The sequence below is a fragment of the Pseudomonas sp. S30 genome, from assembly GCF_016518545.1.
Lineage (GTDB): Bacteria > Pseudomonadota > Gammaproteobacteria > Pseudomonadales > Pseudomonadaceae > Aquipseudomonas.
In genome coordinates this window covers 1-55,099 of the sequence record NZ_JACVTO010000024.1, presented here as the reverse complement: position 1 = coordinate 55,099, position 55,099 = coordinate 1, and the positions used below count along the sequence as shown (strand labels likewise).

Annotated in this window: 54 protein-coding genes, 1 other RNA gene and 2 pseudogenes (1 of these 57 cut by a window edge); 31 read left to right on the top strand and 26 right to left on the bottom strand. The window is 65.2% G+C overall.

The annotated features are described in order from the left end of the window. The 6 genes and pseudogenes from IAE34_RS21590 to IAE34_RS24815 all read left to right on the top strand — a co-directional run. Positions 1-301 carry the 3' end of an FUSC family protein gene (locus IAE34_RS21590; RefSeq protein ID WP_200140987.1) on the top strand. Its footprint begins 1,787 nt before the window's first position, so 301 of the gene's 2,088 nt are visible here — the last part of the coding sequence; its start codon lies beyond the left edge, outside the window; it ends in the stop codon at positions 299-301. Next, positions 298-510, top strand: coding sequence for a DUF1656 domain-containing protein (locus IAE34_RS21585; protein ID WP_200140986.1), 213 nt, complete (start codon positions 298-300; stop codon positions 508-510). Before IAE34_RS21590 ends, IAE34_RS21585 begins: the two co-directional genes overlap by 4 nt. Next, the gene (locus tag IAE34_RS21580) at positions 507-1,382 is read left to right on the top strand and encodes an efflux RND transporter periplasmic adaptor subunit (protein WP_200140985.1); all 876 of its coding nucleotides are present in this window, start codon (positions 507-509) and stop codon (positions 1,380-1,382) included. The genes IAE34_RS21585 and IAE34_RS21580 overlap by 4 nt, the downstream gene beginning before the upstream one ends. After that, positions 1,379-2,797, top strand: coding sequence for an efflux transporter outer membrane subunit (locus IAE34_RS21575; RefSeq protein WP_200140984.1), 1,419 nt, complete (start codon positions 1,379-1,381; stop codon positions 2,795-2,797). The genes IAE34_RS21580 and IAE34_RS21575 overlap by 4 nt, the downstream gene beginning before the upstream one ends. Before the next feature lie 198 nt (positions 2,798-2,995). Beyond that, positions 2,996-4,105, top strand: a pseudogene (locus IAE34_RS24820) (Cache 3/Cache 2 fusion domain-containing protein); the annotation flags it as partial. Further along, entirely contained in the window at positions 4,103-4,969 is an 867-nt protein-coding gene (locus IAE34_RS24815) for a methyl-accepting chemotaxis protein (RefSeq protein WP_442793260.1), read from the top strand. The pseudogene IAE34_RS24820 and the gene IAE34_RS24815, both read left to right, overlap by 3 nt. A gap of 57 nt (positions 4,970-5,026) precedes the next feature. Here IAE34_RS24815 and hglS read toward each other — a convergent pair whose 3' ends face one another. Both hglS and IAE34_RS21560 read right to left on the bottom strand, forming a co-directional pair. Further along, on the bottom strand, positions 5,027-6,409 hold the full coding sequence (hglS, locus tag IAE34_RS21565; RefSeq protein ID WP_200140982.1) for a 2-oxoadipate dioxygenase/decarboxylase HglS: 1,383 nt from the start codon (positions 6,407-6,409) through the stop codon (positions 5,027-5,029). 123 nt (positions 6,410-6,532) lie between these two features. Then, positions 6,533-7,513 (bottom strand): NADPH:quinone oxidoreductase family protein, encoded by a 981-nt coding sequence (locus IAE34_RS21560; RefSeq protein WP_200140981.1) that lies wholly within the window; start codon positions 7,511-7,513, stop codon positions 6,533-6,535. 156 nt (positions 7,514-7,669) lie between these two features. Here IAE34_RS21560 and IAE34_RS21555 point away from each other — a divergent pair, with 156 nt between their 5' ends. After that, positions 7,670-8,074: a flagellar basal body-associated protein FliL gene (locus IAE34_RS21555; RefSeq protein WP_200140980.1), complete on the top strand. Its 405-nt coding sequence runs from the start codon at positions 7,670-7,672 to the stop codon at positions 8,072-8,074. 45 nt (positions 8,075-8,119) lie between these two features. Here IAE34_RS21555 and IAE34_RS21550 read toward each other — a convergent pair whose 3' ends face one another. Next, positions 8,120-8,572 (bottom strand): EVE domain-containing protein, encoded by a 453-nt coding sequence (locus IAE34_RS21550; RefSeq protein WP_200140979.1) that lies wholly within the window; start codon positions 8,570-8,572, stop codon positions 8,120-8,122. A gap of 173 nt (positions 8,573-8,745) precedes the next feature. Here IAE34_RS21550 and IAE34_RS21545 point away from each other — a divergent pair, with 173 nt between their 5' ends. After that, positions 8,746-8,898: a hypothetical protein gene (locus IAE34_RS21545; protein ID WP_200140978.1), complete on the top strand. Its 153-nt coding sequence runs from the start codon at positions 8,746-8,748 to the stop codon at positions 8,896-8,898. A gap of 17 nt (positions 8,899-8,915) precedes the next feature. On the opposite strand, the gene IAE34_RS21540 is transcribed toward IAE34_RS21545, so the two are convergent. From IAE34_RS21540 to IAE34_RS21525, 4 genes are all read right to left on the bottom strand, one after another. Continuing rightward, a complete protein-coding gene (locus tag IAE34_RS21540; RefSeq protein WP_200140977.1) occupies positions 8,916-9,524 on the bottom strand; it encodes a 5-formyltetrahydrofolate cyclo-ligase in 609 nt (202 codons plus the stop codon). Between the two features lie 96 nt (positions 9,525-9,620). Beyond that, a non-coding RNA gene (gene ssrS, locus IAE34_RS21535) (6S RNA) lies at positions 9,621-9,799 on the bottom strand. Positions 9,800-9,816: 17 nt separating this feature from the next. Beyond that, positions 9,817-10,140, bottom strand: coding sequence for a cell division protein ZapA (locus IAE34_RS21530; protein ID WP_200140976.1), 324 nt, complete (start codon positions 10,138-10,140; stop codon positions 9,817-9,819). After that, positions 10,137-10,394: a TIGR02449 family protein gene (locus tag IAE34_RS21525; protein ID WP_200140975.1), complete on the bottom strand. Its 258-nt coding sequence runs from the start codon at positions 10,392-10,394 to the stop codon at positions 10,137-10,139. Before IAE34_RS21525 ends, IAE34_RS21530 begins: the two co-directional genes overlap by 4 nt. A gap of 106 nt (positions 10,395-10,500) precedes the next feature. Between IAE34_RS21525 and IAE34_RS21520 the strand changes: the two genes are divergently transcribed. The 9 genes from IAE34_RS21520 (at position 10,501) to gcvH (ending at position 19,783) form a co-directional block, all read left to right on the top strand. Further along, positions 10,501-11,055, top strand: coding sequence for a YecA/YgfB family protein (locus IAE34_RS21520; protein ID WP_200140974.1), 555 nt, complete (start codon positions 10,501-10,503; stop codon positions 11,053-11,055). A 22-nt stretch (positions 11,056-11,077) separates the two neighbouring features. Further along, positions 11,078-12,412 carry a Xaa-Pro aminopeptidase gene (gene pepP, locus IAE34_RS21515; protein WP_200140973.1) on the top strand — a complete coding sequence of 445 codons (1,335 nt, stop codon included), beginning with the start codon at positions 11,078-11,080 and terminating at the stop codon, positions 12,410-12,412. Beyond that, positions 12,409-13,608, top strand: a complete 1,200-nt coding sequence (ubiH, locus tag IAE34_RS21510; protein WP_200140972.1) for a 2-octaprenyl-6-methoxyphenyl hydroxylase — start codon at positions 12,409-12,411, stop codon at positions 13,606-13,608. The genes pepP and ubiH overlap by 4 nt, the downstream gene beginning before the upstream one ends. Further along, entirely contained in the window at positions 13,605-14,087 is a 483-nt protein-coding gene (locus IAE34_RS21505; RefSeq protein WP_200140971.1) for a DUF4442 domain-containing protein, read from the top strand. The genes ubiH and IAE34_RS21505 overlap by 4 nt, the downstream gene beginning before the upstream one ends. A 9-nt stretch (positions 14,088-14,096) precedes the next feature. Further along, positions 14,097-15,314, top strand: coding sequence for a 2-octaprenyl-3-methyl-6-methoxy-1,4-benzoquinol hydroxylase (locus IAE34_RS21500; RefSeq protein WP_200140998.1), 1,218 nt, complete (start codon positions 14,097-14,099; stop codon positions 15,312-15,314). Between the two features lie 131 nt (positions 15,315-15,445). Then, complete coding sequence (locus IAE34_RS21495) at positions 15,446-16,450, top strand: extracellular solute-binding protein (RefSeq protein WP_200140970.1); 1,005 nt, start codon at positions 15,446-15,448, stop codon at positions 16,448-16,450. Between the two features lie 76 nt (positions 16,451-16,526). Beyond that, the gene (locus tag IAE34_RS21490) at positions 16,527-18,149 is read left to right on the top strand and encodes an ABC transporter permease (RefSeq protein ID WP_200140969.1); all 1,623 of its coding nucleotides are present in this window, start codon (positions 16,527-16,529) and stop codon (positions 18,147-18,149) included. 124 nt (positions 18,150-18,273) lie between these two features. Then, positions 18,274-19,353, top strand: a complete 1,080-nt coding sequence (gene gcvT, locus IAE34_RS21485; RefSeq protein WP_200140968.1) for a glycine cleavage system aminomethyltransferase GcvT — start codon at positions 18,274-18,276, stop codon at positions 19,351-19,353. A 46-nt stretch (positions 19,354-19,399) separates the two neighbouring features. Then, positions 19,400-19,783, top strand: coding sequence for a glycine cleavage system protein GcvH (gcvH, locus tag IAE34_RS21480; RefSeq protein ID WP_200140967.1), 384 nt, complete (start codon positions 19,400-19,402; stop codon positions 19,781-19,783). Between the two features lie 46 nt (positions 19,784-19,829). On the opposite strand, the gene IAE34_RS21475 is transcribed toward gcvH, so the two are convergent. The 3 genes from IAE34_RS21475 to IAE34_RS21465 form a co-directional block, all read right to left on the bottom strand. Beyond that, complete coding sequence (locus tag IAE34_RS21475) at positions 19,830-20,141, bottom strand: DUF2388 domain-containing protein (protein ID WP_200140966.1); 312 nt, start codon at positions 20,139-20,141, stop codon at positions 19,830-19,832. 87 nt (positions 20,142-20,228) lie between these two features. Further along, complete coding sequence (locus tag IAE34_RS21470) at positions 20,229-21,905, bottom strand: GspE/PulE family protein (RefSeq protein ID WP_200140965.1); 1,677 nt, start codon at positions 21,903-21,905, stop codon at positions 20,229-20,231. Positions 21,906-22,016: 111 nt separating this feature from the next. Beyond that, positions 22,017-22,343 (bottom strand): hypothetical protein, encoded by a 327-nt coding sequence (locus IAE34_RS21465; protein WP_200140964.1) that lies wholly within the window; start codon positions 22,341-22,343, stop codon positions 22,017-22,019. A gap of 124 nt (positions 22,344-22,467) precedes the next feature. Here IAE34_RS21465 and IAE34_RS21460 point away from each other — a divergent pair, with 124 nt between their 5' ends. Then, positions 22,468-22,932, top strand: a complete 465-nt coding sequence (locus IAE34_RS21460) for an Lrp/AsnC family transcriptional regulator (RefSeq protein ID WP_200140963.1) — start codon at positions 22,468-22,470, stop codon at positions 22,930-22,932. Positions 22,933-22,992: 60 nt separating this feature from the next. On the opposite strand, the gene ilvD is transcribed toward IAE34_RS21460, so the two are convergent. Beyond that, entirely contained in the window at positions 22,993-24,834 is a 1,842-nt protein-coding gene (gene ilvD / locus IAE34_RS21455) for a dihydroxy-acid dehydratase (RefSeq protein WP_200140962.1), read from the bottom strand. A gap of 339 nt (positions 24,835-25,173) precedes the next feature. Between ilvD and IAE34_RS21450 the strand changes: the two genes are divergently transcribed. Together IAE34_RS21450 and mgtE are read left to right on the top strand one after the other, a co-directional pair. Then, positions 25,174-26,256: a phosphatidylinositol-specific phospholipase C gene (locus tag IAE34_RS21450; RefSeq protein WP_200140961.1), complete on the top strand. Its 1,083-nt coding sequence runs from the start codon at positions 25,174-25,176 to the stop codon at positions 26,254-26,256. A 263-nt stretch (positions 26,257-26,519) separates the two neighbouring features. After that, the gene (mgtE, locus tag IAE34_RS21445; RefSeq protein ID WP_200140960.1) at positions 26,520-27,575 is read left to right on the top strand and encodes a magnesium transporter; all 1,056 of its coding nucleotides are present in this window, start codon (positions 26,520-26,522) and stop codon (positions 27,573-27,575) included. Positions 27,576-27,645: 70 nt separating this feature from the next. On the opposite strand, the gene IAE34_RS21440 is transcribed toward mgtE, so the two are convergent. From IAE34_RS21440 to IAE34_RS21430, 3 genes are all read right to left on the bottom strand, one after another. After that, complete coding sequence (locus IAE34_RS21440) at positions 27,646-28,821, bottom strand: MFS transporter (protein WP_200140959.1); 1,176 nt, start codon at positions 28,819-28,821, stop codon at positions 27,646-27,648. Positions 28,822-29,025: 204 nt separating this feature from the next. Next, positions 29,026-30,222 (bottom strand): class I SAM-dependent rRNA methyltransferase, encoded by a 1,197-nt coding sequence (locus IAE34_RS21435; protein WP_200140958.1) that lies wholly within the window; start codon positions 30,220-30,222, stop codon positions 29,026-29,028. A gap of 141 nt (positions 30,223-30,363) precedes the next feature. Beyond that, positions 30,364-30,900, bottom strand: a complete 537-nt coding sequence (locus IAE34_RS21430; protein WP_200140957.1) for a type 1 glutamine amidotransferase domain-containing protein — start codon at positions 30,898-30,900, stop codon at positions 30,364-30,366. Between the two features lie 195 nt (positions 30,901-31,095). On the opposite strand from IAE34_RS21430, the gene IAE34_RS21425 reads away from it, so the two are divergent. Together IAE34_RS21425 and mutM are read left to right on the top strand one after the other, a co-directional pair. Next, positions 31,096-31,914, top strand: a complete 819-nt coding sequence (locus IAE34_RS21425) for an HDOD domain-containing protein (RefSeq protein WP_200140997.1) — start codon at positions 31,096-31,098, stop codon at positions 31,912-31,914. A gap of 3 nt (positions 31,915-31,917) precedes the next feature. Further along, positions 31,918-32,730, top strand: coding sequence for a bifunctional DNA-formamidopyrimidine glycosylase/DNA-(apurinic or apyrimidinic site) lyase (mutM, locus tag IAE34_RS21420; RefSeq protein WP_200140956.1), 813 nt, complete (start codon positions 31,918-31,920; stop codon positions 32,728-32,730). Positions 32,731-32,737: 7 nt separating this feature from the next. On the opposite strand, the gene ggt is transcribed toward mutM, so the two are convergent. The 4 genes from ggt to IAE34_RS21400 form a co-directional block, all read right to left on the bottom strand. Next, a complete protein-coding gene (ggt, locus tag IAE34_RS21415) occupies positions 32,738-34,420 on the bottom strand; it encodes a gamma-glutamyltransferase (protein ID WP_200140955.1) in 1,683 nt (560 codons plus the stop codon). Further along, positions 34,420-34,671: a YfhL family 4Fe-4S dicluster ferredoxin gene (locus IAE34_RS21410; protein WP_200140954.1), complete on the bottom strand. Its 252-nt coding sequence runs from the start codon at positions 34,669-34,671 to the stop codon at positions 34,420-34,422. The genes ggt and IAE34_RS21410 overlap by 1 nt, the downstream gene beginning before the upstream one ends. A gap of 122 nt (positions 34,672-34,793) precedes the next feature. After that, the gene (gene coaD / locus IAE34_RS21405) at positions 34,794-35,276 is read right to left on the bottom strand and encodes a pantetheine-phosphate adenylyltransferase (RefSeq protein ID WP_200140953.1); all 483 of its coding nucleotides are present in this window, start codon (positions 35,274-35,276) and stop codon (positions 34,794-34,796) included. A 129-nt stretch (positions 35,277-35,405) separates the two neighbouring features. Then, positions 35,406-36,836 carry a coniferyl aldehyde dehydrogenase gene (locus IAE34_RS21400; RefSeq protein WP_200140952.1) on the bottom strand — a complete coding sequence of 477 codons (1,431 nt, stop codon included), beginning with the start codon at positions 36,834-36,836 and terminating at the stop codon, positions 35,406-35,408. A gap of 182 nt (positions 36,837-37,018) precedes the next feature. Here IAE34_RS21400 and IAE34_RS21395 point away from each other — a divergent pair, with 182 nt between their 5' ends. Beyond that, positions 37,019-37,873, top strand: a complete 855-nt coding sequence (locus tag IAE34_RS21395; RefSeq protein ID WP_200140951.1) for a sulfurtransferase — start codon at positions 37,019-37,021, stop codon at positions 37,871-37,873. Positions 37,874-37,885: 12 nt separating this feature from the next. On the opposite strand, the gene IAE34_RS21390 is transcribed toward IAE34_RS21395, so the two are convergent. From IAE34_RS21390 to IAE34_RS21370, 5 genes are all read right to left on the bottom strand, one after another. After that, positions 37,886-38,878, bottom strand: a complete 993-nt coding sequence (locus IAE34_RS21390; protein WP_200140950.1) for a hydrolase — start codon at positions 38,876-38,878, stop codon at positions 37,886-37,888. A gap of 60 nt (positions 38,879-38,938) precedes the next feature. Next, positions 38,939-41,641, bottom strand: a complete 2,703-nt coding sequence (locus IAE34_RS21385) for a M16 family metallopeptidase (protein ID WP_200140949.1) — start codon at positions 41,639-41,641, stop codon at positions 38,939-38,941. A gap of 132 nt (positions 41,642-41,773) precedes the next feature. Continuing rightward, positions 41,774-42,406, bottom strand: a complete 633-nt coding sequence (gene rsmD, locus IAE34_RS21380; RefSeq protein ID WP_200140948.1) for a 16S rRNA (guanine(966)-N(2))-methyltransferase RsmD — start codon at positions 42,404-42,406, stop codon at positions 41,774-41,776. Then, complete coding sequence (locus IAE34_RS21375) at positions 42,406-43,905, bottom strand: M16 family metallopeptidase (protein ID WP_200140947.1); 1,500 nt, start codon at positions 43,903-43,905, stop codon at positions 42,406-42,408. Before IAE34_RS21375 ends, rsmD begins: the two co-directional genes overlap by 1 nt. Beyond that, positions 43,898-45,253 carry a M16 family metallopeptidase gene (locus IAE34_RS21370; RefSeq protein ID WP_200140946.1) on the bottom strand — a complete coding sequence of 452 codons (1,356 nt, stop codon included), beginning with the start codon at positions 45,251-45,253 and terminating at the stop codon, positions 43,898-43,900. The genes IAE34_RS21375 and IAE34_RS21370 overlap by 8 nt, the downstream gene beginning before the upstream one ends. 230 nt (positions 45,254-45,483) lie before the next feature. Between IAE34_RS21370 and ftsY the strand changes: the two genes are divergently transcribed. The 4 genes from ftsY to rpoH all read left to right on the top strand — a co-directional run bounded on the left by ftsY (position 45,484) and on the right by rpoH (position 49,643). Next, entirely contained in the window at positions 45,484-46,989 is a 1,506-nt protein-coding gene (gene ftsY / locus IAE34_RS21365; protein ID WP_200140945.1) for a signal recognition particle-docking protein FtsY, read from the top strand. Next, positions 46,986-47,657: a cell division ATP-binding protein FtsE gene (ftsE, locus tag IAE34_RS21360; protein WP_200140944.1), complete on the top strand. Its 672-nt coding sequence runs from the start codon at positions 46,986-46,988 to the stop codon at positions 47,655-47,657. The genes ftsY and ftsE overlap by 4 nt, the downstream gene beginning before the upstream one ends. Then, the gene (gene ftsX / locus IAE34_RS21355) at positions 47,654-48,679 is read left to right on the top strand and encodes a permease-like cell division protein FtsX (protein WP_200140943.1); all 1,026 of its coding nucleotides are present in this window, start codon (positions 47,654-47,656) and stop codon (positions 48,677-48,679) included. The genes ftsE and ftsX overlap by 4 nt, the downstream gene beginning before the upstream one ends. 109 nt (positions 48,680-48,788) lie before the next feature. Next, on the top strand, positions 48,789-49,643 hold the full coding sequence (gene rpoH, locus IAE34_RS21350; RefSeq protein WP_200140942.1) for an RNA polymerase sigma factor RpoH: 855 nt from the start codon (positions 48,789-48,791) through the stop codon (positions 49,641-49,643). A gap of 83 nt (positions 49,644-49,726) precedes the next feature. Here the strand turns inward: rpoH and mtgA are convergent, their stop codons facing one another. Next, a complete protein-coding gene (mtgA, locus tag IAE34_RS21345) occupies positions 49,727-50,437 on the bottom strand; it encodes a monofunctional biosynthetic peptidoglycan transglycosylase (protein WP_200140941.1) in 711 nt (236 codons plus the stop codon). 64 nt (positions 50,438-50,501) lie between these two features. Here mtgA and IAE34_RS21340 point away from each other — a divergent pair, with 64 nt between their 5' ends. From IAE34_RS21340 to trmB, 4 genes are all read left to right on the top strand, one after another. Next, complete coding sequence (locus tag IAE34_RS21340) at positions 50,502-50,873, top strand: DUF423 domain-containing protein (protein ID WP_200140940.1); 372 nt, start codon at positions 50,502-50,504, stop codon at positions 50,871-50,873. Positions 50,874-50,974: 101 nt separating this feature from the next. Then, positions 50,975-51,175 carry a sulfur carrier protein ThiS gene (gene thiS / locus IAE34_RS21335; RefSeq protein ID WP_200140939.1) on the top strand — a complete coding sequence of 67 codons (201 nt, stop codon included), beginning with the start codon at positions 50,975-50,977 and terminating at the stop codon, positions 51,173-51,175. A gap of 52 nt (positions 51,176-51,227) precedes the next feature. Then, positions 51,228-52,022, top strand: a complete 795-nt coding sequence (locus IAE34_RS21330; protein ID WP_200140938.1) for a thiazole synthase — start codon at positions 51,228-51,230, stop codon at positions 52,020-52,022. 9 nt (positions 52,023-52,031) lie between these two features. Continuing rightward, entirely contained in the window at positions 52,032-52,754 is a 723-nt protein-coding gene (gene trmB, locus IAE34_RS21325) for a tRNA (guanosine(46)-N7)-methyltransferase TrmB (protein WP_200140937.1), read from the top strand. Between the two features lie 614 nt (positions 52,755-53,368). On the opposite strand, the gene IAE34_RS21320 is transcribed toward trmB, so the two are convergent. Both IAE34_RS21320 and IAE34_RS21315 read right to left on the bottom strand, forming a co-directional pair. Beyond that, a complete protein-coding gene (locus IAE34_RS21320; RefSeq protein WP_200140936.1) occupies positions 53,369-54,571 on the bottom strand; it encodes a DUF6708 domain-containing protein in 1,203 nt (400 codons plus the stop codon). After that, positions 54,571-55,099: pseudogene (locus tag IAE34_RS21315) on the bottom strand (hypothetical protein); the annotation flags it as partial. The gene IAE34_RS21320 and the pseudogene IAE34_RS21315, both read right to left, overlap by 1 nt.

Below are 55,099 nucleotides of genomic sequence, written 5' to 3'. Positions count from 1 at the left end.
TCGGGCGGGTGAAGAGGCCCAGGCTCGTCTGCGCACGGTGCTCGAAGAAGTGGGCGCCCACTACGCCGCGTGCCGGCGCGCTGGCGAGCGCCTGCACGCCTCGCCAGCCCTGCTGCGGCACATGGAGCGGGCGCGTCTGGCGCTGGTGCAGGATCGACTGAACGAGCGTGGCGAGCCTCGTGTCCATCTGCTGCATGCCCTGGCCGGCCTGCGCCTGGCCCTGCTGCCGGGCGTCGAGGTGACCCTCGAAGCCGACCCGCAAACCCAACTGCCCCCTGCAATCGACGGAGCACCGCTGTGATCGGCGAAGTGGACATCAGTGGGGTCTTCCTGCCCACGCTGCTGGTGATGATGCTTGGCACCTACCTGCTATTCCTGGGCCTGCACGCGGTGCTCGTGCGCCTGCATTTCTACCGCCTGGTCTGGCACCGGGCGTTGTTCAACGTCGCTCTCTACGCCGTGCTGCTGGGTACGGTGGATCATTTTTGTCGAAGCCTGATGCTGCCATGAAAAAACCGTTGTTGACCTTGGGCCGCGTGGTCCTGACTGTGCTCGTGGTGACCTTCGCCGCCGTGCTGGTGTGGCAGATGGTCGTGTACTACATGTTCGCGCCCTGGACCCGCGACGGGCACATCCGTGCCGACGTGATCCAGATCGCCCCGGACGTCTCCGGGCTGATCCAGCAGGTGGGCGTGCGCGACAACCAGGTGGTCAAGCGTGGCGATGTGCTGTTCACCATCGACCAGGACCGCTTCGCCCTGGCGTTGCGCCAGGCCCAGGCGAGCCTGGCCGAGCGTCAGGAGACCCTGGCCCAGGCCGCCCGCGAAACCCGGCGTAACCGCAAGCTGGGCAACCTGGTGGCCGCCGAGCAGCTCGAGGAAAGCCAGTCGCGCGAAGCCCGCGCGCGCTCGGCGGTGAGCGAGGCCCAGGTGGCGGTGGACACCGCCAGGCTCAACCTGGAGCGCTCGGTGATACGCAGCCCTGTGGACGGCTATCTCAACGATCGCGCACCGCGCGCCCACGAGTTCGTGACTGCGGGCCGCCCGGTGCTGTCGGTGGTCGACAGCGCTTCGTACCATGTCGACGGTTACTTCGAAGAGACCAAGCTCGGTGGCATCAACGTCGGCGACGCCGTGGACATCCGCGTGATGGGCGACGACACCCGTCTGCGCGGCCACGTCGAAAGCCTCTCGGCCGGGATCGAGGACCGCGACCGGGTGAGCGGCGCCAACCTGCTGCCCAACGTCAACCCGGCCTTCAGTTGGGTGCGGCTGGCTCAGCGGATTCCAGTGCGCATCGCCTTCGACGAGGTGCCGGCGGACTTTCGCATGATCGCCGGACGTACCGCGACGGTGTCGATCGTCGAGGGGCAGCGGCCATGAAGCGCCTGTTGCTGACGACCCTGGCGCTGGCGCTCGGCGCCTGCTCGGCGGTCGGCCCCGACTATCAGGTGCCGAAGGATGCCGCGGTGCAGCGCAATGACCTGAACGGTCCCTTGCGCCAGGACCCTGCGAGCGTGGTGTCGGCTCCGGTGCCGCAGGACTGGTGGCAGCTGTATCAGGATCCACGTCTCGACGCCCTGGTGCGCCAGGCGCTGGCCGCCAACAGCGAGCTGCGGGTGGCCGCGGCGAACATCGCCAAGGCCCGCGCCCAGGTCGAGGTGGCCGAGTCCCAGGGCGGCTTCAGTGTCGGTGCCAAGGGCGCCGCGCAGCGCCTGCAGGAATCGGGCGAGGCGTTCCTGCAACCGGCCAAGGTGCCGGTGGCCGACATTGGCGAAGCGATCCTCAGCGTGTCCTACCAGTTCGACCTGTGGGGCACTTTCAAGCGCGGCACGGAAGCGGCCAAGGCCAATGCCGATGCGGTCCAGGCCGCTGCCGACACGGCCCGCATCACCCTGGTGGCGGATGTGGTCAAGGCCTACACCCAGGTGTGCTCGGCCAACGAGGAGGTCGAGATCGCCCGGCAGTCTCTGGCCCTGCAGGAGCAGAGCGTGCAACTGAACCAGCGGTTGCGCGATGCCGGTCGGGGCGACGAGACCCAGGTGACCCGCTCGCAGACTCAGTTCAAGTCGCTGCGCGCCGAGTTGCCACGTTTCCAGGCCGAGCGCGAGGCGGGCCTCTACACCCTGGCGGCGCTGCTGGCCCGGCCCGTGGAGCAATTGCCCGCCGGCACCGCCGAGTGCGCCGAACTGCCACACCTGGCCCAACTGGTGCCGGTGGGCGACGGCGCCGCGCTGCTCAAGCGCCGTCCGGACGTGCGTCAGGCCGAGCGCCAACTGGCCGCGGCCACGGCGAACATCGGCGTGGCCACCGGTGCGCTGTATCCCGACATCAGTTTCGGCGCGCAGGTCGGCACCATCGGCATGCTGGACAACCTCGGCGAGCCCTCCACCAACCGCTGGGGCTTTGGCCCGCAGATCAGCTGGACGCTGCCGACCAACGGTACCCGCGCACGCATCCGCGAGGCCGAGGCTTCCACCCAGGGCGCCCTGGCCCACTTCGATGGCGTGGTGCTCAACGCCCTTCGCGAAACCCAGACCCGCCTGGCTCAATACAGCGCCTTGCTGGAACGGCGCGAGGCCCTGGCCGATGCCGAGCGCTCGGCCCGGGACGCCGCCGACCAGACCCACAGGCGCTATCAGGCCGGCCGTGAATCCTTCCTCGCCGACCTTCAGGCCACCCGCGCCTACACCGATGTGCGGGCGCAGCTGGCGGCGGCCAACAGCCAGGTGACCATGGGTCAGATCGGTGTATTCCTCGCCTTGGGCGGCGGTTGGAAGGCCCACGTAGCCGACTGAACCAGGCCTGGATTCCGCGGAGCTATACACCGGGGAAAACGTTTGCGTATTTCCCTGCCCGCCACTCAAGTATTCATGTGCGACGCCGATCAACTGGCACCAGCGTCCCGGAAGAGGGCGCACATTTGCATCGATAACAAAAGCGGGTGGTCTGTGTGATCAGAGGAAGATCCCGGCCCCTAGCCAAGGAGCTTCGTCATGCCTCGCCCTCGTGCCCGCATCGCCTCGCAACTCGGTATCGCCCTGGCCATCGTGCTGGCGTTGGTGATTACCGGCAGTACCCTGTTCGCCCTGCGCTCGCTGGATGTCGCCAACCTCGCCACCCGCCAGCAGCATCTGGCCAGCGAGGCGCGGCTGCTCGCCGATCAGCTGGACACGTTCCATGGCTCGCTCAAGGACAACACCCAGCGCCTGAGCGGGCTGTTCGAGCGACGTTTCGCTTCTGGCCTGACCCTCAAGGCCGAGCAGAGCGTGCAGGTGGCGAATGTGGCCACGCCGGCTCTGTACCTGGGCGACCGACTGCTGAACAACGACCTGAGCATCGTCGACGAATTCCAGCAGATGACCGCCGGCATCGCCACGTTGTTCGTGCGCAGCGGCGACGACTTCGTGCGCATCGCCACCAACCTCAAGAAGCAGGACGGCAGCCGCGCCATCGGCACCCAGCTGGACCGCCAGCACCCCGCGTACGCGCGGTTGCTGGCCGGGCAGATGTACGTGGGTCGCGCCGTGTTGTTCGAGCGCAACTACATGACCCGCTACGTGCCGGTCAGCGACCGCAGTGGCCGAGTCATCGCCGTGTTGTTCGTCGGCTTCGACTACACCGATGCGCAGAATGCCCAGTTCGCCAACCTCAAGCGGTTCCGCATCGGCAAGACCGGCTCGCTGGCGCTGCTGGACAACCAGAACCAGTGGCTGGTGCCGCCGGCAGGTGTCGACGACGAGCGAGCGGCGGCCACCTCGGTGGTCGGCCTGGGTGAGAAGGGGCACTTCTGGAACAGTGGCCAGCAGCGCTTCTTCAGCGTGGTGCAGCCGTTCGCCGAAGGCCCGTGGACGGTGGTGGCGAGCATGCCGGAAGCGGAAATTCGCGAAGTGACCTGGAGCGTCGGCCTGCGCCTGGCGATCGGCAGCCTGCTGGCCATGATCCTGGCGGTGCTCGCAACCCTCTGGCTGCTGCGGCGCAAGCTACGCCCACTGGATGATCTGGTGCGCCAGGCCGAGGCGCTGGGTGCCGGCGACCTCAGCGCGCGCCTGGCCGTGACCAGCACCGACGAGATCGGGCAGCTGGCACGCAGCTTCAACCAGATGGCCGATGCCCTGGCCACCGTGGTCGCGCACATTCGTAGCGCCTCCGAGCAGGTCACCGCGCGCTCACGCTCGCTGGCCGGGCTGTCGTCGGGTGCCTGTGAAGGCATGGAGCAGCAGTCCGGCGAGATCACCAGCATGGCCGGTGCGGTGGAGGAGTTCAGCGCCACGTCGATGAATATCGCCGACAACATGGCGGGCACCGAACGCATGGCCCAGGACAATGCCCAGCAGACCCGTATCGGTCGCACCGCGATGGATCAGGCCTCGGCCTCGCTGCGCCAGATCGCCGAGGCGCTGGGCGGTACCGCCACGGTGATGGACAGCCTGGGTGCGCGCTCCCAGGAGATCGGCGGCATCGTTGGGGTCATCACGGCCATCGCCGAACAGACCAACCTGCTGGCGCTCAACGCCGCCATCGAGGCGGCGCGCGCCGGCGAGCAGGGCCGCGGCTTCGCCGTGGTCGCCGACGAAGTGCGCGGGCTGGCGGCGCGCACCCGTCAGGCCACCGAGGAAATTTCCACCATGATCGCCAGCATCCAGCAGCAGACGGGCCAGGCGATCAGCACCCTGGAACAGGGCAATCGCCTGATGCAGGACGGTCTGGAGCGCAACGACAAGGTCGCCGAGGCACTGGCGCGCATCGACGAGCAAAGCCGGGCGGCGGGTGAGCAATTCACCGTGATCAGCACCGCCACCCAGGAGCAGAGCAGCACCGCCACCCTGCTCAGTCGCAACCTGCAGAGCATCGCCCAGGCCAACAGCGAACAGCACCACGTGGCCAACGAACTGGCCTCGACGGCGCGCGAGCTCGAAGGGCTGGCAGAGCAGTTGCGTCAGGAAGTGGATCGGTTCCGCGTCGGTTAGGGCACCGTCAGTTGAGAGTCTTGGCAGCGGGGCCGGCCGACGGCCCCATCGGCGCCGCTACAGGGTGATCTGCAAGGCCTGGGCGCAGGCTTGCAGCGAGCGTCGTTCGCTCTGGGCGTAGAGCGCTAGTTCATCCTGCACGGGCAGGCCCAGCGCCGCTTCGAACGCCTCGCGGTTGGCGTTGCTGCCATACTCGGCCTGGACGTCGCCGCCCAGGTTGGACTGGAAGATCCCTGCCGCGCTCACCGGCAGGAAATCTTCGTAGACCAATGCCTCGTAGTGCACGTGACCCACGTCGATCAGCCCCTGCAAGGTCGAGGGACGATCGGCGCGCGTGCGCTCGGCCAGGCCTTTCTCGGTGGCGAAATAGCGGAAGTAGGCCAGCCCTTGTTCGCGCATCTGTGCCAGGTCGTCGGGGAACTCGGCGAAATGCCGGGCCAGCAACGCCTGATAGCGTTCGGCATTGCTCTCGGTGGGCGCCGTACCCAGTGCCTCGCGCGTGGCGTCGAGCAGTCGGTCGTAAAGACTACGCCCTTTCGGGGTCAGCGCAGCGCCGCGCTGTTCGATTTCGCCGAAGCGTGCCGTGTGGCTGCCCGGCGCGTCGCTGAAAGCCACGGTCTCCTGCAAGGCCTTGAAGCTGGTCTGGCGCAGCAGGATGGGGTGCTGACGGGTCGGCGGGCCTTCGACCACGGCCTTGGGCGAAATGCCCTTGGCCGGCATGCCGGCCTGGATCGCGTCGATGTCCAGGGTGCGTGGCGTCAGGTGGTTGATGTGCGGGCCCTTGAACGCCACCACATCGGCGATCAGCCGGTGCTGGTCATGCAATCGACGATACTGCGCCGCGCTCACGGTGGCCTGCTGGTGCCAGCGGAAGGTGTGCAGCGCCTGCTCGACGAAACGCTCGGCATCGGCCGCGCTCAGGCCGCCCTCGCGCTCGTGGCGCTCGATCAGCTCGAGCACGCCCGGGGTGAAGATCTGCCGTTTGGCGAGGATGCCGCGGGCCAGTTCGCGCAACGGCGCGTCGTCGATCAGTTCCAGGCGCAATAGGGAGGTGAAGACGCGAAATGGACTGACGTGCAGCGATCGCTCGTGCACCGCGCGAAAGGCGGTCGAGTGCACCGGGACGCCTGCTGGGCTCAGGTCGTAGTAGCCGACCGGGGTCATGCCCATGACGGCGAACAGGCGGGCGATGGTCGCCAGCTCCTCCGCCGTGCCGACCCGTATCGCGCCGTGTCGCTCCTGGTCCAGGCGTTCGATTTCGCCCGTCCAGCGCAGGGCCTGGGCGAGCGTGGGGCGCTCGGCCATGACCTGCCGGTTGATGTCGCCCACCAGCTCCAGTAGCGCGCCGTATAGCGGCACTTCCTGTTTGTACATGTGCGACATGGCGGCAGAAAATTGCGCGCGGATGTGGTCCGGGCTGACGAAATCGTGGGCGGGCATCGCTGACGTTCCTGAAGGTGATCGATACCCTTACATGAAAGCGGGGAATGGACTGGGCTCACAAGCGAAAAAAAGTGCGAGGGTCATTCCGTTTGCGATCGAACCTGCGGGCGTGATCGTCATTCACTCGCGCGTCAGCACCACCAGTTTGCCCATGGCCTGGCGCTGTGCCAGGCACTCGATGGCCTTGCCCGCCTCGGCCAGAGGATAGGTATGGGACACCAGCGGCTTTAGCAGGCCCTGGCTGTGCCAGTCGAACAGCTGCCTGAAATTGGCCGCATTGTCCTGAGGCTGGCGCTGGGCGAATGCGCCCCAGAATACCCCCAGGACCGCCGCGCCCTTGAGCAGCACCAGGTTGGCCGGCAACTGCGGGATCTCGCCGCTGGCAAAGCCCACCACCAGCAACCGACCCTTCCAGGCCAGGCTGCGCACCGCCTGGTCGAACAGCGTGCCGCCCACCGGATCGAAGATCACGTCCACGCCCTGGCCGCCGGTCAGGCGCTTGATCTCGTCCTTGAGGCTGTCCTGGGTGTAGTCGATCAGCTCGTCGGCTCCGGCCGCCTGGGCGACCGCCAGCTTCTGCGGGCTGCTGGCGGCGGCGATGACCCGTGCGCCCAGGGCCTTGCCGATCTCCACCGCCGCCAGGCCGACGCCGCCGGCGGCGCCCAGCACCAGCAGGGTTTCCCCGGCCTGCAGCTGGCCGCGCTGGGTGAGGGCGTGCATCGAGGTGCCGTAGGTCATGCCGAAGGCGGCCGCGGTGGTGAAGTCCATGTCGGCCGGGATGGGCAGCACGTTGTAGTGCGGCACCGCGACTTGCTCGGCGAACGCGCCCCAGCCGGTCAGGGCCATGACCCGCTGGCCCACTGCGAACCTGCCCGCCTTGTCGCCCACGGCAGCGATCACCCCCGCGGCTTCCCCACCGGGCGAGAACGGCAGTGGCGGCTGGAACTGGTACTTGCCCTCGATGATCAGGGTGTCGGGAAAATTCACCCCGGCGGCCTGTACGTCCAGCAGCACCTCGTTGGGCTTGGGTTGCGGATGGGCGATATCCTCCAGCACCAGGTCGCTGGCCGGTCCCAGGGTCTTGCACAGCACGGCTTTCATCGGACTATTCCTTTACGGGCATTGGCCGATAAGTGTAGGAAGGCGAGTGGGCGGGTCAACGAGCATGGCCCGCTCTGATGAGCCGGCATAAGCCCGGGCTTGGGTTTGAACGACTGGCTGGGTAAGCTGGCGCCAATTGTGTCGAGGAGCGAATTCGTGAAAGCGTGGATCTTGATGGTGCTGGCGCTGATGCTGCCGGTAGCGGCCCTGGGCGAAGAGGCCAAGGAAGGTGAGCCGAAGGTGGCCTACATCAGCCTGAGCCCGCCATTCGTCGGCAACTATGCGCTGGACGGCGGACCCAAACTACGGGTTTACAAGGCCGACGTGGCCTTGCGTGTGACCGGCGATGCGGCGGCGGCAGCGGTCAAGCACCACGAGCCGTTGATTCGCAACCAGCTGGTGGCGCTGTTCACCCAGCAGAGCGTGGACAGCATGAGCAACGTCGAGGCCAAGGAAGCCTTGCGCCAGGAAGCCCTCAAGCAGGTGCAGCAGGTGATGCAGGCCGAGGAAGGCAAGCCGATCGTCGAGGATCTGCTGTTCAACAACCTGATCGTGCAGTAGCGCCTGCCCGCGACGGCCGCTCGCCACTGCCCGGAGCCATCCGGCCTACCGCGCCAGCGCGCAGATGGCTTGCCACTGCGCGGCCGTGACCGGCATCACCGAGAGCCGGCTGCCCTTGTGTACCAGGGGCATCTCTTCCAGCGCCGCCTGCTGCTTGAGCAGCCCCAGGCCCAGCACCTGCGCGAAGGTGCGCACATGCTCGACCTCGACAGCGCTCCAGGGATTTTTCTCGGCACTGGCCTTGGCATCGAAATAAGGGCTGTGCGGGTCCAGCGCGGTTGGGTCCGGGTAGGCCGCCACGACGATCCGGCCCAGCCCGGCAATGCCCGGTTGCGGACAACTGGAGTGGTAGAAGCAGAATTCGTCGCCTAGGCTCATGGCCCTCAGGAAGTTGCGCGCCTGATAGTTGCGTACGCCGTCCCAGCGCGTTCGGCCGAGGCGGGACAGGCCTTCGATGGAGAGTTCGTCAGGCTCGGATTTCATCAGCCAGTAGGCCATACGGGGCTCCGGACAAGAATGGTAATAGGATGTTGCATCAAACCGACAGCCGGTTGGCGTCAACGTTTGCGTGTTGCCTCACGTTGTCGGAGAATGCGCCGATTTTAACGTCAGACGCTCCGGCCGCACTCAGAAGGCTGCCGAGCCCGATCAGTTTGCCGAGGGGGGCAACCATGAACAAACGCAAACCGGACCTGCTGTGGATCCTGGCCTTCATCTTCGGCCTGGGTGTGGTCACCACCGGTTATGCGCAGGGTTTGTGGGAGCGCAAGCTGGACGAGTCCTACCAGACGTCGGCCGTGTCCACCCCTCAGCAGCACCGCTGATTTTCGCGGCGCGGTCTTCAGGCCGACGCCAGGTACCAGCGACGGTCCGACACGGTTCCGCGCATCGGTACGTCCCACTGGGCCTGGGCCAGTCGCGGCACTTTCTGGCACTCGTGGGCCAGGCCCAGCAGATCGGGTTTCTTCCATGACTGGCGGCGGTTCTGGTAAGCCAGGCTGCGGTCATAGAAGCCTCCGCCCATTCCCAGGCGCGCGCCCAGCTCGTCGAACCCCACCAATGGCAGCAGAATCAGGTCCAGCGCCCAGATCGGCCGTTGGCGCTTGCGCTCGACCACCGGTTCCTCGATACCGAAGCGGTTGCGGCGCAGGCGCTCGCCCCGCTCGAAGCGCTGGAACACCATGCGCGTGCGCGGCCAGGCATGCAGCACGGGCAGGTAGGTGCGCTTGCCGCGGCGCTGCGCTTCGTGCAGAAGCAGGCGTGGATCGATCTCGCCGTCGTTGGGCAGGTACAGCGCAATGTGCCGGGCACGGCGAAACAGCGGATGCTGCGCCAGCTGGCGATACAGGCCGCGGGCGGCCTGGCGCTGCTGAACGGGGGTGAGGGCACGACGGGCGTTGCGCAGGGCGCGGCGCAACTGTGGGCGGGTGAGCGGCGCGGTGTCGGTCATGGCACGGGCGATCCCGAAGGCTGGCCGCCACAGGGGCGGCAGAGGATGGGCAGCAGAAGCGAAAATGCCCGCCGAAGGGGCGGGCATCCAGTATTCAGGCTCCCCGATAAGACCGCTATCGGTGTAGCCCTTGAACCCGAAAGTTCAAGGTGGAGATTGCAGGAAGCATTAAGGCTTTCCGTCGGGCGGACATGCACACCTGCTCCACGTGCAACCCCCGTGGTTGTGCGTATCGGCTCAGGGACATAACCGACTGGCGCATCCACCAGGGAGTGCGACCAGTATACCGATCTCAGTCTTTTTTGCTAACCGGATCGTCGGACAGCGCCTGGTCGACGCGTTCCAGCAGGTCGCGGACCTGTTCGCGGCGGGTGCCGGTGCCCTCGCCGGCACCGTCGGGACGTTCCTGACGGTGGAGCATTTCATGGGTGATGTTGAGCGCCGCCATCACCGCGATGCGATCGGCACCGATCACTTTGCCGCTGCTGCGGATCTCGCGCATCTTGCCGTCCAGGTAGCGCGCCGCGCCGACCAGGTTGCTGCGTTCCTCGGGCGGACAGATGATCGAGTATTCCTTGTCGAGGATCTGGACGGTGACGCTATTGCTTGAACTCATGAGTCTTGCTCCAGGGCCTTCAGACGCAAGATCATCGACTCGATCTTGTGCCGGGCGATCTCGTTCTTTTCGATGAGGTGGGCGCGCTCTTCGCGCCAGGACCGTTCCTGCGCTACTAGGAGTGCATTTTGCCGTTTTAGTTGCTCGACACGTGCAATCAGCAACTCGAATCGGCTCATCAGCGCCTGCAGGTCATTGTCTTGCGTGGGTTGCACTCGCTCCGCTCCTTCGTCGATCGCCTGGCGATCATGCATCTGCCCGAGCCGCGACGGCCGGCGCTGATGGTCTTGGCGCGCCTGCCGGTGCTAGGATACAAGGCCTTCATTCTAGTCATATGCGCCGTCTGGCGCCTAGCCGCCCATGCCCAATACCCAATCGCCGTATACCGCCTTCGCCACGTTGCTTTCGAGCAACGGTCATCCCGTCTCTCCTGCCGAGCTGCACGGCCTGCTGATCGGACGCAGTTGCGCCGGGGCTGGCTTCGATGCCGATGCCTGGTTGGCCGATGCCGCCCAGTTGCTCGAATCCGAGCCCGCCGACAGTGTCCGCAACGCCCTGATCGGCCTGCAGGAAATGGTCAAGGCCGAACTCACCGGCGAAGACGTCGCCATCGTCCTGCTGCTGCCGGGCGACGAACTGCCGCTGACCGAGCGCGCGACCGCCCTCGGTCAGTGGTGCCAGGGCTTCATCGCCGGCTTCGGCCTGAACGCCGGTGGCAAGGACCTGTCCACCGATGCCAAGGAAGTGCTGCAGGATCTGGTGGCCATTTCCCAGGTCCAGGAAGCGCTGGAAGAGTCCGAGGACGGCGAGAACGACTACATGGAGGTCATGGAGTACCTGCGCGTCGCGCCGCTGCTGCTGTACACGGAACTGGCCGCGCCCGTCGCGCCCGCCGCCAAGCCATCGCTGCATTGATCGTTTCGGGGATCGTTCGCCCATGAGCCACATACCCAAGGCCGAATACGCGCGTCGGCGCAAGGCGCTGATGGCGCAGATGGTCCCCGACAGCATCGCCATCCTGCCGGCCGCTGCGGTGGCGATCCGCAACCGTGACGTGGAGCACGTCTATCGTCAGGACAGCGATTTCCAGTACCTGAGCGGCTTCCCCGAGCCCGAAGCGGTGATCGCCCTGATCCCTGGGCGCGAGCATGGCGAGTACGTGCTGTTCTGCCGCGAGCGCAACCCCGAGCGCGAGCTTTGGGATGGCCTGCGGGCCGGGCAGGAAGGCGCCATCCGCGACTATGGCGCCGACGATGCCTTCCCCATCGCCGATATCGACGAGATTCTCCCCGGCCTGATCGAGGGCCGCGAGCGGGTCTACAGCGCCATGGGCAGCAATCCGGAATTCGACCGGCGCCTGATGGACTGGATCAACGTGATCCGCTCCAAGGCGCGCCTGGGTGCCCAGCCACCGAACGAATTCGTCGCCCTGGACCACCTGCTGCACGACATGCGCCTGTACAAGTCGGCGGCGGAAGTGAAGGTGATGCGCCAGGCCGCCGCCATCTCGGCGCGTGCCCACGTGCGCGCCATGCAGGCCTGCCGCGCCGGATTGCACGAGTTCAGCCTGGAAGCCGAACTGGACTACGTGTTCCGCCAGGGCGGCGCGAAGATGCCGGCCTACGGCTCGATCGTCGCGGCCGGGCGCAACGCCTGCATCCTGCATTACCAGCAGAACGATGCGCCATTGAAGAACGGTGATCTGGTGCTGATCGACGCCGGATGCGAGATCGACTGCTACGCCAGCGACATCACCCGCACCTTTCCGGTCAGCGGTAGGTTCTCGGCCGAACAGAAGGCCATCTACGAACTGGTGCTCGATGCCCAGCAGGCCGCCTTCGATGAAATCGCGCCGGGCAAGGACTGGAACCAGGCCCACGAAGCCACCGTGCGGGTCATCACCGAGGGGCTGGTACGCCTCGGCCTGCTCGACGGCGAGGTGCAGGCGCTGATCGACAGCGAAGCCCATCGTGCCTTCTACATGCATCGGGCCGGGCACTGGCTCGGAATGGACGTGCACGATGTGGGCGAATACAAGGTCGGTGGCCAGTGGCGCGTGCTCGAACCGGGCATGGCCTTGACCGTCGAGCCAGGCATCTACATTGCCCCGGACAACACCCAGGTCGCCAAGAAGTGGCGGGGTATCGGGGTCAGGATCGAGGACGACGTGGTGGTCACCCGAAAAGGCTGTGAAATCCTCACCTCGGGCGTGCCGAAAACGGTCGCCGAGATCGAGGCGTTGATGGCCGCCGCGCGCGAGGACGTCGCATGAAGCGCGTGAACCTGGCGATCATCGGTGGCGGACTGGTCGGCGCCAGCCTGGCGCTGGCCTTGCAGGCCGGTGCCAAGGCGCGCGGCTGGAGCATCCTGCTGATCGAGCCTTTCGCCCCCGGCGACGATTTCCAGCCCAGCTACGATGCGCGTTCCTCGGCGCTCTCGTTCGGCACCCGGCAGATCTATGCACAGCTCGGCCTCTGGCCGGCCATCGAACAGCGTGCCGAGCCGATCCTGCAGATCCAGGTGTCCGACCGTGGCCGCCTGGGCGCTACCCGCCTGGACGCACAGGACGAAGGCGTGCCGGCGCTGGGCTACGTGGTGGAGAACGCCTGGCTGGGCCAGTGCCTGTGGCAGGGCCTGGACCGCGAGGTGGTCAGTTGGCGCTGCCCGGCCGAGGTCAAGGCGATGCAGCCACTGGCGGGCGGCTACCGCCTGCAATTGGACGACGACACCAGCGTGGAGTGCGATCTGGCGATCCTGGCCGACGGCGGCCGCTCTGGCTTGCGCGAGCGATTGGGCATCCACGTGCGCAGTACGCAATACGAGCAGAGTGCGCTGATCGCCAACATCACGCCCGGCGCCGCGCACCGCGGCCAGGCCTTCGAGCGCTTCACCGAGCAGGGGCCGATGGCCCTGCTGCCGTTGCCGGACGACCGCTGCGCGCTGGTCTGGACCCGTCAGGGCATGGACGCGCAGCGGTTGGCGCAGGTCGACGAGCGGACGTTCCTCAGCGAATTGCAACAGGTCTTCGGCTACCGCCTCGGCGCCTTGCGCCAGGTCGGCGCGCGGCATCTGTATCCGCTGTCGCTGATCGAAGCCCAGGAACAGGTGCGCCCGAATCTGGTGGTGCTGGGCAATGCGGCCCACAGCCTGCACCCGATCGCCGGGCAAGGCTTCAACCTGTCGCTGCGTGACGTCCAGGCCCTGGCCGAGGTGCTGCTGGCAGGCCCGCAGGTCCCTGGCGACCTGGCCACGCTACAGGCCTACCGACAACACCAGCAACGCGACCAGGCCCTGACCATCGGTTTCTCCGACCAGGTTACCCGGCTGTTCGGCAGCGGCCAGCCGGTATTGACCGCCGGTCGCAACCTGGGGCTGCTGGGGCTGGATCTGCTGCCCCCGGCGAAAAGCTGGTTCGCCCGCCAGGCCATGGGCCTGGGCACCCGCGCCGACCTCCGAGGCCTGGCATGAGTGACGCCCGCAGGCTCGCCCGCCGTGCGCGTCTGCTGCGCTGGCTGTTGAACCTTTATCCGCCTTACCTGGGCGCCGGCATCCGTGTCCAGCGCATCAGCCCGGACCTGCGCAGCGTCAAGGTGCGCATGGGCCTGACGCGCTGGAACCGCAACTACGTCGGCACCCAGTTCGGTGGCAGCCTCTATTCCATGGTCGATCCTTTCTACATGCTGCTGCTGATCGAGCAGCTGGGCAGCGACTACATCGTCTGGGACAAGGCCGCCAGCATCGACTTCATCGCCCCGGGCAAAGGCCCGGTGTATGCCGAGCTGCGCATCGACGACGCGCTGCTGGACGACATTCGCCAACAGACCGCCCAGGGCAAGAAGTGCCTGCCACGGCTACAGGTCGACATCCGTGACGGTGCGGGCGAGTTGGTGGCGCGGGTCGACAAAACCCTATACGTGCGGCTCAAGCCGCAAGCGAGGCAGGCATAACCCATGGACATGCGCGCGGATCTGTTGATTGTCGGTGCCGGCATGGTCGGCAGTGCCCTGGCCCTGGCGTTGCGCCACAGTGGCTTGCAGGTGCTGCTGGTCGATGGCGGGCCGTTGTCGGTCAAACCCTTCGATGCGGCGGCGGCCTTCGAGCCGCGGGTCAGTGCTCTGTCGGCGGCCAGCCAGCGCATTCTGGAGCGTCTTGGCGCCTGGCAGGGTATCGCCGGGCGCCGGGTCTCGCCCTACTCGGACATGCAGGTGTGGGATGGCAGCGGCACCGGGCACATTCAGTTCTGCGCCGCCAGCGTCCATGCCACGGTCCTCGGCCATATCGTCGAGAACCGCGTGGTCCAGGATGGCCTGCTGGAATGCCTGCTCGACAGTGAGGTCGGCCTGGTGCCCAACGGCCGGCTGGAGCAACTGCGCCGGTCAGGTGACGAGTGGCTGGTGACCCTGGCGGACGGTCGGCGCCTGCGTGCGCCGCTGGTGGTCGCCGCGGACGGCGCCAACTCGGCCGTGCGCCGTCTGGCGGGCTGCGAGACCCGCGAGTGGGACTACCTGCACCATGCCATCGTCACCAGCGTGCGCTGCAGCGAGGCGCACCGCGCCACGGCCTGGCAACGCTTTACCGACCAGGGACCGCTGGCCTTTCTGCCCTTGGTGCACGAGCAAGGCCAGCACTGGTGCTCGATCGTCTGGTCGACCACGCCCGAGCAGGCCGAGCGGGCCATGGCGCTGGACGATGCGGGGTTCTGCCAGGCCCTGGAGCGTGCCTTCGAAGGGCGCCTCGGTCAGGTGCTGCAGGCCGACCCGCGCGTGTGCGTGCCGCTGCGTCAGCGCCATGCCAAACGCTATATGGACGAAGGCCTGGTGCTGATCGGCGATGCCGCCCACACCATCCATCCGCTGGCGGGGCAGGGGGTCAACCTGGGCTTTCTCGATGCGGCCGTGCTGGCCGAGGAACTGGTGCGCGCCAGCGAGCGCGGCGAGCGCCTGGCCGATGTGAAGGTGCTCAGCCGTTACGAGCGCCGGCGCATGCCGCACAACCTGGGCCTGATGGCCGCGATGGAGGGTTTCGAGCGGCTGTTCCAGGCCGATTCGCTGGCGCTGCGCTGGCTGCGCAACGCCGGACTGAAGCAGGTCCAGGACCTGCCAGGGGCCAAGGCCTTGTTCGTGCGTCAGGCCTTGGGCCTGAGCGGTGATCTGCCGGCGCTGGCCAAGGCCTGAGCAACCGGCTGCCGGCGCCTGTGGCCGAGAGGTCGCCGACACCGCTGCAACATCCGGTAACTGCTCCAGGGGTGAGTGGGCAAATGAGATTCACTACCCTTTGCCCCTCACTTCTTCGAGGAGCACCCTGCATGTCGCCGCGCAAGCCCCTGTTCGCCGCTCTGGCGCTGACCCTGTTCACAGGCACCGCTCAGGCGGCCGACGACGAAGTGGTGGTGTATTCCTCGCGCATCGACGAGCTGATCAAGCCGGTCTTCGATGCCTACACGGCCCAGACGGGTGTCAAGGTCAAGTTCATCACCGACAAGGAAGCGCCCTTGATGCAGCGCATCAAGGCCGAAGGGCAGAACGGCGTAGCCGACCTGCTGCTCACGGTCGATGCCGGCAACCTGTGGCAGGCCGAGCAGATGGGTATCCTGCAACCGATCGAGTCGGACATCATCGACCGCAACATTCCTCCTCAATACCGCGCTGCCTCCCATGCCTGGACAGGTCTGAGCCTGCGGGCGCGCACCATCGTCTACGCCAGCGACCGGGTCGAGCCGTCCGAGCTGAGCACCTACGAGGCGCTGGCCGATGCGAAATGGGAAGGCCGCCTGTGCCTGCGAACGGCGAAGAAGGTCTATAACCAGTCGCTCACGGCCACGCTGATTCAGGCCCATGGCGAGGCCGAGGCCGAGAGGGTGGTCAAGGGCTGGGTCAACAACCTGTCCACCGATGTGTTCTCCGATGACAACGCCGTGATCCAGGCCGTGGCAGCGGGCCAGTGCGACGTCGGCGTGGTCAACACCTACTACTATGGTCGCTTGCACAAAGCCGACCCGAACCTGCCGGTGAAGATCTTCTGGCCCAACCAGGCCGACCGCGGTGTACACGTCAACCTGTCGGGTATCGGCCTGACCAGGCACGCACCCCATCCAGAGGCGGCGAAGAAGCTGGTCGAGTGGATGACTGGCGAGCAGGCGCAGAAGCTGTTCGCCGACATCAACCAGGAGTTTCCGGCCAATGCGCAGGTCAAGCCGTCGGAGGAGGTCGCGGCCTGGGGCAGCTTCAAGGCCGACAGCCTGCCGGTGGAAGTGGCCGGCAAGCGTCAGGCCGAAGCCATCCGCCTGATGGATCGGGCTGGCTGGCACTGACCGCAAGGCCTTATGCTTCAGGGCTCGAAAAGGCCCTGGTGCAGGGCGGTCATCGTCGCAAGCGAGATTTCTAGCTGTGTCCCACTCCTCCCAACGCCGCTGGTATCTGCCGGTCTCGCTCATCGCCGCACTGGTGCTTCTGCCCCTGAGCGTACTGGTGCTGTCGTGGCAGTCGATCGACGCACAGATCTGGTCGCACCTGCTCGACACCCAGATAACCCGCCTGCTGGGCAACACCCTGACGCTGGTGCTCGGGGTCGGTATCGGCGTGACGCTGCTCGGCGTGAGCCTGGCGTGGCTCACCAGCCTGTGCGAGTTTCCCGGCAGACGCTGGCTCGACTGGGCGCTGATGTTGCCCTTCGCCATACCTGCCTATGTCCTGGCGTTCGTCTTCGTCGGGCTGCTGGATTTCGCAGGTCCTGTGCAGAGCGCGCTGCGCGAGGTGTTCGGGCCGCTACGCCTGCCACGGGTGCGTTCCACCGGCGGGGTGATCGTGGTGCTGGTGCTGGTGTTCTACCCCTATGTGTACCTGCTGGCACGCAGCGCATTCCTTGCCCAGGGCCGCGGCCTGATGGAGGCGGCACGGGTGCTCGGTCAGACGCCCCTGCAAGCCTTCTGGCGGGTTGCGCTGCCCATGGCGCGGCCGGCCATCGCAGCCGGCATCGCTCTGGCGCTGATGGAAACCCTGGCGGACTTCGGCGCAGTGGCAGTGTTCAACTTCGACACCTTCACCACGGCCATCTACAAGACCTGGTATGGCTTCTTCAGCCTGTCCAGTGCGGCGCAGCTGGCCAGCCTCCTGCTGCTGGCGGTGATGCTGGTGCTGTATGGCGAGCGCCGGGCCCGAGGTGCGACGCGTAGCCCCAGCGAGAGACCGCGCGCTCAGGCGCTGTATCGCCTGAGCGGTCTGAAGGCCGTGGCTGCCAGTGGCTGGTGTCTGCTGGTGTTCGCCTGCGCGTTCGTCATCCCGGTGCTGCAGCTGTTGGCGTGGTGCTGGCAGCGTGGCCGTCATGATCTGGACGAACGCTACGTCGGATTGATCCTGCACACGCTCTATCTGGGCGCCATGGCCGCCTTCATCACGGTGTGCGTGGCACTGCTGCTGGCTTTCGCCCGTCGGCAATGCTCCAGCCGAGCGATCGGCGCTGGTGTGGCGGTCGCCAATCTGGGCTACGCCTTGCCCGGATCGGTCCTGGCGGTGTCGATCATGCTGGCCTTCAGCTATTTGGATAACCGGCTGGTGATACCCTTGTCCAGTTGGTTGGGCGGGGCTGGCAAGCCGCTGTTGCTGGGCAGCGTGTCGGCGTTGCTGTTGGCTTATCTGGTGAGATTCATCGCCGTGGCCTATGGACCTCTGGAAAGCGGGCTGGCGCGTATCCGGCCCTCTTTGCCGGAAGCTTCGCGCAGCCTCGGCGTCTCTGGCCCGCGATTGTTTTTCAAGGTTTATCTGCCACTGCTGGTGCCTGGCGTGCTGAGCGCCGCCTTGCTGGTGTTCGTCGACGTGCTCAAGGAAATGCCGGCAACCCTGCTCATGCGCCCGTTCGGCTGGGATACGCTGGCCGTGCGGGTATTCGAGATGACCAGCGAAGGTGAGTGGGCACGCGCCTCGCTACCGGCACTGACACTGGTGCTGGTGGGGTTGCTGCCGGTCATTGCGCTGATTCGCCGCTCCGCGCGTCGGCCCGGACAGGCGCGCTGAGGGTGTCAGCCTCGGCCCTTGCCGCTACAATGCGCGGCACTCGCAGAGACCGGTTGCGTATCCCCTGACATCGATCGCACCGCATCGGACGCCTCTGCCTCGCCACGCCCGGAAGGAGAAACCCATGGGACAGCGCACGCCCCTGTACGACCTGCACCTGGCGCTGGGCGCCAAGACGGTCGATTTCGGTGGTTGGGACATGCCCCTTCATTACGGCTCCCAGGTCGAAGAACACCACCAGGTCCGCCGTGATTGCGGCGTGTTCGACGTTTCCCATATGAGTGTCATCGACCTTCACGGCGCAGACGCCACCGCGTGGCTGCGTTACCTGCTGGCCAACGACGTAGCGCGCCTGGGTCGCGCTGGCAAGGCGCTCTACAGTCCGCTGCTCGATGAGCAGGGGGGCATCGTCGACGACCTTATCGTCTACCGCACCGAATCCGGCTACCGGCTGGTGGCCAACGCAGCCACTCGCGTGAAGGTCCTGGCCTGGCTGGAGCGCTGCCGTGAAGGGTTCTCGGTGCAGCTCACGCCGCAGGCGCTGGCCATCCTCGCCATCCAGGGTCCGCTGGCGCGCCAGAAGGTCGCCTCGTTGCTGAGCGCCGCGCGGGCGGCGCTGATCCGAGAGCTGGGGGTGTTCGAGGGGCAGGCCGAAGGCGACTGGTTCATTGCCCGTACCGGCTATACCGGCGAGGACGGCCTGGAAATCATCCTGCCTGGCGACCAGGCCGCCACCTTCTTCTACGATCTGGTCGGCGCCGGCATCGCCCCCAGTGGTCTTGGTGCCCGCGACACCCTGCGCCTCGAAGCGGGAATGAACCTCTATGGCCAGGACATTGACGAAACCCATACGCCGCTGACCTCCAACCTCGGCTGGAGCATCGCCTGGGAGCCGGCCGAACGGGATTTCATCGGTCGCGCTGGCCTGCTGGCCGAGATCGAGCGCGGCGTGCAGGAAAAACTGGTCGGCCTGGTGCTGGAGGAGCGCGGCGTCCTTCGCGCTCATCAGCCCGTTCGTGTCGCCGGAATTGGCGAAGGGGAGATTACCAGTGGTAGTTTCTCCCCTACGCTGAGCAAATCCATCGCGCTGGCGCGCGTCCCCATCGCCACGGGTGACCGCGCCGAGGTGGAAATTCGTGGCAAGTGGTACCCGGTGCGGGTGGTCAAGCCCACCTTCGTGCGCCATGGCAAAATTCTGATCTGAACCCTTCACGGCGGTAGCCGCTGAGCCAATCCGAGGAAAACGACACATGAGCAGCATTCCCGCCGAACTGCGTTTCGCCGAAAGCCACGAGTGGGCCCGCCTGGAGGCCGACGGCAGCGTCACCGTGGGCATCAGTGACCATGCCCAGGAAGCCCTGGGTGACGTGGTCTTCGTCGAGCTGGCAGAAGTCGGCAAGGTGTTCGCCGCCGGTGAGGCCGCCGGCGTGGTGGAGTCGGTCAAGGCCGCTTCGGACATCTACGCGCCGATCGCTGGAAAAGTGATCGCCGTCAACGAAGCGCTGGCCGACAGCCCGGAACAGCTCAACGAGCACCCCTACGACGCCTGGATCTTCAAGCTCGAACCCAGCGAAAAGGCACAGCTGGAGAACCTGCTGGACGCCAACGCCTACAAGGCGGCCATCGGCGAGTGAGGGACGGGGCAGCGAGCACGCTGCCCCTGCTTCTAGCCGACGCGACTCACTGGGTGGCGAGGTTGCGGCTCAGAATGGCGTTCGCCAACTCCATGTCGCTGGCTTGCACACCTGGATTGTCGGCCCGTACCTGACGCATCGCCGCCTCCAGGTAGGGGCCGCGGATGTTCCCCCCACTGGCCACGAAGCTGCCCGCATCGTCCTGTGCGGCGGCGACCAGCTTGTGGTCCTTGAATGTCATGTACGTGGAGCCGGTGGTCGCGCCCGACGAGAGGATGCCGCGCAACATACCGTCGGCCATGGCCGAGCCAAGCGGCAGGGACAGCAAGGCGGCTGCGAGAAGGGTTTTGACACGCATGGAAGATACCTCGGGAGGTTAGGGCGCAAAAGCGCGCTTTTGATCGCCGGGCCGGGAGCAAGTTCCTGGAGGTGCAGGGCAGCACGTTCAGCCGCACACCCTAAACACCTCCTGCAGGCTGGTCAGGCCTTGCGCAACCTTCTCCTCGCCGCACCGGCGCAGATCCCGCATGCCGTGTGCCAACGCTTGGTGACGAAAGCTGTCCAGGTCGGTTCGGGTGGCGATGCGAGCACGCAAAGCTTCGCAGAGCACCAGCAATTCGAACAGTCCCGTGCGCCCCAGATACCCCGTTCCGCGACATGTCCTACATGACCCGTCTGCGTTGTGAAGCTGTCCCCGGCAATCGGTGCAGAAGGTCCTGATCAGGCGCTGGGCCATCACTGCCACCAGGGTGGCCTTGATCAGGTAGTCAGCCACACCCAGCTCCTGCAAGCGGGTCACCGCAGCGCATGCGTCGTTGGTGTGCAGGGTGGAGAGCACCAGGTGACCGGTCAGGGCCGCCTGGACCGCCACCTGGGCCGTCTCGCGATCGCGAATCTCGCCGATCATGATGATGTCCGGATCTTGGCGCAGCAGGGCGCGCACGCCATTGGCGAAGGTCAGGTCCAGGCTCGGCTGGACCTGCAACTGATTGAAGCCCGGCTCCAGTCGTTCGATGGGGTCCTCGATGGTGCACAGATTCACCTCGGGGGTGGCCAGATGCTTGAGGCTGGCATACAGCGTGCTGGTCTTGCCCGAGCCGGTCGGGCCTGTGAGCAGGATGATGCCCTGGCGCCTGCTCAACAGGGCGTGCCATTGGGCGAGCAACGCGCCATCGAGCCCCAGGCGTTCGAAACTTTCGTGCAGTTGCTCGGGGTCGAACAGCCTTAGCACCAGTTTCTCTCCGAACGGGGTGGGCAGGGTGGAAAGGCGCAACTCCACCTCCTTGCCGCCGGCCAGGCGGCTGCGCAGACGCCCGTCCTGGGGCCGGCGCTTCTGCGCCACGTCCATGCGTGCGAGGTGCTTGAGGCGACTGACCAGCGCCAGGGTCACGCTGGCCGGAAAGCCATAGACAGTGTGCAGCAGGCCGTCGATGCGATAGCGAAGTCGCCCTTGATCCTGACGCGGCTCCAGGTGGATATCGCTGGCTCGCTGTTCCACCGCATAGGCCACCAGCCAGTCGGCGATATGCACGATGTGCGCGTCGTCGACAGTATCGCTGCAAGCGCTGGCGCCCTGTTCGAGCAAATGCTCCAGCGCGCCCAGGCTGGCACCCTGGCGCTGCGCTCCCTGGATGGACTGCGCCAGGTGCTCGCAGGTGTGGGTGAGCTGGCGAAGCTGCACCGGGTTGGCCAGCACCCGGCGGATGGGCAGGCCGAGGCTGCGTGCCAGGTCCGCTTCCCATCCACGCTGGTAGGGTTGAGCACTGGCCACGGTCACTCCACGTTCGTCCCGCGCCACGGCCATGATGCCGTGACAGCGCGCGAACGCTGGCGAAATCAGCCCATTGACGCGCGCCAGGTCGATTTTCAGCGGGTCCAGACGCCGATATACCTGACCGGTCTTGTCTGCCAGCCATTGGCACAGCGTGTCCAAATCCAGTATGCAATCCGGTCGCTGGCGGTCCGTCAGGTTCAGGTTGGCGAGAAGTTCGAGAGGGTGGAGCGCTGTGTTCCTGGCCTGTTCCAGTACCTTCAGCGTATCGCCCGGCTCCAGGCGCTGCTCGTCGAGCAGGGTTTCAAGCAGGCGATTGAGGTCCAGGCTGTGATCGTGGGCGTGGTACATGGCGGCATCCTTGCCGGTTAGTCGTTGGCCCGAGCAAGCTTAGCCATGAGGTGAGTCCAGGTCTGGAAAACTGGTTTCCGGATCTTGCAGCCTGGCGCCGGCCAGCGCGCCTCAGCCAGTGGACACCCCCGCAAGCCTTGGCGCGCTTTCAAGCAGCACCTGTTCTGCACACACCAGGTTGCGCATCTTCTGCGCGATCACCCCGGCACGGTGCCAGCTCAGTCCGGCGATACCGATTTCCAGATGCAGCAGGTCGTCATGCTGGGTCACCTGCATACTGTGGGGTGTCAGGCCTTGCAGGGCGAACAGGTTGAGTACTCGGCACAGGCTGTCCGGCTCGGCCTCGATCGCCAGGCGATAGCGAACGTCCGTGAGATGGGCGCTGGCGGCCCAGGCATCGCTGCGTGCTGGAGTATCGGGACGTTGAAGTGCGTTCATGGGATTCTCCAGATGGATGAACGCATTTTCCCTGGTTGAAACCGGAATTTCTTCGCTATTATCAGTCGGTTTATCAGCTCACGCGAATTGCATGAGTCTTTTTATAACGATTAGAGAATGAAACATGCAGAGCGAATTGGATGCCTACGATCGTCGCATTCTGGCACTGCTGCAGGAGGATGCATCGCTTTCCAGTGCACAGATCGCCGAGCGCATCGGCCTGTCGCAGTCGCCATGCTGGCGGAGAATTCAGCGCCTGAAAGACGAGGGGATCATCCGCGGCCAGGTCACCCTGCTGGATCGACGCAAGATCGGCCTGAATACGCAGATCTTCGCGGAAATAAAACTCAATGCCCACGGGCGCTCGAATTTCACCGAATTCACCGAGGCGATTCGCGGTTTTCCCGAAGTACTGGAATGCTATGTGCTGATGGGATCGGTGGATTTCCTGCTGCGCATCGTCACGGCCGACATCGAGGCGTACGAGCGCTTCTTCTTTGAAACGCTGTCCAACGTGCCCGGCATTCAAGAGGTGAACTCGATCGTGGCGCTGTCGGAGATCAAATCGACCACCTGCTTGCCGCTGTAACCGCGTCACACAAAAAAACCGGCGCACGGGGCGCCGGTTTTTTTGCAGGCCGGGATGCGATCAGAGCCCGTCGAGCAGGGCCTTGTTGCGGACCGCGCCCTTGTCGGCGCTGGTGGCCAGCAGTGCATAGGCCTTGAGGGCGGTGGTCACCTTGCGCGGGCGCGCTTCAGCCGGTTTCCAGCCCTTCTTGTCCTGTTCGGCTCGGCGCGCCGCCAGCGTCTCGTCGCTCACCAGCAGGTTGATCGAACGGTTGGGAATGTCGATCAAAACCTTGTCGCCGTCCATCACCAGACCGATGGCGCCGCCGGCAGCAGCTTCCGGCGAGGCATGGCCGATCGACAGCCCCGAGGTACCGCCGGAGAAGCGGCCGTCGGTGAGCAGGGCGCAGGCTTTGCCCAGCCCCTTGGACTTCAGGTACGAGGTGGGATAGAGCATTTCCTGCATGCCCGGACCACCCTTGGGACCTTCGTAGCGGATGATCACGATATCGCCGGCCTGCACCTGGTCGGCGAGGATGCCGCGCACGGCGCTGTCCTGGCTCTCGAAGATCTTCGCGTTGCCTTCGAACACATGGATCGACTCGTCCACGCCCGCCGTCTTCACCACGCAGCCGTCCAGCGCGATGTTGCCGTACAGCACGGCCAGGCCGCCCTCCTTCGAATAAGCGTGCTCGACGCTGCGAATGCAGCCGTTTTCACGGTCGTCGTCGAGGCTGTCCCAGCGCGTGGACTGGCTGAACGCAGTCTGGGTCGGAATGCCGGCCGGGCCGGCCTTGAAGAAGGTGTGCACGGCCTCGTCGTCGGTCTGGGTGATGTCCCACTTGGCGATGGCCTCTTCCATGCTGCGGCTGTGCACGGTCGGCAGGTCGGTGTGCAGCAGGCCACCGCGGGCCAGCGAGCCGAGGATGCTGAAAATGCCGCCGGCGCGGTGGACGTCTTCCATGTGGTACTTCTGGATGTTCGGCGCCACCTTGCACAGCTGCGGCACCGTGCGCGACAGGCGGTCGATGTCGCGCAGGTCGAACGCGACTTCGGCTTCCTGGGCGGCCGCCAGCAGGTGCAGGATGGTGTTGGTGGACCCGCCCATGGCGATGTCGAGCATCATGGCGTTCTCGAACGCCTTGAAGTTGGCGATGCTGCGCGGCAGCACAGAATCGTCGTTTTCGCCGTAATAGCGCTTGCACAGCTCGACGATGGTGCGCCCGGCGGTGAGGAACAGCTGTTCACGGTCGGCGTGGGTGGCCAGGGTCGAGCCATTGCCCGGCAGGGCCAGGCCCAGCGCTTCGGTGAGGCAGTTCATCGAGTTGGCGGTGAACATGCCGGAGCACGAACCGCAGGTCGGACAGGCGCTGCGCTCGTATTCGGCGACCTTTTCGTCGGAGGCCGAGGTGTCGGCGGCGATGACCATCGCATCCACCAAGTCCAGCCCGTGACTGGCCAGCTTGGTCTTGCCGGCTTCCATCGGCCCGCCGGAAACGAAGATCACCGGGATGTTCAGGCGCAGGGCGGCCATCAGCATGCCGGGGGTGATCTTGTCGCAGTTGGAGATGCACACCAGGGCATCGGCGCAGTGGGCGTTGACCATGTACTCGACCGCATCGGCGATGATCTCGCGGCTGGGCAGCGAGTACAGCATGCCGTCGTGGCCCATGGCGATGCCATCGTCCACGGCGATGGTGTTGAACTCCTTGGCCACGCCGCCGGCACGCTCGATCTCGCGGGCGACCAGCTGACCCAGGTCCTTGAGGTGCACATGCCCCGGGACGAACTGGGTGAAGGAGTTGGCGATGGCGATGATCGGCTTCTTGAAGTCGTCGTCCTTCATGCCGGTGGCGCGCCACAGCGCACGTGCACCGGCCATGTTGCGGCCGTGGGTGGAAGTCTTGGAACGGTAATCAGGCATGAAGCACTCCTGGCGGCTTGATCAGGTCACGAATTGGGGAGTGAGCTTCTCTCTTCCAGTGCGCCGAAGCCGGTTGCCGCTGGCACGGAGTGGGGCCGATGACCGTGCGGGATCGCCGCGGGCTCGACCAGAGCTCATAAACCCGCCGGGGATGACTGGCGATGAATAGCTCGATTCTACACCGCTGGCGCGTGGAAGGAATGCGCAAGCGCCTGCGAACCGAGGTGCGGTCACTGGCTGGCGGGTGATCCTTGGGCGTTCGCACAGCTATGTACCGCCGCGCCAGTGCTGCGGCCCCTACGCTGGACACCCATCGCTGGAAACCTGGAGAGCTCTACCATGCATGCCCCCCGCGCCCTTGCCTGGCTTGTCTGTGTGCTCATGCTCCTGTGCAACACGGCCACGGCCCATGATGACGATGCCTATTCACATTCTGCGAAGGATCGCTTCAGCGACAAGCGTCGCTGGATGAAGGATATCCGCGATGACGTGATGCTCAGTGAACTGGCGATCCCGGGAACCCATGACTCGGCCACCTTCAACAAGCACGTGTTCCCGATCGCCGATGACGTCATCGTGACCCAGACACTCGACTTCGACCAGCAGCTCGAATACGGCATTCGAGTACTGGATCTGCGCGTAAGACGTACCGGCAGCTCGCTGGCGCTGCACCACGGGCCGGTCTACCTCGACAAGATGTTCGGTTCGGCACTGGAATCCATCGCTCGGTTTCTCAAGGAGAACCCCAGCGAAACCGTGCTGTTTCGGCTTCGTGAAGAGCACACGCCCGACCCCGATGTACATATCAGTCTGGAGCAGGTGTTCAAGAACTACATGCAGCGCTATGAGGCGTTCTACCTGCCAGCGCCGCGGCGTGACATCACGTTGGGTGAGGTGCGTGGGAAATTCGTGCTGCTGTCCAATATCGGCAATCTCAATCCCTACGGGCTGAGCTACGCCAGTTTCGACATCCAGGACGACTATGCGCTGAGCACCAACTGGTCTTTGCATGACAAGTACATCAAGGTCATGCACCAGTTGTACCGAGCGGCTGCCGGCAACCCCCATACCTTCTATGTGAACTACCTGTCCGGTAGCGGAGGCGCCTTTCCCTATTTCGTGGCAAGCGGCCATGTCTCGCCCGGCACCGATGCGCCCAGATTGTCCACTGGGCTGGTGAGCGTCGGCGACATAGCCTGGTACACCAGCTTCCCCAGGACCACCTGCGTGATGCGCATCTGCACCATTTCGTTCGAGGGCACCAACGTGCTCACGCGCGATGACCTGAAGAAGCTGAACGAGGCCGGTACAGCCAAGCGAACCGTCGGCATCATCATGGCGGACTTCCCTGGCGAGTCGCTGATCGCGAACGTGATCGCCAATAACCATCATGTCGCACACGACCTTGGGGTGCCCAGGTAATCATCTTGCAGCGTGCCGGTAGGGCATTTCTGAAAGCTGCCAATATGGGGCATTCGCGACTGACGGCAGTCACCGACTTGGCTAACATCCGCCGCGCCGCATGTGCGGCTCGATGAGTCACTACCTCAATGGACCTTCCCAGTTTCAGTTCTTCGAGAACCTGCATTCTGGCACTGAGCGCGCCGTCGCCCGGGCTGCCGAAGGCTTGAGCCGCCGATGGGCGGAGTCTTCGGTCGCCCGCAGCGGCGCCTGGAGACCCTCCCATGCAACAGACCCCATCGCTGCTCGGCAATCCACTCGAACTGCGCCAGGCTGCGCAGGCGCAGCGCGATCGCTTTCTCGAGCTGGACGCCTACGAGCCGGGCACGGCCGGCGCGCTGATGATCAGCCAGTATTCGCACCTGGACAGCGGCCTCAGTGCCAGCCAGGCCATCGACATGCTGCGCCGCGAAGCGGCCGACGCCGAGACCATCTACCAATCCTACGTTGTGGATGCCGCGCGCAACCTGCTCGGTACGCTGTCGCTGCGTGAGTTGATCCTGGCCCCGCCGGAACAGCCGATCGACACCCTCATGGTGCGCAAGGTCATCTGCGTGACCACCGCCACGCGGCAGGAGGAGGTGGCGCGTCTGATCCGTCAGCACGACCTGCTGGCGCTGCCGGTGCTGGACGAGCTCGGGCGCCTGGTGGGCATCGTCACCTGCGACGAGGCGTTGGATGTGGTGGTGCAGGAAGCCACCGAAGATTTCCACAAGGGCGCCTCCATCACCAACCACATCGGTAATCTCAAGGATGCCACGCTCGGCCTGATGTACCGCAAGCGGGTGCTGTGGCTGGTGCTGCTGGTGTTCGGCAACCTGTTCTCCGGGGCGGGCATCGCCGCGTTCGAGGACACCATCGCCGCGCATATCGCCCTGGTGTTCTTCCTGCCCCTGCTGGTGGACAGCGGCGGCAACGCCGGCGCGCAATCGGCGACCCTGATGGTCCGTGGCCTGGCCACGGGCGAGGTGGTGCTGCGTGACTGGCTGCGGCTGCTGGGGCGCGAGTGCGGCGTGGCCCTGGCGCTGGGTGCGACCATGGCGGTGGCCGTGGCGTCCCTGGGCCTGCTGCGCGGTGGTGCGGACATCGCCCTCATCGTCGCCACCAGCATGCTGGTGATCGTGCTGATCGGCAGCCTGATCGGCATGAGCCTGCCATTCATGCTGAGCCGCCTGAAACTCGACCCTGCCACGGCCAGCGGGCCGCTGGTGACCTCCATCGCCGATGCGGTGGGCGTGCTGATCTACTTCGGCATCGCCTCGATGGTGCTGGAGCTGTAAGGCAGGGCAAGGTTGTGGTGGCAGAACGGCCAGGGTGGCCGAGCCTGGGCGTGGGCGGCATGCCCTCGACTCAGGCAACGGCTTCGCTCGCAGGCTGCGAGACAGCTTTGAGCACCCACGCGCCGCACAGGCTCACGCCGATGAAGCCGAAGCCCAGGCTCATCGGCAGGCGGGTTTCCATCAGCGCAATCAGTCCACTCGCCAGCCCTCCGATTGCGAACACCAACGTATTGCTCAGCGCCGCCGCAGCACCTGCGCGGTCAGGGTGACGCCCCATTGCAGCGCAGGTCGCCGCGGGCCTGAGGATCGTGGTGCCTGCCGTGCAGATCACCATGGGTACCAGGAGCGCCATGATCGACAGCGTGGTCACTGTGAGCCACACCACCAGCAATCCACCTGCCACACCGATGAGCCCGAGGCCAATGCGGATCTGAGAGTGTGCCGGTGCTCGCCGGCTGATCGCACTGGCGAGGATGCCACCTCCCAGGTAGGCACAGCCGTAGCCGAGAAAGACCATCGAAAAACCGTATTTGGAGAGTCCCAGGTGGTCCATGAGTAGTAAGGGTGAGACGACGATGAAGGAAAAATGGCAGGCGAAGGCGAACGCAGAAAATAGTGAGTAGGCCAGGAAGCGGAGGTCGCGAACCAGGAGGCCATAGCTTTTCATCGCGCCGGGCACAGGGGCCGTTGGGCGGGTGTTCTCCAGTTCCCTGGCACACAGCACGATCGCCAGGCAGGCAAAAGCACTGAACACATAGAAGCTTCCCTGCCAGCCCAACAGGTTTTGCAACACGCTACCCGCCAGGGGCGCGGTGGAGATGAACAGCCCGCTGGCTGTAATCAGAATTATTCTCAGGGTGTTGCGCCTGGACCCCGTGTACCTATCCTGAATGATAGCCTGACTCAAGGCGAAGCATCCGCAGCCAAGTGCTTGAAGTAGCCTGAAGGCTGTAAAACTCGCGTAGTTGTCAGAGAGGGCGCAGCCGAGCGCGCCGATGATCGCGGCGTACAGCCCTGCCTGTAGTAGCCTCTTGCGACCTATTCGATCTGACAAGGGCCCGATTGCGCACTGCGAGACGGCCACCCCGATCGCAAACAAGCTGACGGAGTACGAGGCGCTCGCGAGGCTGACGGAGAACTCCTGGCTCAAGGCTTGAAGCGAAGGAAGCACTACATCCACCGGGAACACGCCCAGTAGCGTCATCAGTGCAAGTAAGACAAGCAACCGCCGACCAGGGGAGCTCATGCGAATAGTCCTGCGCGTCAGTTCGAGTTGTGGTGTGCGTCAGGGTAGAAAGGAGCATTTCTGGAATAAAGTTTTTGAAAGGATGAAAGTTCTCAAAAGTTCGTAAGAGCTTTCGCTATTGCTTCCCAAGCCTGGACCGAGCATAAAAAAAGCCCGGTATCGAACATCCAATACCGGGCTCTTCACGACTACCAGAGGCTTAGGTCAGCTGTTGGGCAGCAACCGGCAAGTGATGCTCTTGATATAGCGGGTTTCGGCGATCGCCGGATGCACCGGGTGATCCGGGCCCTGGCCGCCGCGTTCGAGCAGTTGCAGGTTGCGGTCCAGGTGACGGGCGCTGGTCAGCAGGATGTTGTGCAGGTCGTCCTCGGGCAGGTGCATCGAGCACGAGGCGCTGACCAGAATGCCGTCCTTGTTCAGCATGCGCATGGCCTGCTCGTTCAGGCGACGATAGGCCGCTTCGCCGTTCTTGAGGTCTTTCTTGCGTTTGATGAACGCGGGCGGGTCGGCGATGATCACGTCGAAACGCTCTTCTGCCGCTTTCAGTTCACGCAGGGCTTCGAACACATCGCCTTCGATGCAGGTCAGCTTCTCGGCGATGCCGTTGAGCGATGCGTTGCGCTCCACGCCATCCAGGGCGAAGCCCGACGCGTCGACACAGAACACCTCGCTGGCGCCGAACGCGCCGGCCTGCACGCCCCAGCCGCCGATGTAACTGAACAGGTCCAGGACGCGCTTGCCTTTTACATAGGGCGCCAGCCGTGCGCGGTTCATGCGGTGGTCGTAGAACCAGCCGGTCTTCTGGCCTTCGCGGACCGGCGCTTCGAACTTCACGCCATTCTCTTCGAGGGCGACCCAGTCCGGCACTTCGCCGTACACCGTCTCGACATAACGCTCCAGGCCTTCGGCGTCGCGGGCGGCCGAGTCGTTCTTGAACAGGATGCCGCTGGGCTTGAGCACCTGCACCAGTGCCGCGATGACTTCATCCTTGTGTGCTTCCATGGTCGCAGACGCCAGCTGAACCACGAGGATGTCGTAAAAGCGGTCGACCACCAACCCTGGCAGCAGGTCGGAGTCGCCATAGACCAAGCGATAGCAGGGCTGGTCGAACAAGCGTTCGCGCAGAGACAGGGCCACGTTCAGCCGATGCACCAGCAGCGACTTGTCCAGCGCCAGTTTGGCATCGCGAGACAGCAGGCGAGCGCAGATCAGGTTGTTGGGGCTGACGGCGACCACGCCCAGGGGTTTGCCGTTGGCCGCTTCGAGGATCGCCTGCTGTCCGGCCTGCAGACCTTGCAGCGGCGTGGCCGCGACATCGACCTCATTGCTGTAGACCCACAGGTGACCGGCGCGCAGGCGGCGGTCGGCATTGGCTTTGAGGCGAAGGCTGGGCAGGGACATGGCGTCGCTCCGGAAAAAAGAGCGGGAGTATAGCCTGTCATGGGTACGATCCGAAGTCGGCGGCGACGGGGCGTACTGCCCAGCCCCCGACTTGCCTGCCCAGTGGCGCCCGGGCGGGCGCCGTGTGCTTCGGGCGCTGCCTCAGCTCAGTGCCTTGATCAACTGCTCGTTGAACGCCGGGATGTCATCAGGCTGTCGGCTGCTGATCAGATTGCCATCCACCACCACTTCTTCATCGACCCAATGACCGCCCGCATTGCGGATATCGTCCTGCAGAGTCTTGAAGCTGGTCAGGCGCTTACCCTTGATCAGATCGCAGGAGATCAGCAGCCAGCCGCCATGGCAGATCACGGCCAGTGGTTTACCGGCCGAGGCGTGCTGCTTGACCAGGTTCTGTGCACCAGCGATCAGGCGAATGGTGTCGGAGTTCTGCACACCACCCGGCAGCACCACGGCATCGTAGGACGTACCCTGAGCGTCATCGAAGGTGGCATCGACCTTGAAGCTGTCGGCTGGCTTATCATGATTCCAGCCGCGGACCTCGCCTGCTTTCTCGCCCAGGATCTGGACCTGGGCGCCCGCCTTGACCAACGCGTCGCGTGGGCCGGTCAGTTCGACCTGCTCGAAGCCGTCTGTCACGAGAAAGGCCACGCGCTTGCCGTTGAGTTGTGCAGTCATGGGTTGTTACTCCTTTTCTTCGATAGGTATGAGAAAGGAGGCTGTCGAGCCTAAAGTAAAGTTCCCGGCGAACGATCCAGTGGTTGGTGCCCTGCCGGCATACAGGGTTTAGAATCAACCGTCATTCCCGAGCGCCCCGTCATGTCCCAAGAACTCACCGCCGAACAGATCCAGCAAGCCTTGCAGGGCATCACCATTCCGCCCCAACCGCAGATCCTGGTAGACCTGCAGTTCGAGCAGTACATGCCCGACCCCGACCTTGAGACCATCGCCAAGCTGATCGCCCAGGACCCCGGGCTGTCCGGTGCGCTGCTCAAACTGGTCAACTCGGCGCAGTTCGGCCTGGCCAACAAGATCGGCTCGATCCAGCGCGCGGTGAACCTGCTGGGCAGCCGTTCGATCATCAACCTGATCAATGCGCAGTCGATCAAGGGCGAGATGAGCGACGAGACCATCGTCACCCTCAACCGCTTCTGGGATACCGCCCAGGACGTGGCCATGACCTGCCTGACGCTGGCCAAGCGGACCGGTATCCAGGCGGTGGACGAGGCCTACACCCTTGGCCTGTTCCATGATTGCGGCGTGCCGCTGATGATCAAGCGTTTCCCCGATTACATGGACGTGCTGGAGCAGGCCTACGCCCAGGCCAGTGAGGACAACCGGGTGGTGGACACCGAGAACCGCGCCTTCAACACCAACCACTCGGTGGTGGGCTACTTCACGGCCAAGTCGTGGCGCCTGCCCGAGCACATCAGTGGGGCCATCGCCAACCATCACAATGCCCTGGCGATCCTGCGCGACGACTCATCGCGCAATACCCAGACCCAGCTCAAGAACCTCTTGGCGGTGCTGAAGATGGCCGAGCATATCTGCGCGTCCTACCAGGTGCTGGGTAATCAGAACGTGGATCATGAATGGAACGCGGTAGGGCCTTTGGTACTCGATTACATCGGGCTGTCGGACTACGAGTTCGAAAGCCTGAAGCAGAACATTCGCGAAATGAGTGGCCGTTGATCCATGCCAGAGTTGCCGGAAGTCGAAACCACGCGGCGCGGAATCGCGCCTCATCTCGAAGGACAGCGGGTCAGCCGCGTGGTGGTGCGCGATCGGCGCCTGCGCTGGCCGATTCCGGAAGACCTGGATGTGCGGCTTTCGGGGCAGCGCATCGTCAGCGTGGAGCGTCGGGCCAAGTACCTGCTGATCAACGCCGAGGTCGGCACCTTGATCAGCCACCTGGGCATGTCGGGCAATCTGCGCCTGGTCGAGCAGGGCTTGCCGGCGGCCAAGCACGAGCATGTGGACATCGAGCTGGAGTCTGGCCTGATGCTGCGCTACACCGATCCCCGGCGCTTTGGCGCGATGCTCTGGAGCCAGGACCCGCTCGGCCATGAGCTGCTGGTGCGCCTGGGGCCGGAGCCGTTGACCGAGCTGTTCGATGGCGAGCGTCTGTTCCAGCTGTCCCGTGGACGCTCGATGGCGGTCAAGCCGTTCATCATGGACAACGCGGTGGTGGTCGGGGTGGGCAACATCTACGCCACCGAGGCCCTGTTCGCCGCGGGTATCGATCCGCGCCGGGAGGCCGGCGGCATCAGTCGGGCGCGCTACCTCAAGCTGGCGATCGAGATCAAGCGGGTGCTGGCGGCGGCGATCGAGCGCGGCGGCACCACGCTGCGCGACTTCATCGGCGGTGACGGCCAGCCGGGCTATTTCCAGCAGGAGCTGTTCGCCTACGGGCGCGGTGGCGAGGCCTGCAAGGTGTGCGGCACGCTCTTGCGCGAGGTGAAGCTGGGCCAGCGCGCCAGCGTGTTCTGCCCGCGCTGCCAGCGCTGAGTAGCGATCATTCCAAGACGCTGGCCTGGCCTTCACCGCGGGGATCACTTGCCGCTTCAAGGGTGTTGGCGCGCTTGTTCCAGTACAGGACCTGCTGATTCCCGTAGCTGCGTTGCAGATCCTTGAGGGTGTAACCGCGCGCGCGCAGCGCCTGCTGCTGACGATCGTCGAAGGTGCCGGGTTCGTGCTCGATCACATCCGGTAGGTACTGGTGGTGATAGCGCGGGGTGGCTGGCCAGTCGCGCACCGGTCGCCCCTCAAGGAAACCCAGCATCGACAGCAGCACCATGCTCGGAATCCGGCTGCCGCCTGGGGTGCCGAAGCTGGCGAACTGCGAGGGGCTCTCGATGAAGCTGGGGCTCATGCTCGACAACGGGCGCTTGCCGGCTGCCACCGCATTGGCCTGACTGCCGGCCAGCCCATAGCTGTTGCTGCCGGTGGGGTCGGCGGCGAAATCGTCCATCTCGTTGTTCAACACCACGCCGCTGCCCGGCACGGTGAAGGCGGCGCCGAACGGCAGGTTGACCGACAGGGTAGCGGATACGGCGTTGCCCGCGCCGTCGATCACCGTGAAGTGAGTGGTGTGATCCCCTTCGCGCCAGGCCGGTGCGGCGGGCAGGGCAGTGCTGGGGGTGGCCTGGTACACGTCGATGCCGTCGGCCAGGTGGGCCAGGTACTGGCGCCCCAGCAGGCGGTTCAGCGGATTGGCGACGTAGTCTGGATCGCCCAGCAGGCCACGGTCTCGGTACGCCCGTCGCAGCACCTCCACCACGTAATGGCTGCGCTGCACCGGCTCGGCGCTCTGCCACGGCAGACGCTGGAGCATCGCCAGGCTCTGGGCCAGGGCCACGCCGCCCGCAGAAGGCGGCGGGCTGCTGATCAGCTCGCGCCGATCGGCCAGGGTGTAGCGCAGGGGCTCGCGCCAGGCGGTGCGATAACCGGCCATGTCATCGAGCGTCCACAGGCCACCCGCCTGTTGCACGCCCTCGACCAGTGTGCGGGCCACGCTACCGCGATAGAAGCCGTCGCTGCCGTGATCGGCCAGCGCTTGCAGGGTGGTCGCCAGCTCGGGCTGGCGTATGCGCGCGCCCAGCGCAGGAATTTGCGCGTCGCGCAGGAACAGGCGGGCACTTTCGGGGTTCTCGCGCAGCGCTGCCAGGCGCATGCTGGCGCGGTCGCGATAGAGACGGTCGACACTGAAGCCCTGGTTCGCCAGGCGGATGGCAGGGGCCAGGCTGTCCCTGAGCGGCAGCTTGCCGTGGGTGGCTGCCAGCTCCGCCAGGGCATAGGGCAGCCCTGGAATGGCCGCGGCCAGCGCACCGTTGATCGACAGGTTTGCGCTGATCTTGCCGTTTTCCAGGTACATGCCTGCCGAGGCGGCGCCAGGCGCACGCTCGCGGGCATCGAGAAAGCGGTAGCGTGCCGGCTGGCCTGACTCGCGCAGCAGGAAGAAGCCGCCGCCACCGAGCCCCGAGCCGTAGGGTTCCACCACCGCCAGTGCGGCGCTGATGGCGATGGCCGCATCGAAGGCGTTGCCGCCGCGTTGCAGCACCTGCCGCGCCGCTTCGGTGGCGTCGGCGTGAGGGCTGGCGATGGCCGCGCGGCCAGGACCCTCGGCGAACGCGGCGCTGGCCAGCAGCGCCAGGACGGCGCCGAGGGCCGCAGGGCGAATCGCGCCGACCAAAGGCATCAGGCCTTGCCAGTGATCCGGCGGTACTTGGCCATCAGCTCATCCTCGGACTCCGGATGCGCCTCGTCCAGTGGAATGCAGTCCACCGGGCAGACCTGCTGGCATTGCGGTTCGTCGTAGTGGCCCACGCATTGGGTGCACAGGTTCGGATCGATCACGTAGATCTCTTCGCCCTGGGAGATGGCGGCGTTCGGGCACTCGGGTTCGCAGACGTCGCAATTGATGCAATCGTCGGTGATGATCAGGGACATTGGGACTCCGGCCAGGACGCATCGTCCAGGCATGTATCAAGGCAATGGGCACAATTGTGCCGCATTCACGCGCCCAGTGCACGCGGCACCCGCCCGGCTGACGGGTCGAGCGCCGCCCGCCGTCAGGACTTCTTGAAACGCTCGGTCAGCGCCTCGGCCACCGAGGGATGGACGAACTTGGTGATGTCGCCGCCCAGCGCTGCGATCTCCCGCACCAGGGTCGAGGAGATGAACGAATAGCGCTCCGAGGGCGTGAGGAACAGGCTCTCGACGTCCGGCGCCAGTTGCCGGTTCATGTTCGCCAGCTGGAATTCGTACTCGAAGTCGGACACCGCGCGCAGGCCGCGCAGCAGCACGTTGGCGCCCTGTTCCTTGGCGAAGTGCGCCAGCAGGGTCGAGAAACCGATGACTTCGACGTTGGGCAGGTGCTGGGTGACTTCCCGTGCCAGCGCCACCCGTTGTTCCAGCGGGAACAGTGGGTTCTTCTTGGGGCTGGCCGCCACCGCGATGATCACATGGTCGAACAGGCGGGAGGCACGTTCCACCAAGTCGCCATGACCTTTGGTAATGGGGTCGAAAGTACCCGGGTACAACACTCGGTTCATCGCGTCATCCTGGCTGGAGTGCGTTGGGGAGTCGGATGTTAGCGCAGCGACCGCCGCCCGGCCAAGTCATGTGACCGGCCGATGGCACTATAGACAGTGCGATGACGGGCTGTCATGCGCAGGCGTTCGTCAACGGATGAACAGCCGTTGAATGACGCGCTGCAACCGCGTGCCGTAGGGCGGGTAGATCAGCCGGGCGAGGTTCATCTGCCCCTTGGCCAGCACCGCCTTGGCCTTGCTGAAGGTCTGGAAACCCGCCTGGCCGTGGTAGTGCCCCATGCCGGAAGGTCCGATGCCACCGAAGGGCAGGTCGTCCTGGGCCACGTGGAGCAGGGTATCGTTCAGGCATACGCCGCCCGAGTGACTCTCTTGCAGCACTCGCGCCTGCTGGCTGCGATCGTAACCGAAGTAGTATAGCGCCAGCGGGCGAGGCCGCTGGGCGATGTAGGCCAGGGCGTCGTCGAGGGAATCGTAGGGCAGCAGCGGCAGCAGCGGGCCGAAGATCTCGTCCTGCATCACCTGCATGTCCTCGCTCACGTCCAGCAGCAGGTGAGGCGGCAGGCGTCTGCCCTGTCGGGTCTCGTGGGGATACAGATCGAGCACCTGTGCGCCCCTGTCCCGGGCGTCCTGCAGCAGCTGTTCGAGGCGCTGCAGCTGTCTGGCATTGATGATGGCGCTGTAGTCCGGGTTGTCGGCGATGCGTGGGTAGAGTCGCTTGACCGCCGCCTCGTAGGCCTGGGCGAAGGTCTTCAGGTGCTGACGCGGAACCAGCACGTAGTCCGGCGCCACGCAGGTCTGCCCGGCGTTGAGTGTCTTGCCGAAGGCGATGCGCTCGGCGGCGGTCGCCAGGGGCATGTCGGCAGCGACGATGACGGGTGACTTGCCTCCCAGTTCGAGGGTCACCGGCGTGAGGTTATGGGCGGCGGCCTGCATCACCTGACGGCCCACGGACGTGGCGCCGGTGAACAGCAGGTGGTCGAACGGCAGGCGGGCGAAGGCCTGGCCGACCTCGACCTCGCCCAGCACCACCGCCACCAGATCGCTCGGGAACGCCTGCTCGAGCAGGCGCTTGAGCAGCGCACCGGTGTGCGGCGTGGCCTCGCTGAGCTTGAGCATGACCCGGTTGCCGGCTGCCAGGGCGTCGGTCAGCGGGCCCATGCTGAGAAACAGCGGGTAGTTCCACGGCACGATGATGCCGACCACGCCCAAGGGTTGCCACACCACCTGGGCACGGGCCGGCTGGAAAGCCAGCCCGACCTTGCGCCGCTGCGGCCTCATCCATGCGTCCAGGCGGCGCTCGGCATGCCGCAACCCTTGCACCGCCGGCAGCAGCTCGGCGTGCAGGGTTTCATCGGCGCTGCGGCCATCGAAGTCGAGGTCGATGGCGTCGATCAGGGCCTGCCGATTCGCCAGCAGGGTCTGGCGCAGGTGCCTCAACCACTGCCTGCGCTGGGCGGCCGGGGGCATCGGATGGGCGTCGAAGGCGCGACGTTGTGCAGCGAACAACCGATCCAGGGTGAGGTCGGATGATGGGACGGACGAGGGAATGGAGGAACTCACGGCAGCTCCGTACGAAAGGGGCGAGCGCCCAGCTTATACTCCCATTCGCCTCCTTGGGTGAGCAGGCAGCGGTTGCCGTCAGCGGCACCCCACCTCACCGCCACCCGTCGAGTTGCGTCGCCGATTCAACCGGGACCTGGCACCTGAGGCCGGAGTTTTCCTGTCATCGTTAGGAGACTGTCATGCCGCTTGCGCAATTGATCACCCCGCCGCAGTTGGCCGAGCGCCTGGGCTCGCCGGGGCTGGTGATTCTGGACTGCCGCTTCGCCCTGGACGACGCCGACCATGGCCAGCGCAGCTTCGCCGAAGGCCACCTCGAAGGGGCCCACTTCGCCGACCTGGAACGTGATCTCAGTGGCCCTGTGGTCAAGGGCCTGACCGGTCGCCATCCGCTGCCAGACCCGCAGCGCCTGAGCGAGCGGCTGCGCACCTGGGGCGTGGACCACGACAGCCAGGTGGTGCTCTATGACGACGGCCCGGGCCTGTATGCCGCGCGGGCCTGGTGGTTGCTCGCCTGGCTGGGCAAGCGTGACGGCGTGTTCGTGCTCGACGGCGGTCTGAAGGCCTGGCACGCCGCCCATCTACCCCTGAGCCTGGATCCGCCTTCGCAGCGAGAGGGCAACTTCAGCGGGCGGCCGGATCCGGCGCTGCTGGTCGATGCCGAGCACCTGGCCAAGCGTCTCGGGGCCGCCGACCTGACGCTGATCGATGCCCGTGCGCTGCCGCGCTTTCGCGGCGAGGTCGAGCCGCTCGACCCGGTGGCCGGGCACATTCCTGGCGCCCGATGCGCCGCCTTCACCGACAACCTGGGGCCGGACGGACGCTTTCTGACCCCCGCGCAACTGCGTCAGCGTTTCGAGGCAGCCCTCGCTGGGCGCGCGCCCGAGCAGTTGGTGGCGTACTGCGGCTCTGGCGTCAGCGCCTGTCACAACCTGTTCGCCATGGCCCTGGCCGGTTACCCGCTGGGGCGCCTGTATGCCGGTTCCTGGAGCGAATGGATCAACGACGCCAGCCGTGGCGTGGCGACCGGCGACTGAGCCGCCCAGGGTTTACCGCCCCGTGGCCAGCCACTGCGGTATGCGTCGCTCCAGGTAATAGCCCGGGCGACGCAAGCTGCCCTCGACGAAGCCCACATGGCCACCGTGCCGATGCAGTTCGAAGGTGGTGCCCGGTGCCAGTTCCTGTGCGGTGGGCAGGCTGTGATCGAACACGAAGGGATCGTCCTGAGCCTGGATGATCAGGCTGGGCGTGCGGTTGCGGCCCAGATAGTAGCGGCTCGAGGCCTGCCGATAATAGTCGTGGGCATCGCTGAAGCCGTGCAGCGGCGCCGTCACCTGTCCATCGAAGTCCCAGAAAGTGCGCAGGTTGCGCAGCGGACCCAGACGCTCCAGTGCTGCCAGGCCTTCCTGGTGACCCTTGGCCTGGAAATGACGGCGCTTGTCCTGCACGTAGTTCAGCATTTCGCGCATGAAGTGCGCCTGGTAGACCCTGGAAAAGCCCAGGCCGATACGGTCGGCGCATTGATCCAGGCGAAACGGCACCGATACGGCCACGGCGGCCTGCACCGTGCTGTCGAGACCGCTTTCGCCCAGGTACTTGAGCAGCACGTTGCCCCCCAGGGAGTAGCCCACGGCGTACAGCGGCCTCAACGGGTGGCGCGCGCGCAGATGACTAAGGGTTTCGGCAAGGTCTTCGCTCGCGCCTGAGTGGTAGCTGCGGGCGAGCCGGTTGGGCTCGCCCGAGCAGCCACGCCAGTTCAGCGCGACACTGGCCCAGCCCTGTGAGTCGAGCGCCTGCTGCAGGCCCGTGATGTAAGGGGAGTCGGACGAGCCGGTCAGCCCGTGCAACAGCAGCACCAGGGGGGTATCCGCCTGCTCGGGCCCGTACCAGTCCAGGTCGAGGAAGTCGCCATCCTCGAGCCACAGACGCTCGCGACGGCGCGACAGGGTGGCGCGCCTGCGCCACAGCGGCCCCCAGAGTGTCTGCAGGTGTGGATTGGACAGCCCGGCAGCGGGGCGAAAGGCGGCGGTGAGACTGGGCATGCAGGGCAACTCTGTGGTGACCCCCCTAGAGTGCCACGAATCACCGCCGCGAGGGCGCCACTAGCGACTGGCGGCGGTCGGCGTCGGCAGAGGCTGTTGTGCGACCTTGGGACCCAGGCAGAGCGTCACGCAGCGCTGGGCCTCGAGGGCCTGCCGAGCCACCGCCTGCACTTGTTCGGCACCGACCTGGGCGAATCGAGCGGCAGAATCGGTGCCTCGGGCCGGGTTGCGTCCCAGCCATGTGGCGAGTTGCTCGTCATCGGCCTGACGGCGCAGCATCGCCCCCACCAGCTGATTGCGAGCCAGGTCCAGCTCCGCAGCACCAGGACCTTGCTCGATGAAGCAGCCCAGTATCAGCCGGACCAGGGCCAACGACGCTTCCCGGTACTGCGGTTCGATGTCCCAGGCGATGGTCAACACGGTCGCGGCCTGGTAGTGGTGAAGGCTACTGCGAATGCCATAGGTCAGACCGCGCCGTTGACGCAGTTCGCCTATCAGCCGGGACTGGAAACTCCCGCCCAGCAGTTGATTGACCATCAGCAGCGCCGGATAGCGCGGGTCGTCGCTGGCGATTTCAACGGCATAGGTCAGGGTGACCGTGACGTTGGTGCCTTCCGCCTGACCGGCGGCCGTCTCGAAATGCAGGTCGATCGGCCGACCCAGCGGTATCGCGCGCGGTGCGTTGGCGAGGACCTCAGAAGAGGCAGCCAGGGCTTGCTCGACGGCCATGGCCAGGGCTTGCGCCTGATCGGCCGGCAGGTCCGCCACCAGGGTGATATGCAGATTCCCGGCGCTGTAGGCGCGCTGATGGAACGCGATCAGCTGCTCACGTGCCAGTGTCGCGAGGCTGTCGCGGGTGCCATGGGCATCCTGGGTATACGGATGAGGCGCATAGAGGCTGCGCAGGGTTTCGACGTTGAGGCGGTTCTGCGCCTTGGCTTCGCGGCGTGCCAGGTAGTTGAGCACCCGGGTGCGCATGCGCTCGAGCGCAGCGGCCTCGAAGCTGGGACGCGCGGCGAGCGCTGTCAGCAGCGCGATCGCCGCCTCGCGCAGCTCAGGCTGGGCAGGGCCGCGCAGGCGCAGCAGGGCGTAGTCGTGGTCGATGCTGCGACTGAAGGTCATGCCCAGGGCGTTCATCCGCGCCGCCACCTGGGCAGCGTCCAGTTCATCGCAGCCCTGGTCGAGCAGGTACAGGGTCAGGGCGGCCAGGCCCGGGGTCTCGCCATCCTGGCAGGCGCCGGCATTGAACCGCAGTTGCAGGTCGAACACCGGGGCCCCCTCGCTGGCCACGAAGCAGAGGCTGCTGCCCGAGGCCGACCGCCACTGCAGCACCGGGCGACCGGTGCTGCTCAGCTCAGTGTGCTCCAGGCCTTGCGCGGCAGACAGGCCGGACAGGTCCACCGCCTCGGCAGCACCGCCCAGGTCGGCGCAGGTGAGCACCGGCGCCACCACCACTGGGGTCGGCGGAGCCTGCAAATGGGTGACGGTCAGCCGCTCCCGAGTCAGGTAGGTGGCGATGGCGTGCTGGATATCGTCCTGGGTCAGCGACGCCAGAATGTGCAGGTTCTCCTTCAGGCGGTCCGGACCCACACCGCTGATGACGCTCCAGCCCATCGCATCGGCCTGGCCGGTTAGGCTGCTCCAGGCTGCCGCATGCTGGGCCAGCAGGTGGAATTTGGCGTCTTCGATCTGGCGGACGTCGACAGGCGTGCGGCCCAGCTCGGCGATCACTTCCCAGGCGGCCTCGCTCGCGGCTGCAGGCGTATGGCCGGGCGCGACGAAGCTGGCGAAGTTGATCAGGGAGTCGCCACGCAACTGGTAATCGTAGGACGGGTCTACCCCGGTCAGCACCGGACGGCTGCGCACCAGGCGGTCATGCAGGCGCGACGAAGCGCCTCGACCCAGCAGCTCGGCGACGATCCTCAAGGCATGGACCTGGGTGGGCGATGCCGACGTGGCCAGGCTCGGCACGTTGAAGGCCATCAGCAAGCCGTCCCGAAGCCCAGGCAGGGTCACGATCTGGCTGCGTTCGAGCAGCGCTGCCGGGTGCCGCGGCACGTGTGCAGGTGCCAAGGGCACGGCCTCGGCCGCCGCGAAATGACGCTCGACCCACGCCTGCAACTGTTCCGGCTGCACATCACCGACCACCACCAGGGTGGCGTTGTTGGGTGCGTAGCGGTTGCGGTACCAGGTCCGCAGGCTGACCAGGCTCATGCCGTCGAGGTCGTCCGGTTGGCCGTAGCTGGGCGTCGCGTAGGGGCTGCTGCCGTGGGCGAGTCGATAGTGGCGTTCGACGGCTTGTTGAACCGGACGATTGTCGATCTTCAGCCGCCGCTCGTCGCGCACGGCACTGCGTGCCGTTTCGAAAGCCTCTTCGCTCAGGCGCGCATGGCTCAAGGTGTCGGCCAGTATTTCCAAGGCCACTTCCAGACGCGACGCTGGCAAAACCATCTTGTACACCGTGGCATCCTGCAGGGTCTGCGCGCTGCTGCTGCCACCGAGCCAGTCGATGATGCGCAGGTATTGCCCGGCCGCGAGCTTGGCGCTGCCTTCGAACACCATGTGCTCCAGAACATGGGAGAGGTTGGTGTGGCCTGCGGCTTCATGACTGGAGCCGACGTGGTAGATCATCTGCAGGCACACCAGGGGGCTGCGCTTGTCCTGTTGCAGGTGCACGGTGAAGCCGTTGGACAAGGAGAAGCGCTGCGGGGGCGGATCTGCCGAGGGAATCAGGTCGGTGAGGGTGACGTTGGCTGCATGCATGATCGAGCGGCTCCGCGGCTTGAGGGAGCGCAGCAGCTTCGATCAGCGTGCAGGGGGTGTGGCGTTAGCTATGTCTTGGCCTTCGCCAGGCCTGGCGATTCAGGCGCCATTGCCGTGTGCGACGCGTGGCGATCACGCCTGGGGCGCCGGTGCTGGTGTCTCGTCCGGTGCCGCGTCGCGTTGCCACAGCGCGTAGTGTACCTGGCCGGTCTTCTTCTCGCGGTGCAGGCGCCAGTTGCCAGGCATCGGCAGGCTGGACGGGGCAGCTTCGCTTTCGGTGTAGACCCAGGCCTGATCGTGTAGCCACTGCTGGCTTTCCAGCAGCTCGCATACCTGCCTCAGCAGGTCCTTGTGAAAAGGCGGGTCGAGGAACACCAGGTCGAACCGCTGCTTTGCCGGAGCGCCGAGGTAGCGCAGGGCATCGGTCTGCAGGATCTGCCCGCGCGGGCAGCGCAGCACTTCCAGGTTGTGCTTGAGGTTGGCGACGGCGGCCGGGTTGCTGTCCAGTGCGACGGCGTCGGCTGCGCCGCGCGAGAGTGCTTCGAGCACCAGTGCACCGCTGCCGGTGAAGGCATCCAGCACCCGGGCGCCCTCGATGAAGGGCGCCAGCCAGTTGAACAGGGTTTCGCGCACGCGGTCGGGCGTTGGACGCAGGCCTTCGCCCTCGGGCACTGCCAGCCGGCGGCTGCGCCATTCCCCGGCGATGATACGCAGCTGCCCAGCCCCTTTGCTGGGGCCTTGGGCAGGATTGGACGGTCTGGCCATCAGTGCTCCGGTACCCCGAGCGGTTGCTCGGAGGGTTTGTCTGTGGGCGGTGGCAGAGGCTTCTGCGGCACGCTCGGCCCTGCGGTGACGATCACCAGCTTGTCTGCCGAGAGATGCTTGTTCATGGCGGCCTTGACCTGCTCGACCGTCAGCGCCTGGGATTGCTGCACGAAGTCTTCGAGCCAGGTCAGCGGCAGGTTGTAGAAGCCGATGGCGCCCAGTTGACCGACGATGCTGGCGTTGCTCGCGTTGGACAGCGGGAAACTGCCGGCCAGCTCGCGCTTGGCATCGTCCAGTTCCTGCTGGGTCGGGCCGTTCTTCAGGTAGTCGGTAAGAATGTCGCGCACCAGCTGCAGGGTCCCTTCGCTGAGTTCGGCGCGGGTCTGCAGGTTGATCATGAACGGACCGCGCACCTGCATCGGGGTGAAGTTCGAATAGACGCCGTAGGTCAGGCCGCGTTTTTCGCGCACTTCGCTCATCAGCCGGGTGCCGAAGGCGCCACCGCCGAGAATCTGGTTGCCCAGCGACAGCGCTGGCCAGTCCGGATCCTGGCGGGTGATGCCCAGTTCGGCGAGCATCAGGTGGGTCTGCTTGGACGGGAAGTCGATGTGCGTGACGCCGGCCTTGGGCTCGGTCGGCTCAGCCGGGCTGGGCAGTGCCGGCCCCTTGGGCAGCGCGGCAGACACCTGTGCCGCGATGGCCTCGGCCTGGCTGCGGTCGAGGTCGCCGACCAGGGCGATCACCGCGTTGCCGGCCGCGTAGGCCTTGGCATGGAAGGCGCGCAACTGTGCCTGGGTGATGCCCGGGATGCTCTTGGCAGTGCCGTCGCTGGGGTGCGCGTAGGGGTGCTCGCCATACAGGCTGGCGAACAAGGCCTTGCCAGCCAGCTTGGCCGGGTTCTGCTTGTCGTACTCGAGCCCGGCCAGCAGCTGGTTCTTGATGCGCTTGAGCGAGTCCTTGGGGAAGCTGGGCTTGCCCACCACCTCGGCGAACAGCTTGAGCGCCGGGTCGCGTTTGTCGGCCGTGCTCAGGCTGCGCAGCGAGGCCACGGCCATGTCGCGGTACGAACCATTGCCGAAATCGGCGCCCAGTCCTTCGAAGCCCTGGGCGATGGCGGTGACGTCCTTGCCGGCCACGCCTTCGTTGAGCATGGCGTTGGTCAGCGTCGCCAGGCCCGCTACCGAGCCATCCTGGCTGCTGCCAGCGGCGAAGGTCACGCGCAGGTCGAACATCGGCAGCTCGCGCGCTTCGACGAACAGCACCCGGGCGCCTTCGGCGGTGGTCCACTGCTGGATGTTCAGCTCGCGCCGGCTGGGCGCCTTGCCGTCGAGTTCGGCCAGCGATTGCAGGGTGTTGGCCGGGCGCGCGGCGCTGCGGTCGACCTGCCCGGCGGCCTCATCGGCCTGTGCCGGGTTGGCCAGCAGCAGGGCCAGGGCCAGTGCCGAGGCGAATGCTGCGACACCGGGCAGGAAATGACGTGGGGCGCGACGGTCAGTCATGAGCGGACTCCTCGGGCAGGACATGGGCAACGCTCAGGCGTTCGCGGGTGAAATAGGTGCGTGCAGCCTCCTGGATGTCCTGGGGGGTAACGCGCTTGAGGTCGTCCAGTTCGCTGTCGATCAGCTTCCATGACAGGCCGACCGTTTCCAGTTGCCCGATGGTACTGGCCTGGTTACTGATCGAGTCGCGGTCGTAGACCAGCCCGGCGATGACCTGGGCACGCACGCGCTCGAGCTCCTCGGCGGTGGGCGGGGTGCGCTTGAGTTCGTCGAGCAGTTGCCAGACGCCTTTCTCGACGTCGGCCAGGGTCTTGTGCTTCTGCACGTTGGGCGTGGCGGAAATCAGGAACAGGCTGTCGCCCCGGGTGAAGGCGTTGTAGTTGCTGCCGGCACCGGAGACCAGCTCCTGGCCGCGCTCCAGCCGTGCTGGCATGCGGGCGCTGTAGCCGCCGTCGAGTAGGGCCGAGATCAGGCGCAGGGCCTGGGCGCTGCGTGGATCCTTGGCGGTGGCCACGCTCGGTACGTTGAACCCGTAGATCAGGCTGGGCAACTGGGTGCGTACATGCAGGGTGAGCTGGCGCTGGCCGGGCTCGGCGAGCTCCAGTGGCAGCTTGGCCGGCGGCACGGCACGCTTGGGAATGGCGGCGAAGTACTTCTGCGCCAGGGCCTTGACCTCGTCGACGGTGACGTCGCCGACCACCACCAGGGTGGCGTTGTTCGGCGCGTACCAGGACTCGTACCAGTGGCGCAGCTCCTCGACCTTCATGCGCTCCAGGTCGGCCATCCAGCCGATGGTCGGGGTGTGGTAGCCGCTGGCCGGGTAGGCCATGGCACGGAACAGCTCGAACGCCTTGGCGCTGGGCTGATCGTCGGTGCGCAGGCGGCGTTCTTCCTTGATCACCTCGATTTCGCGGCTGAACTCGTCGGCCGGCAGGCGCAGGCTGGACAGGCGGTCGGCCTCCAGCTCCAGGGCCACGGGCAGGCGGTCGCGGGCCAGCACCTGGTAGTAGGCGGTGTAGTCGTCGCTGGTGAAGGCGTTCTCTTCGGCCCCCAGGTCGCGCAGGATGCGCGAAGCCTCGCCGGGCCCGACCTTGGCGCTGCCCTTGAACATCATGTGCTCCAGGGCGTGGGACAGGCCGGTCTGGCCCGGGGTCTCGTAGCTGGAGCCGACCTTGTACCAGATCTGCGACACCACGACCGGGGCGCGGTGGTCTTCACGGACCACGACCTTCAGGCCGTTGTCGAGGATGAATTCATGGGTGGGTTGGATGTCGGCAGCCAGGGCCGCCAGGGGCAGGCAGAGGGTGCCGAGCAACAGGCCAGCGGCGCGGCGGGCGAAAGCGATCATACGATGGATAACCTGTACGGCGGCCTGCGGGACTTAGCGTCGACGGGCCAGGAGGTGCTAGGATACTGATCCGGTTGCCTGGCGACCATGCCTGTCGCCGTTCTGGCCCACAGGACACCAAGACAAAACGTTGCGCGTGAACCAGCCGCCTGCATGAGAGTCTGTTCTGCGTAGAAAGAATTCCAGATGCCCGACGATGGTGCATCGCCACCCTGAGATAGCCGTCTTCCATGTTTGGTTCCAACGACGACAAGAAAGCGCCGGCCGAGTCCGGTGAGAAGAAAGGCCTGTTCGGCTGGTTTCGCAAGAAGCCGCAGCAACCTGCGGCCGAGCAGCCGGCGACGCCACCCGAGCCGGTCGAAGCCCCGCTAGCGCCGTCTCCGACCGCCGATGTCGAGGCGCCTGCCGTCCAGGAGGTGGTCGAGGTACCGCTGGCGCCCTCGCCGGCGCCCATTGCGGTCGAGGAAGTCCGCCATGAGGCGCTCGGCCCGCAGCCATCGGTGACCGAAGCGCCGGTGAGCAACCTCGTGCTGCCGGTCGCCGAGGAACCCGTGGCGCTGGTGCCCGACCTCGAACCCAGCGCGCCGCCACCCATCCCCGAGCGTCCAGTCCTCGATCCGGAGCCGGTCGCCGCCGTCGTGCAGCCTGTCGTCGCCGAACCCCAACCCGAACCCGAACCGGTCATCCGGCAGCCCGAGGTGGCGCCTGTCGTTGCCGCCGTCCCGGCCACGCCGGTTCCCGCTGTGCTCGAGCCAGAGCCGGAGCCTACGGTGGCCGCGCCCGCGCCCGCCCTTGAGCAGAACAGGCCGGGCTTCTTCGCCCGCCTCAAGCAGGGCCTGTCCAAGACCAGCGCCAGCATTGGCGAGGGCATGGCCAGCCTGTTCCTGGGCCGGAAAGTCATCGACGACGACCTGCTCGACGAAATCGAGACGCGCCTGCTCACGGCCGACGTGGGCGTCGAGGCCACCACGCTGATCGTGCAGAACCTCACCCAGAAGGTGGCGCGCAAGCAGCTGGCCGATGCCGATGCTCTGTACAAGTCGTTGCAGGATGAGCTTGCCGCGCTGCTGCGCCCGGTGGAGCAGCCGCTGAAGATCGAGTCCCAGGGCAAGCCGTATGTGATCCTGGTGGTCGGCGTCAATGGCGCCGGCAAGACCACCACCATCGGCAAGCTGGCCAAGAAGCTGCAGCTTGAAGGCAAGAAGGTCATGCTGGCGGCGGGCGATACCTTCCGCGCCGCGGCGGTGGAGCAGTTGCAGGTGTGGGGCGAGCGCAACCAGATTCCGGTGATCGCCCAGCACACTGGCGCCGATTCCGCGTCGGTGATCTTCGACGCCGTGCAGGCCGCCAAGGCCCGCGGTGCCGACGTGCTGATCGCCGACACGGCTGGTCGTCTGCACACCAAGGACAACCTCATGGAAGAGCTGAAGAAGGTTCGCCGGGTCATCGGCAAGCTCGACGCCGAGGCTCCCCATGAAGTGCTGCTGGTGCTGGACGCCGGAACCGGGCAGAACGCCATCAGCCAGGCCAAGTACTTCAACCAGAGCGTCGAGCTCACCGGCCTGGCCCTGACCAAGCTCGATGGCACCGCCAAGGGCGGGGTGATCTTCGCCCTGGCCAAGCAGTTCAGCCTGCCGATCCGCTTCATCGGTGTCGGCGAAGGCATCGACGATCTGCGCACTTTCGAGGCCGAACCCTTCGTCAAGGCCCTGTTTGCCGAGCGTGAGCACCCATGATCCGATTCGAGCAGGTCGCCAAGCGCTACCCCAATGGCCATGTCGGCCTGCATGAGCTGAGTTTCCGGGCGCGCCGGGGCGAATTCCTGTTCGTCACCGGCCACTCCGGCGCCGGCAAGAGCACCTTGCTGCGCCTGTTGCTGGCCATGGAGCGGCCCACCAGCGGCAAGCTGCTGCTGGCCGGTCAGGACCTGGGTCAGATCAGCAACGCGCAGATCCCCTTCCTGCGCCGGCAGATCGGCGTGGTGTTCCAGAATCACCAACTGTTGTTCGACCGTACCGTGTTCAACAACATCGCCCTGCCGCTACAGATCCTCGGGCTGTCCAAGGCCGAGATCACCAAGCGGGTGGACTCTGCGCTGGAGCGGGTGTCGCTGTCGGACAAGGGCGAGCTGTTCCCCGCGGACCTTTCCACCGGCCAGCAGCAGCGGGTCGGCATCGCCCGCGCCATCGTCCATCAGCCGGCCCTGCTGCTGGCCGACGAACCCACCGGTAACCTCGACCCGCGGCTGGCGGCCGAGATCATGGGCGTGTTCGAGGACATCAACCGGCTGGGCACCACCGTGCTGATCGCCAGCCATGACCTGGCGCTGATCGCGCGCATGCGCCACCGCATGCTCACCCTGCAACGCGGACGACTGATCGGTGACGGGGAGGCCGGACAATGAGCAACACGCGTACACCCAAGGTCTCCGAGCGCGTCGCGCCCAAGGCGGCGGATCCGAAGCCCGACAAGAAGCGCGGCGCCCAGGATGACGACGGCCCGGACATGCGCACCCTGCTGCACGCCTGGCTGGAAAGCCACCGCGCGAGCCTGGCCGACAGCTTGCGTCGCCTGGGCAAGCAGCCGATCGGCAGCTTCTTCACCTGCCTGGTGATGGCGGTGGCGCTGAGCATGCCGATGGGCCTGTCCTTGCTGCTCAAGAACGTCGAGAAGCTGGGCGGCTCGTGGCAGCGCGCCGCGCAGATTTCGCTCTACCTCAAGCTCGATGCCGGCAGCAAGGAAGGCGAAGCCCTGCGCGAGCAGATCAAGGCCATGCCAGGCGTGGCCGAGGCCACCTTCGTCAGTCGCGAGCAGGCGCTGCAGGAATTCCAGCAGCAATCGGGGCTCGGCGAGGCGCTGCGCGAGCTGCCGGACAACCCCCTGCCAGGAGTGGTGGTGGTGACCCCCACCGAGGTCGACAAACCGGCGCTCGAGGCCCTGCGCCAACGCCTGTCGGAGTTGCCGCGGGTCGAGGTGGCGCAACTGGATCTGCTCTGGGTCGAGCGGCTGGCCGCGATCCTCAAGCTGGGCGACCGCTTCGTCTTCGGCCTGGCGGTCATGTTGATTTCCGCGCTGCTGCTGGTGATCGGCAACACCATTCGCCTGCACATCGAGAATCGTCGGATCGAGATCGAGGTCATCAAGCTGGTGGGCGGTACCGACAGCTACGTGCGCCGGCCTTTCCTGTACATGGGCGCCTTGTACGGGCTGGGCGCGGGCGTGCTGGCCTGGGGTATCCTGGCATTCGGCCTGAACTGGCTCAACGACGCGGTGGTCGGCCTGTCCGGCCTGTACGGCAGCGACTTCGCCCTGGGTGGGGTGCCGCCTTCCGATGGTCTGTCGCTCTTGATCGGAGCGGTGCTCTTGGGGTATATCGGTGCTTGGATTGCGGTCGCTCGCCACCTGAACGAGCTCGCACCGCGATAATGCTTTCGTGCCAGCATTGACTTTTTTCATCCAGGAACTTGTCTCGTGGTTCCGGGTCTATGTTGGCAGTGCCCACAAGGCACGAGTCCAGTGAGTCGGAGGTACTTTAATGACCACTTCGTTGCAGCCTGCCTATGCCCTGGTTCCCGGTGCAAACCTGGAAGCCTACGTGCACACGGTCAACAGCATCCCGCTGCTGACGGTCGAGCAGGAGCGTGAACTGGCCGAGCGTCTCTACTATGAGCAGGATCTCGAGGCCGCTCGGCAGATGGTGATGGCCCACCTGCGTTTCGTCGTCCATATCGCGCGTAGCTACGCAGGCTACGGCCTGGCCCAGGCCGACCTGATCCAGGAAGGCAACGTCGGCCTGATGAAAGCGGTCAAGCGCTTCAATCCGGAGATGGGCGTGCGCCTGGTGTCGTTCGCCGTGCACTGGATCAAGGCTGAAATCCACGAATTCATCCTGCGCAACTGGCGCATCGTCAAAGTGGCTACCACCAAAGCCCAGCGCAAGCTGTTCTTCAACCTGCGCAGCCAGAAAAAGCGCTTGGCCTGGTTGAACAACGATGAAGTGCACCGTGTGGCCGAGAGCCTGGGTGTCGAACCGCGTGAAGTGCGGGAAATGGAGAGTCGTCTGAGCGGTCACGACATGGCCTTCGACCCGGCAGCCGATGCCGACGACGACAGCGCGTTCCATTCGCCAGCGCATTACCTGGAAGACCACCGTTACGACCCGGCCATGCAGCTGGAAGACGCCGATTGGAGCGACAACGCCAACAGCAACCTGCACGAAGCGCTCAATGGTCTGGACGAGCGTAGCCGCGACATTCTTTACCAGCGCTGGTTGGCCGAAGAAAAAGCTACCCTGCACGAGCTGGCCGAGAAGTACAGCGTGTCGGCCGAGCGTATTCGCCAGCTGGAAAAGAACGCGATGAGCAAGGTCAAGGCGCTCATCACGGTCTGATCCGCTTCGCGCCATCGAGCCATCAAGGAAAACCGCCTGCTCCGTTCGGACCGGGCGGTTTTTCGTTGCGCCGGATCAGGTGCTCATAGCCTGGCGCCGCCCTGCAATTGCATCAGGTAGCTAGGCCCGCCCAGTTGGCTCATCTGCCGCTGAATCCAGCTGGCGCGGCCGGCCACATAGGCGCTGGGGTGGCTGGCGCTCCATTTCAGCGGGCTGGGCAAGACGGCAGCGAGCTGACTGGCCTGCTGGCGACTGAGGCGGCTGGCATCCACGCCGAAGTGATGGCGCGCCGCAGCCTGGGCGCCGAAGATGCCCGGCCCCCACTCGGCGCTGTTGAGGTACACCTCGAGGATCCGCTCCTTGGGCCACAGCAATTCCATGAGCGCCGTGAACCACGCCTCCAGCCCTTTGCGCAACCAACTGCGGCCTGACCACAGGAACAGGTTCTTGGCCACCTGCTGGGTCAGTGTACTGGCGCCACGCAGGTTGCCACCGTTCTCGTTATGCACCAGCGCGGCCTGGATGGCCGGGATGTCGAAGCCCCAATGGCTGGCGAAATGCTGATCTTCTCCTGCGACCACCGCGACCTTGAGTTGGTCGGAGATCTGGTCCCAGGATACCCAGTCGCGTTGCAGGTCGATCGGTTCGCCATCGATCCACGACTGCACCTTGCGTTCGACCATCAAGGCCGTGCCGGGCGGTGGCACCCAGCGCAGCAGCAGCACCAGCACGACGCTGCCTGCGGCGAACCAGAGCAGGGCACGGGCGAGGCGGCGGATAAGGGATGACAGCATGTCGATAGCTTGGCCGGACCGTTGGAACCGGCCATTATACAGACCCCTTTCAAGGAGTTGTCCCATGCTTCGCAGCTTCCTGATGCTCGCGGCGTTCTTCGGCTTCACCGGCGTCGCTCTGGGTGCGTTCGCCGCCCATGGCCTGAAAGCTCGCCTGAGCGCCGACTACCTGGCGATCTTCCACACCGGGGTCATCTACCAGTTGGTGCACGCCCTGGCGATCCTGGCAGTGGCGGTGCTCTGCGTGCACCTGCCCGGACGCCTGGTCGGATGGGCCGGTGGTCTGTTCGCCGCGGGCATCGTGTTGTTCTCCGGCAGCCTGTACGCCCTGACCCTCAGTGGCCTGGGAAAGCTGGGCATCATCACGCCGATCGGCGGGGTCTGTTTCCTCGCCGGCTGGGTCTGCCTGGGGCTCACGGCCTGGCGTCTGGGCTGACCGGCGCAGCGCCCGCACGATCGAAGGCGCCAGCCGGCCTTGGGTTGCAGGGCGGATCGGCGCTAGAATGCGGGCCCCAATGAACGATGGTGGCCGTGCGCATGCACATTCAACTCAACGGCGAACCCTACGAACTGCCGGCTGGCGAGAGCGTGGCGGCCCTGCTGGGTCGTCTCGAGATGGTCGGGCGCCGGGTGGCGGTGGAACTGAACCAGGAGATCGTGCCGCGCAGCCAGCACGACAGCACCCTGCTCGGCGAGGGTGACCAGGTCGAAGTGGTCCACGCCATCGGTGGCGGCTGACGGCTAGGGAGTGCCCACCCGCCGGTCCCGTAATTTCTGCAGAGGAAACACGATGAGCAACGTTCGCAACGACAAGCCTTTCACCCTGGCCGGGCGCACGTTCCAGTCGCGCCTGCTGGTCGGTACCGGCAAGTACCGCGACATGGACGAGACCCGCCAGGCCATCGAGGCCTCCGGCGCGCAGATCGTCACGGTCGCCGTGCGCCGCACCAACCTCGGCCAGAATCCGGGTGAGCCGAACCTGCTCGACGTACTGCCGCCTGACCGCTACACCATCCTGCCGAACACCGCAGGCTGCTACGACGCCATCGAGGCCGTGCGCACCTGCCGCCTGGCCCGCGAGCTGCTCGACGGCCACAACCTGGTGAAGCTGGAAGTGCTGGCCGACCAGAAGACCCTGTTCCCCAACGTCATCGAAACCCTCAAGGCCGCCGAAGTGCTGGTCAAGGACGGGTTCGACGTGATGGTCTACACCAGCGACGACCCGATCATCGCGCGTCAGCTGGCCGAAGCCGGCTGTATCGCAGTGATGCCACTCGCGGGCCTGATCGGCACCGGCCTGGGGATCTGCAACCCCTACAACCTGCAGATCATCCTCGAGGAATCCAAGGTCCCGGTGCTGGTCGACGCCGGCGTGGGCACGGCATCCGACGCTACCATCGCCATGGAGATGGGCTGCGAGGCCGTGCTGATGAACTCGGCCATCGCCCACGCCCAGCAACCGGTACTGATGGCCGAAGCCATGAAGCACGCCATCGTCGCCGGACGCATGGCTTACCTGGCCGGTCGCATGCCGAAGAAACTCTACGCCAGCGCCTCTTCGCCGCTGGATGGTCTGATCAAGTAAGAGCCCCTGATGACTGAATCGCAAGAAACGCCGATCCCTGCCGGCGGCGAAGACCGCCCGCACCGCCGCATCAAGAGTTTCGTGATGCGTGCTGGCCGCATGACCGAAGGCCAGCAGCGCGGTCTGGAGCAGGGTGGCCCGCTGTTCATCCTGCCACTGGCCGACAGCCCGGTGGATTACGACCAGGTGTTCGGCCGCTCGGCGCCGCGCACCCTGGAAATCGGCTTCGGCATGGGCCACTCGTTGCTGGAAATGGCGGCGGCGTCGCCGGAGCTGGATTTCATTGGCGTCGAAGTGCACCGTCCGGGAGTCGGCGCCCTGCTCAATGGCGTGCTCACCCAGGGCCTGAAGAATCTGCGGGTCTACGACTGCGACGCCATCGAAGTGCTCAACCGCTGTGTGGCCGATGCCAGCCTGGACCGGCTGATGCTGTTCTTCCCTGACCCCTGGCACAAGGCGCGGCACCACAAGCGGCGCATCGTCCAGCCGGAATTCGCCGAGCTGGTACGGCGCAAACTCAAGGTCGGCGGTGTGTTCCACATGGCCACCGATTGGGAACCCTATGCCGAGCACATGCTCGAGGTGATGAACGTGGCCGCCGGTTATCGCAACCAGTCGGCGGACGGCACCTACATGCCGCGCCCGGACGAACGCCCGGTGACCAAGTTCGAACGCCGCGGCGAGCGGCTCGGGCACGGAGTCTGGGACCTGAAGTTCGAGAAGCTGGATTGAGTCGGTGAACGACGCCCTGCATAGGGTGTTTTTTGGTTCTAAACGGATTGCCAGGAAAGGGGGTGTCGATCGTCATGACGCCGCCTTCATCAGGTGGTTGGTACTCTCCAACTGCCTTGTGTACATTGCGCCAGCGCTCTGCGCTCATGTTGCCCCTGTCAGTGCCCCTTCAGACGCTTGGCGAATCGTTTCAATGCCTGTATCGCATTTTTGTCAGTCAGGTGTAAGCACTGCTGCCAAGCTAATCGCCAGCCCCGGCAGTGGTAGGTGAATAAAGCGCTTTGAGCCCTGCCTTCATCAGATAGCCCGTCATCAGCGATTGGTTATCCGCCAGCAGATCCTGCAGGCATACCTGCTGATCTTCTCGCTTGAAGTTCTCCGAATTACACAGCAGCGTCAGCTATCAGGGCTGCCTGACCATTCTGCGGGTGGGTTGTAATCGCACAGGCGATTGACCTCGTCGACCCTCAGTCGGTCAATCACTGCTTGCCCATGTCAGCAGGGCGAGGCTGCTGGAGAGTACGATGGCGCCGCTCGTCCCGTTCAGACGATTACGTTGTAGGCCCCGAGAGTGGGCGTGCCCGAAGTCATTCGTCCCCACCCTGCAGGGGCATTCATGTTCCTGGCCGGCCAGCAAGATGGGTGTCACAGGGGACTTCCTTCTCCGGGGCCGAGGTTTGTACTTCGTTCTTTCGCCGTCGGGTAGAGATGCGTTTCTTTCTCTCAGGGCGCTTGCCTGGGCGAGCCTCCCAGAGGTATGCGTTTTCGCGTAACCGCTCCTGAATGTGCAACGGGTGGTCGTCGATGGTAGTGAGTGCGGGGAGGGGTTTTCCGGGCAGGCCTGCTTCGCGGATGATCTTGGGCCAGCGTGGTTTCCAGCACAGCATGAGGCTCAGCCAGTGCCCGGTTCCTATGATGAGAAAGGCGGGGGAGATCAAGATCAGGCCAACCTTGGTAATTCGAGAAGATCTGCGAAAGTAGTGGGTCAGCCCTTCGAATTGAGGCGTGAAGGCTTGCCAAGGCCAGGGAAAGTGGGAAGTGATGTGAGGGCGCGGTAGACCCTCGGGTCCCTCATCCATGAATCGGCGGATGAACTCCCATTCGGCTTGCATCTCTGTGAAGTTGTTGACGGACTTGCCTACGTAGACGAGTTCAGGATGAAGTCTGCCGGTGAATGAGGGCGGCCACATGAGATCCAAAGGAAGACCCAAGCTACCAGCCGCGGCGTATTTTTTATCCGAGCCACTGCACGTGACGCCATGCCAAGGAAGAGTGACGATGCCGCCACAATATTTTGGCCGATGCAGGTAAACTTGTTGGGTGGTACGGTTGAAGCGTACCAGCAAATGACGGGATGTAAACATCTCAAATCGCGTGAAGCGCAGTCCGAATTTCAAGTAAATCCATAATGTACCTACGCCCATGGTGAGAAAAAATAAGACTGAATAAATTCGCTCGCCATAGGGCTCGCCTTGATAGTCTTGGTGGAGAGAAATTAAGATTCTTATGGATCTGGCGGCGATGTACATATCGCTCATTATCATGAATATTATCGCAAGAGACAGTATGCTGATCAGTCCCCGCTTAGCCTCCCACATGCCACAACGCATTTCCAATACGTTTTCGTTGTAGATATAGACTGGGCCACGGCTTTTTGGTGTGTTGCTGGCTGATTTCTTAGCGGCCTCAATCAGTTCTTGGTCATCACTTTCATAAATGACTTTTCTTCTGGATTTCTTGTGTTGCTTTTCAAAAGCATCGCGTTCTTCTTTAGGGTCAGTGTAGGCAAGCCATGCAAGCCACTCAGCGAGATACATTACATGACCTCACCGATTGCACCGAATAATTTTTCGAGTTCTTCTGCATCTGATGCGTAACCTGGGTGAGATTTTTGAAAGCGAAAGCAGCATTTGCTGCACCATGCTTCTAGCGCGTCTTCATCGAGAATGAGTAAAGTAATACTACTGGCGAGCACGATGGCACCTCCAATCCAGCTCAAGCGACTAAGCCAAAGCATGGCAGCCCTATTTGCCGCCAATCGTGCAGATAATTCCGAGAAGGTAGTACTGATGGCACGTGCACGTATGTCGGTGACGCTAACCGACAGCCAGTGAAAAAGTGCGCTAGCCTGTGAAAACGCTGTTCCCCCTTGCCCCAGCAACAGGGCAATGGTAGATACCGCTCTTACCCTGTAGGCTGATGCTATTAACGTTTTGGATCTCTCATCTCTATCTTTTGCATCGGAGATGTCCCACACGATACTGACAATCCCCCCCACCGCCGCCAACCCCGCCCCCCTGACCGGGCAGCCATCACTTGTAGCGATGGATGTTGGACAACTGCTT

Excerpts from the sequence above, each read along its gene's own strand:
- IAE34_RS21580 (WP_200140985.1), top strand. The coding sequence starts at position 507 with ATGAAAAAACCGTTGTTGACCTTGGGCCGCGTGGTCCTGACTGTGCTC.
- IAE34_RS21575 (WP_200140984.1), top strand. The coding sequence starts at position 1,379 with ATGAAGCGCCTGTTGCTGACGACCCTGGCGCTGGCGCTCGGCGCCTGC.
- IAE34_RS24815 (WP_442793260.1), top strand. The coding sequence starts at position 4,103 with ATGGCCGATGCCCTGGCCACCGTGGTCGCGCACATTCGTAGCGCCTCC.
- hglS (WP_200140982.1), bottom strand. The coding sequence starts at position 6,409 with ATGCCCGCCCACGATTTCGTCAGCCCGGACCACATCCGCGCGCAATTT.
- IAE34_RS21560 (WP_200140981.1), bottom strand. The coding sequence starts at position 7,513 with ATGAAAGCCGTGCTGTGCAAGACCCTGGGACCGGCCAGCGACCTGGTG.
- IAE34_RS21550 (WP_200140979.1), bottom strand. The coding sequence starts at position 8,572 with ATGGCCTACTGGCTGATGAAATCCGAGCCTGACGAACTCTCCATCGAA.
- IAE34_RS21545 (WP_200140978.1), top strand. The coding sequence starts at position 8,746 with ATGAACAAACGCAAACCGGACCTGCTGTGGATCCTGGCCTTCATCTTC.
- IAE34_RS21540 (WP_200140977.1), bottom strand. The coding sequence starts at position 9,524 with ATGACCGACACCGCGCCGCTCACCCGCCCACAGTTGCGCCGCGCCCTG.
- IAE34_RS21530 (WP_200140976.1), bottom strand. The coding sequence starts at position 10,140 with ATGAGTTCAAGCAATAGCGTCACCGTCCAGATCCTCGACAAGGAATAC.
- IAE34_RS21525 (WP_200140975.1), bottom strand. The coding sequence starts at position 10,394 with ATGCATGATCGCCAGGCGATCGACGAAGGAGCGGAGCGAGTGCAACCC.
- IAE34_RS21520 (WP_200140974.1), top strand. The coding sequence starts at position 10,501 with ATGCCCAATACCCAATCGCCGTATACCGCCTTCGCCACGTTGCTTTCG.
- pepP (WP_200140973.1), top strand. The coding sequence starts at position 11,078 with ATGAGCCACATACCCAAGGCCGAATACGCGCGTCGGCGCAAGGCGCTG.
- ubiH (WP_200140972.1), top strand. The coding sequence starts at position 12,409 with ATGAAGCGCGTGAACCTGGCGATCATCGGTGGCGGACTGGTCGGCGCC.
- IAE34_RS21505 (WP_200140971.1), top strand. The coding sequence starts at position 13,605 with ATGAGTGACGCCCGCAGGCTCGCCCGCCGTGCGCGTCTGCTGCGCTGG.
- IAE34_RS21500 (WP_200140998.1), top strand. The coding sequence starts at position 14,097 with ATGCGCGCGGATCTGTTGATTGTCGGTGCCGGCATGGTCGGCAGTGCC.
- IAE34_RS21495 (WP_200140970.1), top strand. The coding sequence starts at position 15,446 with ATGTCGCCGCGCAAGCCCCTGTTCGCCGCTCTGGCGCTGACCCTGTTC.
- gcvT (WP_200140968.1), top strand. The coding sequence starts at position 18,274 with ATGGGACAGCGCACGCCCCTGTACGACCTGCACCTGGCGCTGGGCGCC.
- gcvH (WP_200140967.1), top strand. The coding sequence starts at position 19,400 with ATGAGCAGCATTCCCGCCGAACTGCGTTTCGCCGAAAGCCACGAGTGG.
- IAE34_RS21475 (WP_200140966.1), bottom strand. The coding sequence starts at position 20,141 with ATGCGTGTCAAAACCCTTCTCGCAGCCGCCTTGCTGTCCCTGCCGCTT.
- IAE34_RS21470 (WP_200140965.1), bottom strand. The coding sequence starts at position 21,905 with ATGTACCACGCCCACGATCACAGCCTGGACCTCAATCGCCTGCTTGAA.
- IAE34_RS21465 (WP_200140964.1), bottom strand. The coding sequence starts at position 22,343 with ATGAACGCACTTCAACGTCCCGATACTCCAGCACGCAGCGATGCCTGG.
- IAE34_RS21460 (WP_200140963.1), top strand. The coding sequence starts at position 22,468 with ATGCAGAGCGAATTGGATGCCTACGATCGTCGCATTCTGGCACTGCTG.
- ilvD (WP_200140962.1), bottom strand. The coding sequence starts at position 24,834 with ATGCCTGATTACCGTTCCAAGACTTCCACCCACGGCCGCAACATGGCC.
- IAE34_RS21450 (WP_200140961.1), top strand. The coding sequence starts at position 25,174 with ATGCATGCCCCCCGCGCCCTTGCCTGGCTTGTCTGTGTGCTCATGCTC.
- mgtE (WP_200140960.1), top strand. The coding sequence starts at position 26,520 with ATGCAACAGACCCCATCGCTGCTCGGCAATCCACTCGAACTGCGCCAG.
- IAE34_RS21440 (WP_200140959.1), bottom strand. The coding sequence starts at position 28,821 with ATGAGCTCCCCTGGTCGGCGGTTGCTTGTCTTACTTGCACTGATGACG.
- IAE34_RS21435 (WP_200140958.1), bottom strand. The coding sequence starts at position 30,222 with ATGTCCCTGCCCAGCCTTCGCCTCAAAGCCAATGCCGACCGCCGCCTG.
- IAE34_RS21430 (WP_200140957.1), bottom strand. The coding sequence starts at position 30,900 with ATGACTGCACAACTCAACGGCAAGCGCGTGGCCTTTCTCGTGACAGAC.
- mutM (WP_200140956.1), top strand. The coding sequence starts at position 31,918 with ATGCCAGAGTTGCCGGAAGTCGAAACCACGCGGCGCGGAATCGCGCCT.
- ggt (WP_200140955.1), bottom strand. The coding sequence starts at position 34,420 with ATGCCTTTGGTCGGCGCGATTCGCCCTGCGGCCCTCGGCGCCGTCCTG.
- IAE34_RS21410 (WP_200140954.1), bottom strand. The coding sequence starts at position 34,671 with ATGTCCCTGATCATCACCGACGATTGCATCAATTGCGACGTCTGCGAA.
- coaD (WP_200140953.1), bottom strand. The coding sequence starts at position 35,276 with ATGAACCGAGTGTTGTACCCGGGTACTTTCGACCCCATTACCAAAGGT.
- IAE34_RS21395 (WP_200140951.1), top strand. The coding sequence starts at position 37,019 with ATGCCGCTTGCGCAATTGATCACCCCGCCGCAGTTGGCCGAGCGCCTG.
- IAE34_RS21390 (WP_200140950.1), bottom strand. The coding sequence starts at position 38,878 with ATGCCCAGTCTCACCGCCGCCTTTCGCCCCGCTGCCGGGCTGTCCAAT.
- IAE34_RS21385 (WP_200140949.1), bottom strand. The coding sequence starts at position 41,641 with ATGCATGCAGCCAACGTCACCCTCACCGACCTGATTCCCTCGGCAGAT.
- rsmD (WP_200140948.1), bottom strand. The coding sequence starts at position 42,406 with ATGGCCAGACCGTCCAATCCTGCCCAAGGCCCCAGCAAAGGGGCTGGG.
- IAE34_RS21375 (WP_200140947.1), bottom strand. The coding sequence starts at position 43,905 with ATGACTGACCGTCGCGCCCCACGTCATTTCCTGCCCGGTGTCGCAGCA.
- IAE34_RS21370 (WP_200140946.1), bottom strand. The coding sequence starts at position 45,253 with ATGATCGCTTTCGCCCGCCGCGCCGCTGGCCTGTTGCTCGGCACCCTC.
- ftsY (WP_200140945.1), top strand. The coding sequence starts at position 45,484 with ATGTTTGGTTCCAACGACGACAAGAAAGCGCCGGCCGAGTCCGGTGAG.
- ftsE (WP_200140944.1), top strand. The coding sequence starts at position 46,986 with ATGATCCGATTCGAGCAGGTCGCCAAGCGCTACCCCAATGGCCATGTC.
- ftsX (WP_200140943.1), top strand. The coding sequence starts at position 47,654 with ATGAGCAACACGCGTACACCCAAGGTCTCCGAGCGCGTCGCGCCCAAG.
- rpoH (WP_200140942.1), top strand. The coding sequence starts at position 48,789 with ATGACCACTTCGTTGCAGCCTGCCTATGCCCTGGTTCCCGGTGCAAAC.
- mtgA (WP_200140941.1), bottom strand. The coding sequence starts at position 50,437 with ATGCTGTCATCCCTTATCCGCCGCCTCGCCCGTGCCCTGCTCTGGTTC.
- IAE34_RS21340 (WP_200140940.1), top strand. The coding sequence starts at position 50,502 with ATGCTTCGCAGCTTCCTGATGCTCGCGGCGTTCTTCGGCTTCACCGGC.
- thiS (WP_200140939.1), top strand. The coding sequence starts at position 50,975 with ATGCACATTCAACTCAACGGCGAACCCTACGAACTGCCGGCTGGCGAG.
- IAE34_RS21330 (WP_200140938.1), top strand. The coding sequence starts at position 51,228 with ATGAGCAACGTTCGCAACGACAAGCCTTTCACCCTGGCCGGGCGCACG.
- trmB (WP_200140937.1), top strand. The coding sequence starts at position 52,032 with ATGACTGAATCGCAAGAAACGCCGATCCCTGCCGGCGGCGAAGACCGC.
- IAE34_RS21320 (WP_200140936.1), bottom strand. The coding sequence starts at position 54,571 with ATGTATCTCGCTGAGTGGCTTGCATGGCTTGCCTACACTGACCCTAAA.